The organism is Streptomyces sp. NPDC102278 (assembly GCF_044766345.1).
Classification (GTDB): domain Bacteria; phylum Actinomycetota; class Actinomycetes; order Streptomycetales; family Streptomycetaceae; genus Streptomyces.
This window is the reverse complement of record NZ_JBIWLV010000006.1, coordinates 296233-352601: the sequence shown is the minus strand read 5'-3', so window position 1 is coordinate 352601 and position 56369 is coordinate 296233. Positions and strand designations below refer to the sequence as shown.

Sequence of the window (56369 nt, the reverse complement as noted above, 5' to 3'; positions counted from 1 at the left end):
GAGCGAGACTTGACCCAGTAGTGGAACCGCGCCGCGCGGGTACCACCGATCACCACGAACGACGAGGAACGGACTTCATGAACGACCAGCACGACCACGGAGCACTTGGCGACGCCGAGTACGCGGAGTTCATGGAGCTCGCCGCGGAAGAAGGCTTCGACGTCGAGGACGTCGAAGGCGCCCTGGAGGAGGCGGGCCACGGCCCGCTGCCCGTCCTCGCCGTCGTCGGCCGGCCGAACGTCGGCAAGTCGACCCTGGTGAACCGCATCATCGGCCGCCGCGAGGCCGTCGTCGAGGACAAGCCGGGTGTCACCCGCGACCGCGTCACCTACGAGGCCGAATGGGCCGGCCGTCGCTTCAAGGTCGTCGACACCGGCGGCTGGGAGCAGGACGTCCTCGGCATCGACGCCGCCGTCGCCGCCCAGGCCGAGTACGCCATCGAGAGCGCCGACGCGGTCGTCTTCGTCGTGGACGCCAAGGTCGGCGCCACCGACACCGACGAGGCCGTCGTCCGGCTGCTGCGCCGGGCCGGCAAGCCCGTCGTGCTCTGCGCCAACAAGGTCGACGGCCAGAGCGGCGAGTCCGACGCGGCGTCCCTGTGGTCGCTGGGCCTCGGCCTGCCGCACCCGGTCTCCTCCCTGCACGGCCGCGGCACCGGCGACATGCTCGACGCCGTACTGGAGGCCCTCCCAGAGGCGCCCGCGCAGACCTTCGGCACCGCGATCGGCGGCCCCCGCCGCATCGCGCTGATCGGCCGCCCCAACGTCGGCAAGTCCTCGCTCCTGAACAAGGTCGCGAAGGAGGACCGGGTCGTCGTCAACGAACTGGCCGGCACCACCCGCGACCCGGTCGACGAACTGATCCAACTCGGCGGAGTCGTCTGGAAGTTCGTGGACACCGCGGGCATCCGCAAGAAGGTCCACCTCCAGCAGGGCGCCGACTACTACGCCTCGCTGCGCACGGCCGCCGCCGTGGAGAAGGCGGAGGTCGCGGTCATCCTGATCGACTCGACCGAGACCATCAGCGTCCAGGACCAGCGCATCATCACCATGGCCGTCGAGGCGGGCCGCGCGGTCGTGATCGCGTACAACAAGTGGGACGAACTCGACGAGGAGCGCCGCTACTACCTGGAGCGCGAGATCGAGACGGAGATGCAGCAGGTCGCCTGGGCGCCCCGTGTCAACGTCTCGGCGCTCACCGGCCGCCACATGGAGAAGCTGGTCCCGGCGATCGAGGCCGCGCTGGCGGGCTGGGAGACGCGCATCCCCACCGGTCGGCTGAACGCCTTCCTCGGCGAGGTCGTCGCCGCCCACCCGCACCCGATCCGCGGCGGCAAGCAGCCCCGCATCCTGTTCGGGACCCAGGCGGGAAGCAAGCCGCCGCGCTTCGTCCTCTTCGCCTCCGGCTTCCTGGAGCACGGCTACCGCCGCTTCATCGAGCGTCGGCTGCGCGAGGAGTTCGGTTTCGAGGGCACCCCGATCCACATTTCGGTACGGGTGCGCGAGAAGCGCGGCGCGCAGTACAAGAAGAAGAAGTAGGCGTACGCGCAGATGTGCCGCCGGGGTCAGTAGCCCCGGCGGGGAGCGGGCGGCAGGGCCGCCGGGACGTGTTGCATCCCGGTCTGGTGCTGGCGCCCGTTGGCGTATCCGTGACCGGAACCCGCGGAGTGCGCGTACGAGGGCAGCGGGGCCGGCGTGTACGGAGCGGGGAGCGAGGCCGGGGCGGGCAGCGAGGCCGGGGCGTACGGGGCGGGCTGCCAGGGGTCCGTCTGCTGCCAGGAGGGCGTGCTCCAGGCCGCCGCGTACGAGCCGCTTCCCGCGAATCCGCCGTGACCGCCACCGTACGAGAAGGCCGTGAAGCCCAGGTCCTCCTCGCCCGTACGGTCGCCCGGCAGGGCCCGGAAGGCGCGCAGGTACTCCGAGTACAGCGTGTCGTAGATCGGGGTGTGCGAGGCGACCGGGGCGATGTCCCGATCCCGGGAGGGGCGCATCGGGGGGACGGTGATCGGATGGGACGGGGCGCGGGAGACGTCGTGTGAATGCACGTATCAGCCAACGAACCCGGGGCCCTGCGGATGCGGGGTGAGCGGGGAGGAAAACGCAGATCGCCGGGGGTGCGCGGGACGGACCGCGCACCCCCGGCGCATGCGGTCCGACCCCTTCGACGGGGGTGGGTGACCGTTTCGGCGGGGAGGAGGGGACGAGCGGGAAGGGCGCGGGAATCAGGCGCCCGGAGTGCCGGCCAGGGGCATCGAGGCGGCCACCAGTTGGCCGTTGGCGGCGGCCTTGTCGAGGGCGTCGCGGAGCAGGTCCTCGCGGGGCTGCTGGCCGATGGAGCCGACCGGGGCCGCGTAGATGAGCACGCGCTGGGTCTTGTTGACGGCGGCACGCCAGCCGTCGGTCACGGACAGTGCCTGGTGCGCCTGCCACCAGTGGATCGGACTGCCGCCGGCCGGGCCGGGCTGGAGCACGGCGTGCAGCTGCCCCGCGGCGAGGAGGACCGACCAGCCGGCCAGCGGTGAGGGGAGCTGCTTGGTGTCGGTGACCGGGATGAAGCCCTGTTCGATGAGGAGCGGAAGGAAGTCGTCGCCGGGGCCGGTGGTACCGGGGCGGGCGATGGGGGCGGTCGGCTCGACGACGAGCGCGGGGTGCAGCTCGTTGTCGATCAGGACCAGCCCGCTGGTGATGCCGAGGACGGCCTGACCGCCGGGCACGGACTGGGGGGCGCCGGGGGCGACCGGGGAGGGGGCGGCCGCCGGACCGTCGCCGGTGATGCTGGCGACGGCGCCCTGGAGCTGGGCCTCGGGGACGGAGACCACCTGGGAGGGGATGCAGGTGGCGTGGGCGAAGGCGAGGACCGCGGTCTCCTCGCCGACGAACAGCACGGTGCTGGTGCGGTCGCTCTCGGGGTTGCCGGGGGTGCGGCAGGAGGTGCAGTCGTAACTGCCCGGCGCGTCGTCGCCGACGAGCAGCCTGTCGGCTTCTTCGTCACCGATCTCGGCACGTACCTCATCACTGACGTCGAGCATGCGCGGCACGGGGTGGCTCCTCGGACTAGGCGAGCGGGGGCCGGGGGGTCCCGGCTCGCCGGGCACAACGCAGGAGCGGCGGGCTGGGTCACGCCGTTTGAGGGAACGGAATCGAACCGGCCACCCGGGAGGGTGAACGGCCCGCCCGGGCCTTTGCTTTCGTGCCAACTCTTTTCTCTTTGTGCTCAGTTGCCGGTCGTGGCCGGTCACGGCCGGTCGGTTCGCGGGAGACCGGGGAGCGGCCGTCCGGGTGGGCGGCGGGGGCGGCCGCGTGGCGGGTCCGCGAGGTCCGCGGCAGGCCCCGTAGCGTGACCCGATGCCCAAGCTCCGGATCCGGTGGGTCGCCCCGGCGACCGCGGTCTTCGCCGCGCTGGCGTTCGTCCCCCCGTCCCACGCCGCCGCGGCACCACCGCCGCCGGCCCCCGGCCCCGCCGGCTCGGCGCGTCCCGGCTCCCCCGGGATGGTGGGGAACGGTCCGGGGGACTGCGGCCCGGCAGGAGAGTGGCCCTGGGACTGCGTGGCCGACTGCGAGAGCAGCGGACGGTGGGCGGTCAACACGGGCAACGGGTTCTACGGCGGGCTCCAGTTCCGGCAGCCGACCTGGGAGGAGCACGGGGGGTTGCTGTTCGCGCCACGGGCCGACCTGGCGAGCAGGGAGCAGCAGATCCGGGTCGCCGAGAACGTGCTGGGCACCCAGGGGTGGGAGGCCTGGCCGGTGTGCGCGAAGCGGTACGGGCTGGCCGGGCGGATGCACGTGGTGCGGGCCGGGGAGTCGCTGCACTCGATCGCCCGCGAGCGCCGGGTGCGGGGCGGCTGGCAGGCGCTGTACGAGGCGAACCGGGCCCTCATCGGTCCGACGCCGGCGGCGCTGGTGGTCGGCACGCGGCTGACCCTCCCCGCCCCGGAACCGGCGCGCCCGGCGCCGCTCCCCGCGCCGCCCGGCGCCACCGCGAAACCGCAGGCCCCGCCGGCCGGGGCGGCTGCGACGGTGGGCGCACCCCCGCCGGGCAGGCCCCCGGGCCCGCCGCCCGGACCGCGCTGACGGCGCCGGGGGCATTTCTTGCGGGCGGCCGGGAACGCGCCGACCCTGGAGGCATGAGCGGACACGGACACCCCCGCGCCGTCGCCTGGGCGGCGGCAGCGACGCTCCTCCTGGTACCCGCCACCGCCTGCTCCGCCGGGGCGAGCGCGGACGGCGCCGCCGGCGCCTCGTCGGCCCTCGCGACCGCGACGGCGACCCGGGCGGAAGGCCCCGCGGACCCGTCGGCGGCCAAGGCGCTGATCGAGAAGAACTGGGCCGCGTTCTTCGACCCCTCGGTCTCCGTCGACCGGAAGGTCGAGCTCCTCCAGAACGGCGGCCCGCTCAAGCCGCTGCTCGCCGCCGTCGCGGGCGATTCCAGGGCCGCCGCCGTGTCCTCGGAGGTCACCGAGGTCGCCTTCACCTCGCCCACCGGGGCCGAGGTCACGTACGACCTGCTCGTCAGCGGCTTCCCGGTGCTCTCCGACACCAAGGGGGGCGCCGTCCTGGAGGACGGCGTCTGGAAGGTCTCCCTCACCTCTCTCTGCGCACTGGTCGAGCTCGGCGGCGACCTCGCCGTCCCGGGCTGCTGACGGACGGAGCCGTCCGCCGCGCACCGGGCCGGTGAACCCGGGCGTACGCGTGATTCACATCGTGGTGATCGGGTGTGAGTTCGACGTCGTCGAGCCGGGGGAGCAGACCGGGCGGATCCGGGCTCCCCGGGAGCTTGTCGATCGATCGGTGAAGAAGGCCGCAAGGAAGCTGACGGGGGTTCAGTCGGACTCCTTCGGCGGCTCTCCGGCAATCCGCGGGCGGGAATTCGGGGGCTCCGGAGCGGAATGGGAAACAGACTTCGCGGCGGGCGTGTCGTGGGCCGGAAAGGAATGCCCCGGGCCCCTTACAGGCCGCTTCCCGGTAAGGAAGCCAGGACAAAGGACTGTCGACAATCCGTGACACAAGCGTGACCCGGTACGGAGGAACCTCAGGGCGCAATGCTGACGGACCGGGCATATGAACGACAGCGGCGGGCCGGTTCGGTGAACCGGCCCGCCGTGCTGGGGGCGATGTCGCGGGAGGGGCTGTGCGTACCGCCCCGCGAGGTGGTGGCGGGCGGCTAGCCGCCCGCGATCGGCCGTGCCGCCGCACCCCGGGCGGCGGAGCGCTCGGTGTGCGGCGGCCGGCGGCTGCCGGCCGGGGTGACCGGGGTCCGCTCGGACCGGATCACGTGCGGGCGGGTGGTCAGGTGCGCGGCCGGCCGGGGGGTCGGGCCGTGGCCGGACGGGGCGTTGGCGGCGGGCCGGCCGGCGGCCTGCGCCTGCGGGTCGGCGGGAGCGGCGGCCGGGACGGGCGCCGGGTACTCGGCGTTCCGCCGCAGCTGCCACTTGCCGCCCGCGGAGAGCAGCGGGGTGAGCGCGGCGGCGACCGGCTCGGAGACCCGGCCCTCCTCCAGGCGGCGGCGCAGCAGTTCGCGCAGCTCGAAGACGTACGCCTCGGCCCGGGCGACCAGCGGCTCGAACCAGGGCAGCGCCAGCAGGATCAGCAGGCCGGCGGTCCAGCCGAGCAGTACGTCGCTCACCCAGTGGGTGCCGAGGTACACGGTGGTGGCGCCGACGCTCAGCGAGACGACCGCGGACACCACGGACAGCACCCGCCGGGTGACCACGGTGGAAGCCAGGTAGGCCAGGATTCCCCAGGTCACGACGGCGTTGGCGGTGTGGCCGGAAGGAAATATATCGCCGCCCGCGAAGAGCTCGGCGGAGCCGATCTCGGTCGCGTAGTGCGGGCCGAGCCGGCCGAGACCGATCTTCACGGCGCCGACGGTCACGTTCAGCAGGAGCAGCGCCACGCCGAGGGTGATCAGCGGCCGGAGGGTGTGCTGCCGCCAGGAGCGCCAGCCGAGCCAGGCCGCGACCATGACCGCGGTGGGTCCGCGCTGACCGAGTACGACGAGGTAGTCGAGGAAGGCGTGCAGCTGCGGCCACTGCTCGTAGGGCCGGAAGAACATGATCTGCCAGTCCAACCGGACGAGCCAGGACGTGGTCAACACGGCGACCACGATCGCGAGATAGAACGCGAGCGTGGAACCGAGGAGCACGACGCGGTGCCGGCTCATCCGCGGAGTTTGCAGATGAGCCGGTCGCTCTGGTTCCCGGTCGAGCCGGGCGAAGACCCGCTCGAGACGGGTCAGCATATGGTCGGTACGCACTCAATCGACGTTACCGCGCGTCGAAGCTCGGCCCGGTCGAATCGCCGGCTTTGTGATGACCATGTGATGTGGACTTGGTCTCACGCGGTACTTAATTCCCGTTATTCCACTGTCGATTGAAACGCCCGCAGGGCGATTATCGACCCACTTACCGGTCGTTTATCGCCGCAGGTCATTTACTTTACTCAAGCATGGAGGGGAATGATCCCTTCCGTGACCGCCGGCCCCGGCCGGGCTCACGGAGGCCCCGAGCCGTTGAGCCAGAACGCCCCGTACACCGCGGAGGCGGCGGCCACCGCGGCCAACGCCGCGACCGCCCGTCCGGTCCGCAGCCGGGCCAGCGCCGCAGCCACCGGCAGCATCAGCGGGAAGGCGGGCAGCAGCAGCCGGGGCTTGGACCCGAAGTACCCGGACGCGCACAGCGCCAGCGCCACCACGAGCCCGCAGTAGACGAGCAGGGCCGCGGGCTGGCGTTGCCGTACGCACAGTCGGTACAGCCACAGCACCAGTGCCACCCCCGCGATCAGTGCGATCCCGGCGGGGAACGCCGGCGAGGCCAGCCGGGCCCCGATGAAGCGGGCGAACGCCCAGCCCCCGTCGAAGCCGTTGCCCCAGCCGCCCTGCACGTCGAGGTAGCCCAGGAGGCCGTCGCCGGTGCGCGCCCCGACCCACAGCACGTACGCCGCCGCGCCGAGCGGGGCCAGCAGGACGCCCGCCGCCATCCGCCAGGACCGCTCCCCGCGCCGCAGGGCCAGTACCGCCGCCACCCACACCGCCGCGACCACGGCGGCGCCGACCGGGCGGGTCAGCCCGGCCGCCGCGGCGAGCAGGCCCGCCGTGAGCCAGTGGCCGCGCAGGACCCCGTACAGGGCCCAGGCCGCGAGGGCGGTGAACAACGACTCGCTGTACGCCATGGACTGCACGATCCCGACCGGCAGCGCCGCCCAGGCGGCGACGGCCAAGACCCCGACCCGGCGGCCGTACAGCGAGTCGGCGACCGCGAAGATCCCCCAGGCCGCCGCGAGCCCCGCCACCGCGGAGACCACCAGGCCGGCCGAGCCGTACGAGAGGCCGGTCACCGTCGCCACCAGGCGCTCCAGCCAGGGCAGCAGCGGAAAGAAGGCCAGGTTGGAATGGACGTCGCCGTTCGGCAGGACCACCTCGTACCCGTAGCCCCCGGCGGCGATCCGGGCGTACCAGAGCGAGTCCCAGCGCGCCGACAGCAGGGTGTGCGGGCTGCTGTCGACCGCCGCCCCCCACAGCGCGAGCACGGTCAGCCCGAGCAGCCTGACCGCCGCGAAAGCCGCCAGGGCGGGCGCGACCCGACGAAATCCAAGATCCTTCACGGACATGATTATCGACGCCGGCCCACCCGGCGCCGGACCACGACCACGGGCCGTGAGCAGGCGTGTACACGGGGGAGGGGAGGGGGGGCGGGGCGAGTGGCACACACCACACGACGGCCGCCGCCGGGATGAGAGCTTGACCACGTGTGGGTCAAACGAACTCGCGTACGCTGACCGTTCACTCGCGTGTCGATGCCGGACCCCGCAGGACGCCGCACCCCCGCACCACCCCCGTGGCTCCACACGACGCCGGTCCGCCGAGTGCGAGGGATCACCTGGGAGGTACATGCATGTCGGGGACGAACGTGACCGGCGACCGGAACCCTTCCCCCTGGCAGCGAATCAGCGCCGCCTCCGGCGGGGCGAACCGTTGGGTCGTCCTCGCCGTCCTCTGTGTCAGCCTCGTGCTCGTCGCCCTCGACGCGACGATCCTGCACGTCGCCGTGCCGGCCGTCACCGAGGACCTGCGCCCCGGCTCGGTCGAGCTCCTCTGGATCGTCGACGCCTACCCGCTGGTCTGCGCCGCACTGCTGATCCTTTTCGGCACCCTCGGGGACCGGGTCGGCCGCCGTCGGATCCTGCTCCTCGGCTACGGGCTCTTCGGCATCGCCTCCGCGATCGCCGCCCTCGCCGACAACGCCCAGGTCCTCATCGCCGCCCGCGCCCTGCTCGGCATCGGCGGCGCGATGATCATGCCGGCCACCCTGTCGATCCTGCGCCAGGTCTTCCCCGACCGGCGCGAGCGGGCCCTGGCCATCGGCATCTGGACCGCCGTCGCCGCGATCGGCGCGGCCAGTGGCCCCGTCCTCGGTGGATTCCTCGTCCAGCACTACTGGTGGGGTTCCGTCTTCCTGATCAACATTCCGCTGATGGCGCTGATCCTGCCGCTCGGCCGGTGGCTGCTGCCCGAGTCCAAGGGCTCCTCCCAGGGCCCCTGGGACGTGCTCGGGGCGCTGATGGCCGCCGGCGGCGTGCTCGGCGCGGTCCTCGGGGTCAAGCGGCTCGGCGCCGAACGGCAGCTCGCCGACCCCGAGGCACTGCTCCCGCTGCTCCTCGGCGTGGCGCTGCTGATCCTCTTCGTGCGCCGGCAGCGCCGACGCACCCACCCGCTGATCGACATGCGGCTGTTCTCCCGCGCCGCCTTCACCACCTCCGTCGGCTGCATCGTGCTCGCCATGCTGGCCCTGGTCGGCCTGGAACTGATCGCGGTCCAGTACCTCCAGCTCGTGCTGCGCCTGAGCCCGCTGGAGACCGGCCTGCGACTGCTGCCGCTGACCTTCGCCGCGATGGCCGCGGGCGCCACCGGCTCGTACACCCTGCAACGGGTCGGCCCGCGCACGATGGTCTCGCTGGGCTTCCTGCTCACCGCCTGCGCCGTGCTCCTGCTGACGCTGATGGGACAGCAGGACCGGCCCGTCCTGCTCACCGTCGGATTCATCCTGCTCGGCTTCGGCCTCCAGACCACCCTGTTCGCCGCCTACGAGTCGATGCTGAGCGAGGCCCCTGCGGCCACCGCCGGCGGCGCGGCCTCCATCGGCGAGACCTCGTACCAGCTCGGCGCGGGCATGGGCATCGCGCTGCTGGGCAGCGTCATGAACGCCGCCTACGCGCCGGGGCTCGCGCACGTGCCCGGGGTCTCGGCGGCCGACTCCGCCGGCGCGGCCAACTCGTTGGGCGAGGCCTACCAGATCGCGGCGCACCTCGGCGGGCCGGCCGGGGCCTCGCTGTACGCCGCGGCCCGGCACTCGTTCGTCCACGGACTGCACGTGACGCTGGTGGTCAGCGCCGCGCTACTGTTCGCGGGCGCGGTCATGGCACTGAAACTGCCGCGCGCGATGGACTGCGCCGCGGACCCGGACACCGCGGAGCCCCTGCGGCTGCCCGCCCAGGCGAGCGTCACGGCCCCCGCCGGCGAGCCCGCCGCGCGGATCCCCGGCCAGGCGCACGCGGAGTGCGATCCGGCCGCCCGCTCGGCCTGACGTCCCGCTCCCGACCGGACCCCCGCAGGTGGGGGGTGGACCGGGGGCGGGGTCGCGGACACACTGACACCGCCAGGTTTCCGCCCCTCAGGCCGCCGGGAGGCCACGTGTCCTTCGTACCCACCGATCCGCTCGGGCTCGACGAGCTGCTCAGCCCCGAGGACCTCGCGGTCCGCGACACCGTCCGGGACTGGGCCGCCGACCGGGTGCTGCCGCACATCGCCGAGTGGTACGAGAACGGCGAGTTGCCGGGGATCCGGGAACTGGCCCGGGAACTCGGCTCGATCGGCGCGCTCGGGATGTCGCTGACCGGATACGGGTGCGCGGGGGCCTCCGCCGTGCAGTACGGCCTGGCCTGCCTGGAGCTGGAAGCCGCCGACTCCGGCATCCGCTCGCTGGTCTCCGTACAGGGTTCGCTGGCCATGTACGCGATCTGGAAGCACGGCTCCGAGGAGCAGAAGCAGCGCTGGCTGCCCGGCATGGCCGCCGGCGAGCTGATCGGTTGCTTCGGTCTGACCGAACCCGACGTCGGCTCGGATCCCGCGGCGATGCGCACGTACGCCAAGCGCGACGGCACCGACTGGGTGCTGAACGGCCGCAAGATGTGGATCACCAACGGCTCGGTGGCCGCCGTCGCCGTGGTGTGGGCCCAGACCGACGAGGGCGTCCGCGGCTTCGCCGTGCCCACCGACAGCGCCGGGTTCTCCGCGCCCGAGATCAAGCACAAGTGGTCCCTGCGCGCCTCGGTGACCAGCGAGCTGGTGATGGACGACGTACGCCTGCCCGCGGACGCGGTGCTTCCGGGCGTCACCGGGCTCAAGGGGCCGCTGGGCTGTCTCAGCCACGCGCGGTACGGGATCGTCTGGGGCTCCATGGGAGCGGCGCGCGCCTGCTTCGAATCGGCGCTCGGCTACGCGAAGACGCGGGAGCAGTTCGGCAGGCCGATCGGCGGCTTCCAGCTCACCCAGGCCAAGCTCGCCGACATGGCACTGGAACTGCACAAGGGGATCCTGCTCGCCCACCACCTGGGCCGCCGCATGGACGCGGGGACCCTGCGGCCGGAGCAGATCAGCTTCGGCAAGCTCAACAACGTCCGCGAGGCCATCGACATCTGCCGCACCGCGCGGACCATCCTCGGCGCGAACGGGATCTCCCTGGAATATCCCGTGATGCGGCACGCCACCAACCTCGAATCGGTCCTCACCTACGAGGGCACCGTCGAGATGCACCAATTGGTGCTGGGCAAGGCACTCACCGGGCTCGACGCCTTCCGGTGAGGGCCCTGCTCAGCTCTGGTTGAAGAAGTCGCGCGAGCGCCCACCGGGCTCGCCGCTGACGATCTGGGTGTCGGCCGGGGTCAGCAGGAAGACCCTGGTCGCCACCCGCTCGATCGACCCGCGCAGTCCGAAGGTCAGGCCGGCCGCGAAGTCGACCACGCGCTTCGCGTCGCCCGGGTCCATCGACGACAGGTTCACGATGACCGGGACGCCCTCGCGGAACAGCTCGCCGATGCCGCGGGCGTCACGGAAGCCGTCGGGCGTCACGGTCGCGATCCGCCGACCCTGCTCGACCGCGGACTCCGAGGCCACCTTGACCCGGGGGTCGGTGACCCACTGGTCGCCGGGGCCCGAGACGGAGCCGCCCTGCTGGCGCTCCACCGCCTCCGCGTAGTCGTCGTCGTAGTACCGCTCGTCGTCGCTGTCTTCCACGAGACCCAACCAGGCACTCGCCTTGCGCACCGAACCCATGGACGCCTCCTCTCACCGCGGTCAGTTGTCTTCTCTCCGCTGCCCCTATGGTCGTCCATGATGCTGACAACGCGCCAAGTGGATAGCCGCCGCGCCGGCTTTTCGTGACGGTACTGGTGCAGAACATTCGTTGCACGACTAAGGTGCGCGACGGCCTACCGCTGCTGACTGAGTGAAAATACGACTGCCACCTCCTTTCGGGTGGTGCGCTGGTGCGTACGGGTGGCCGCGAGGGCTCGCTACCATGCCCGGTAAGCACGCGTATGACACACGGGGGAAGCAGATTGTTCGGCATCGTCAGACCTTGCACGCACCGGCTGGGAGAGCGTTTCAAGACCGAGTGGATGGCCCATCTCTGCGGTCTCTGCCTGGCACTTCGCGGTGACCACGGACAGTTCGCCAGGATCGTGACCAACTACGACGGGCTGCTGGTCTCCGTCCTGACGGAGGCTCAGTCCGGCCCGGACCCGAGCGCGCGGCGCACCGCCGGCCCCTGCCCGCTGCGCGGCATGCGCACCGCCGCCGTCGCCAAGGGGGAGGGCGCGCGCCTCGCGGCCGCCGTCTCGCTCGTGCTGGCCTCCGCGAAGGTGCGCGACCACGTGGCCGACCGGGACGGGCTGTTGGCGCGGGCGCCGATCGCCGCCGCCGCGCGCAAGGTGGCCCGGGGTTGGGACCGGGCCGGCGCCCGCACCGGGGCCTCGCTCGGCTTCGACACGGCCGTGCTCGTCGACGCCGTGGACCGGCAGGGCGGCATCGAGGTGCTCGCCGGGATCGGCACATCCGTGCTGGTGGTGACCGAGCCGACGGAGACGGCGACCGCGGCCGCCTTCGCGCATACCGCGGTCCTCGCGGGACGGCCAGGCAACACCGCCCCGCTCGCCGAGGCCGGCCGGTACTTCGGCCGGTTGGCGCACCTGCTGGACGCCGTGGAGGACCAGCGGGCCGACGCCGCGGCCGGCGCCTGGAACCCGCTCACCGCCACCGGCACCTCGCTCACCGAGGCGCGCAGGCTCTGCGACGACGCGCTGCGCGGCATCCGGCTGGCGCTGCGCGAGGTGGAGTTCGCGGACGCGGGGCTCGCCCACCGGCTGCTGGTGCACGAACTGCGCACCTCGGTCGACCGGGCCTTCGGCACGACCGCCTGCGGTCACGCGGGCGACCACGCCGCCGTGAACTCCGGCGCGGGCTTCGGGCCGCCGCAGGGCTACGACGCCCCGGGCGCGGGGCACCCGTACGGCGGGGGGAACCCGTACGCGCCGGGCGCCCCGTACGCCCCCGGGGGGCCCGGGACGCCGCCGCCGATGGGTCCGGGCGGCCCGGGTGGGCCGGGCGGCGGCGGTGGGCTGCCGCCGCAGCGACCGCGCCGCGGGCTGCTCGCGGGCTGCGCGGTGGCCGTCGGGCTCTTCTGCACCTGCCAACTCTGCTGCACGGAACACGAGGGGCCGTGGTCCCGGCAGCGGCGGGATCCGTGGTGCGACGGCTGCGATGGATGCGACTGCTGTGACAGTTGCGGTGACGGGTGCTGCTGCTGCCCCTGCGACGGCTGCTGAGACGGCCTCAGATATTTCCCAGGTCCGGACGGGGTATCCCGTGGTTCCCGTCCGTACCGGCGTGGAAGGGTTGAGCGGCATGAACCATGACGACGACACCGACGCCGAGGCCGCCTGGCGGCAGTGGCACGAGCACCGGGTGGCCACCGTGTCGGCCCCCCACGGGCCGCTCGCGCTGACCGGTACCCACTGGCTCGCCGACTACCCGGAAGGTCGAATTCCGGCCGTTCCCGGGGAATGGCGCGCCACCGACGACGGGGCCGCCCTGCGCGCCGAACCCGAGGACGCGCTGTGGCTCGACGGCGCGCCCTTCACCGGGGAGGCCGTCCTCGCGGCCGACGAGGCGCCGCCCTCGCACTCCCGGATCTCCGCGGGCGACCTCCGGATCGTGGTGATCCGGCGGGAGGGGGAGTGGGCGGTGCGCGTCTTCGACCCGGCCTCCGGGGCCCGGCGGGACTTCGCCGGCATCGAGGCCGGCCCGTACGACCCGGAACTCGCGCTCCCGGGGCGCTTTCGACCGTACGACCGGGACCGGACCGTCCAGGTCGAGAACGCGGACGGGCGGGCCCGAGGGCTCGGCCTGGGCGGGGAACTGGTCTTCGACCGCGAGGGCGTGGAACACACCCTCCAGGTGGCCGTGGACGAGGAGGACGGGAGCCTGTGGGCCGTCTTCGGCGATGCCACCGGCGGGGTCTCCAGCTACCGGTTCCGTTTCCTGAAGCCCGGCGTCCCCGCCGCGGACGGCTCGATCACCGTGGACTTCAACCGGGCCCTGCTGCCGCCCTGCGCGTTCGCGGATCACTTCATCTGCCCGTTCCCGCCACCCGGGAACACGCTGCCGTTCGAGGTCGCGGCGGGCGAGCGAAGGCTGAAAGACGCCCTTGTCGCGGGAATCTGACACCAGGACACTCCCGAAAGCATCTCTCACGAGGCTTGTCAGGGGCACGACGAACGGGCTCGCGCCCGTCGTGCCTCCGACCGCCTCTCTCCCGGGCTCCGGCACCCCCACCACCGCCGGGCCCCCCATCCCCTCCGGGAGGACGAGTCAGTGAGGATCCACAGCATCACCCGAATCAAGCTTCTCGCGGCGGCCACCGGCCTGGCCGCCGTCGCCGCGCTCGGCGCACCCGCCACGGCGAGCGCCGACAGCGGCTTCAGCGCGGACCGCCTGGCCTCGGCCGGGGCCTCGGTCCTGCGCGCCGACGTGGCGGGCACGGCCTGGCACACCGACCCCGCCAACGGAACCCTCGTGGTCACCGCGGACTCCAGGGTGTCGGCCGCCGACATCGCCAGGATCCGCCGCGAGGCCGGCGCCGACGCCGGCGCCCTGCGCATCGAGCGCACCCCGGGCAAGCTGACGAAACTGTTGTCCGGCGGCGACGCCATCTACGCGACGAGCTGGCGCTGTTCGCTCGGCTTCAACGTGCGCAGCGGCACCACGTACTACATCCTGACCGCCGGCCACTGCACCGACGGGGCCGGCACCTGGTGGAGCAACTCCGCCCACACCACCGTCATCGGCCCCACCGTCGGCTCCAGCTTCCCGACCAATGACTACGGCCTGATCAAGTACAACAGCAGCACCCCGATTCCGCCGGGCACCGTCGGCAGCCAGGACATCACCAGCGCCGTCAACGCCACCACCGGCATGTCCGTCACCCGGCGCGGCTCCACCACCGGCATCCACAGCGGCTCCGTGACCGGCCTCAACGCCACCGTCAACTACGGCGGCGGCGACGTCGTCTACGGCATGATCCGCACCAACGTCTGCGCCGAACCCGGCGACAGCGGCGGCCCGCTCTACTCCGGCAGTCGAGCCGTGGGTCTCACCTCCGGCGGCAGCGGCAACTGCTCCTCCGGCGGAACGACCTTCTTCCAGCCCGTCGTGGAAGCCCTGAACGCCTACGGCGTCAGCGTCTACTGACCCACGCGCCCCCGTACGACCCCTGGACGTCCTCCCGCCTTCTGGGAGGATGTCCAGGCGTCCACGGGGGAGGATTCCGCATGAAACGTATCGGCGTGACCGGACACCGGTCGCTTCCCATCGAGGTGCTCGACCACGTGAGGCGCGGGCTGCGGGACGTGCTCGACGGCCACGACGGGCCGCTGGAGGCCTTCTCCAGCCTCGCCGAGGGAGCGGACCAACTCTTCGCCGACATCGCGCTGGAATGCGGCGCGGACCTCACCGTGGTGATCCCCAGCGGGGACTACGAGGAGACCTTCGAGGGAGCCGAGTCCCTGGCCCACTACCGAAGGCTCAAGCGCCGCGCCGCCCAGGAGATCCGGATGGCCTTCGACCGGTCCACGGACGAGGCCTACTACGCGGCCGGCACGTTCATCGCCGACTCCTGCGACCGGCTCGTCGCCGTCTGGGACGGCCTGCCCGCCCGCGGACACGGCGGCACCGGCGAGATCGTCGCCTACGCGCGGGCGCTCGGAAAGCCCGTCACCGTCGTCTGGCGCGAGGGCGTGACCCGGGTCTGAGCCACACCCCCGCGACGGACGTCAACTGCTGTGTCGCGCCAACCAGTCCGTGTGCTGCGGAGAGACGTAGCGCTCCGTCTCGTACACCGAGGAGGGCCACTGGGCCTCGGTGATCGTCGTCTGCATCACGACCATCATCGCCGACAGATCCTGCTCGATCAGCGTGTGCGCCTCGATCAGCGGATGGTGCCGGCGCACCTCGTTCCAGGCGATGCCGGCCGCCGCCGCCGCGCTGAGCAGCCCCGTCAGCCGCGGCCCCGGACCCGAGCCGAAGGCCCCCAGCAGGGCGAACAGCAGGGCCAGACACGTCAGCAGCACGATGGTCCACGACCACAACGCCGTCGCCCGGCGCGAGACCTCCGTCTTGCGCTGGTACCAGTTGCGTTGCTCGATCAGCCGGTCCCGGACGTACGTCTCCCGGCGCACGTGGTAGCCCAGACCGCGCAGCCGGTGCATCGCCCCCGTGATCTCCCCGCCCTCCGGCACCGCGCCCGAGGCCCGGGGGTCCTCCCAGCCCATCTTGCGCAGCTCGTCCAGACCCTTCTCCAAACGGGTCCGGTACGTCGCCTCCGGCCCGGCGACATCACTGCCGAACGGCGCCCCGTGCACGGCGTACCGCCAGGCCAGGGACTTGATGAACTCGGCCGCGCTCCGGTTCAGCTGCCACTGGGGCCGGGCCCGTCGCCGGGTCGCCCGGATGCCCACCCCCAGGACCCCGGCGTACGCCAGCGCGCTGATCGCCCCGAACAACCGGAGCGAACCCGCGGCCGGTCCCGCGGGCAGGGCGGCGGCCCCCGCGGCGGCGACGAGCAGCACCAGCTGGGCGCGCGTGGCCTGGGTGGACTCCCGCTGTCGGGAGATCGCCGCCTGATCGGTGTGGTGGAAGAGGGCCGGCAGGTCCTCGTTTCGAAAGGTCATGCTGTCGCTCACAGCGAACCCCCCAGGCTGCTGTCGGGGTGGAGGGCGCCCCCATGTGGGGGCGGCCCTCCGTCGGATCACACGGCGAGGGGCTCCAGATCGCGGTGCACCCGCCGCTCGTCGCGCGCGTAGCGGGTCAGACCGTGGTCCTCGCCGAGCAGCCGCGTCAGCTCGGCCACCGCCTCCGCCCGCACCCGGGCGGCCTCCTCCTTGCGGCCCATCATGTCCAGGCTGACCGCCATGTTGGAGGCGCTCGCCAGGGTCTCGGGGTGATGCACGCCCAGCGCCTCGCGCAGCCGCATCACCGACAGCCGCTCCAGTTCCAGCGCGCCCTCCGGATCTCCCAGGTCCGCCCGGGCGTTGGCCAGGTTCAGATGCGCGAAGATCGTGTGCGGGTGGTTGTCGCCCAACACCTCGCGCATGTGCCGGATCGTCTGCCGCAACATCGGCTCCGCCGTGTCCGCGGCCCCCGTGCCCCAGTGGAACACCGCGAGGTTGTTCACCGCGGCCAGGGTGTACGGGTGCCGCTCGCCCGGCACCTTCATGAACTCGTCCACCACCTCCTGCGCCAGGTCTCGCGCCGCCCCCGGATCGCCCGTCGAGAACAGGTCGGAGGCCAGGTTGAGTTCACAGGCCAACAGGTCCGGGTTGACCGAGGTGTACTTGGCCCGGTACCGGTTGCGGGTCGCGGTCGTCAACCGCAGCGCGTCCTCCAACTCGCCCGCCCTGCGCAGCGACACCGCCAGGTTCTTCGCGGCCGACAGGGTGCCCGGGAAGGCCCGGCCCAGCGTCCGCTTGTAGATCTCGTACGTCCGCGCCAGGAGTTGCACCGAGTCGTCGTACCGGCCCACCTCGCGCAGGTCACGGGCCAGGTTCTGGGCCGAGGACAGCGTGTACGGGTGGTCCGTGCCCAGCACCTCGGTACGCCGGTCGAAGACCTCCTGGTCGATCTCCCGGGCCCGGGCGTACTGGCCGACCATGCGCAGGTTCAGCGCCAGGTTGTTGGCCGCGGCCAGGGTGCGGGGATGCGCCTCGTGGAATATCTGGCTGAAGCCCTCGTGGGCGGCCGTCGCCAGCTCCATCGCCTCCGCGTACCGGCCCAGCGCGCCCAAGTCCATCGCCAGGCCACTGGTGGTCATGTACGTGTGCGGGTGGGACGGGCCGAGCACGGTCCGCTGCCGCTCCAGCGTGACCTCGCCCAGCTCCTGCGCCTCCACGAACCGGCCCTGCGAGCGCAGGATGTTGGACAGGTGGAAGCGCAGGTACAGGTACTGGAGGTCGTCGTTGCCGAGGGTGTCCTTCCAGCTCTCCCGCAGCTCCTCGCCCAGTTGGTACGCGGCCTTGAAGTCGCCGCGCTTCCAGAGGTAGCGGACCCGGTCGATCAACAGCCGGCGGGTTTCGGGCTCCTTGCAGTTGCGGGCCTCGGAGGGGGTCAGGTGCGGCCAGATGGTGTTGAACCGCGGCCACGTCTCCGGATTGTCTATCGGCTCGTCGTCGTCCGGCCGGGCCCCGGCCAGGATCCGGTGCACCGCGTGCCGGGCCTCGCGCTGCTCCTCCTCCGAGAGCTGGGCCCGGATCACGGCCTGGACCAGCCGGTGCACCTGGATGCTGTTGCCGACCTGGTCGACCTTGGCCATCGCGAACCGGCCGATCTCCCGGATCACCCGCCCCAACATCAGCTTCTCCTGGAGCGAGGAGTCGTACGGCTTGAGCGCGTTGATCATCTCCTTGCTGTAGAGGAGGTTCGCGGATATCGGCTCGGGCGCGAAGAACGCGCAGAGCTGGAGCAGTCGCACGGCGGCGGGGGAGCGGGACTGGAGCCGCTCGATGGACACGTTCCAGGTGGCGGCCACCGGCTCGGGGTAGCCGGGCGGCTGGTTCAGCCCCAGCACCCGGGCCGCCTGCTCCGCCAACTGCTCCAGGTACGCGGACACCGGCGTCGCCGTCTCCGCGATCCAGGCACCCGCCTGCTCGACCGCCAACGGCAGGTCGCCCACCGCCACGGCCACCTGCTCGGCGTCGTCCTTGGTGAGTCCCGGGGCCCGGCGCTGGAGGTGCTCGATGGACTCCTCGCGCAGGAACACGTCCACCGGGAGCGCGTCGCCGTACTGCGACCAGGACTGGTTGCGCGAGGTCACCAGCACGTGCCCCGGGCCGCCCGGCGGGAAGAACCGCTTCAGGATCTCGGGATCGTCGGCGTTGTCGAAGACCAACAGCCACCGCGAGGTCGGCACCCCGCGCCGGAGCAGGTCGATCGCCTCCTGGGAGGCGGCCGACATGTCCTCGCCGGTCTGCGCGCCGAGGCGTACGGCCAGCTCCGCGAGGGCCGCCACCACGTCGTCGGTCTGCTCCGAGGAGATCCACCAGACCAGGTCGTAGTCGGCCATGAACCGGTGCACGTACTCCAGCGCCACCTGCGTCTTGCCCACCCCGCCGAGCCCGTACAGGGTCTGCGGCTGCGGCAGCACCACGGCCATGCCGCCGCCGAGCTGGTCGCGCATCCGCTCCAACACGATGCTGCGACCCGTGAAGCCGGGGTTGCGCGGCGGCGCGTTCCAGATCTTCGGGACCGTCCCCGGGAAGCGGGGTCCGGGCTGGGTGGTGCTGTTGACCGAGTCCGGCAGGGCCATCGGCCGCTCCACCGCGCGCAGCAGCGCCGTGGTGGCGTGCACCTCGTCGAGGCGGAACAGGTCCACCGGGTTGCGGTCGATGTACGGGGTCGCCAGCCGTACGTCGCCCACGCGCAGCGGCACCAGCTGGCGCCGGCCGCCGGTCGGGTCCTCCGCCGCGGCCCGGTTCCAGACGTCCACGGCCCGCGCGGACTTGAGGTAGGCGCTGGAGAGCAGCACCACGGTCCGGGCCGCGTTGTCGACGCTGATGCCGGCCCCGCCGAGGGTGTCCCCGCTTCCGCTTCCGCTCCCGCCCCCGTCGCCCGGTGTGCGTTCGGCGGAGACGTCCTGCGGCACCACCCGGAACCCGGCCCGGGTGAGCACCGACTCGATCCAGTCGGCCCACATGCGGTTCTCGGCGACGTAGGAGAGGAACAGGTCGGCGGGCAGGGCCGGGCGCCGCCGGGTGAAGGCGTCCCGGATCCGCATCCGGACGTCCTCCGTGATGGCGGGCATCGAGACGATCTCGCCCTCGGTGACCACCGCCGTCAACCGCTCGAACGCGGAGAGCAGGGAGTTGGTGAGACCGGCCTCGTCGCCGAAGGTGGCCAGGGTCTCCTCGTAGGCGTAGTAGGGCCGGTACGGGATCTCCACCGCGCCCCAGTACGAGGTGAGTTCGTCCCCGACCAGGCCGTTGGGGAAGCGGTCGAACCTGATCCGGGCCAGGGCCCGGCCCGCGTCGGCCTTCTCCTTCTCGCCCTCGTCGATGCGCATCGGAACCGGATAGATCTTGATGCCCCGGTCGTTGAACCGCTCGTCGATCTGGCGCGCCACCGAGGCGGCGCCGTCGATGGACTGGTCGGAGAGGGTGAAGCAGTCGACCAGGACGTCCGGCAGGTGCACCGTGCAGATGTCCGCGATGTCGGACAGACCGGTCCGGCTGTCGATCAGGACGTAGTCGTAGTTCCTCTTCATGTCGGCGCGTAACGCGTCGAAGAAGAGACCACCGCCGAGCCGGTCGTAGAAGTTGTCCCAGTCGAAGGTGGAGACGGTCGCGGAGTACTCGCGGTTCTGTCGGCCCGCCGAGACGAAGTCGAGCGTGCCGCCGTCCGGGAACTCCCAGCCCAGGGTCTCCGGGGTGAGCGACACGGCGTGCGGCTGGATCCGCGCGTAGTCCTTGTGCCAGTCGTCGGCGCGCTGCACCGGGCTGGTGGCGGCCCAGGCGTACTCGCTGATCAGGTCGATGACCCCGGTGGTGGCCCCGAGGGTGGAGGGGTCCAGGAAGGGGTGGAAGAAGCGGTGCAGTCCGGGGGCCTCCAGGTCCCAGTCCACGGCGAGCACGCGCTTGCCGTTGGCCGCGAGGATCCAGGCGGTGTTGGCGAGCGCCATCGTGCGGCCGGTACCGCCCTTGTACGAATAGAAGGTGACGATGCGTCCGTCACGGCTGTCACGACTCGCTGTCATCCGCGTCCCCCCGGTCTGATTCGTTGTGGTCGGCGGCGCCCCGGCCGCGCGGCTCGCTGTCCCGGTCCGCGCCGTCCCGGTCCGCGCCGTCCCGGTCCGCGCCGTCCCGGTCTCCGTGGTCCCGGTCTCCGTGGTCCCGGTGTTCGCCGTCCCGGCGTTCGCTGTCGGGTGGGAAGGGGGCGGGCGGCGGGAGCGTCGCGGGAGGCCCGTTCATCCCCATCGGCCCGATCAACCGGGGCCGTTCGGTGCGGTTGCCGCCAGCCGGTGGATAGACCTGGGCGTGTCTGAGGAACTGCTGCGCGGCGGCCTCCACGACCTGCGGCAGGATCTGCCCGAGCGTCTCCATGTTGGCCACGCCGTTCGCGGCGGCCCGGCACGCGGCCCGGCCCTGGCTCATCTTGACGGGCATGGTGTCCTCCAGCCGGTGCGCCAGCTCGTTCTCCTTCGCCCGGCTCTGGTGGTCGTACCGGTTCCAGGGCACGACCACGTTGATCCACGGCCGGGACTCCTGGTCGAAGGCGGCCAGCCGGCGGCGGCGCTGCTCGTCCTCGACGGCCCAACGGTCGACGATCAGGATCTCCGGGCGGGTCGGCGGCTGCTTGCTGTCGAAGTGGCCGGCCTCGTCGTCGAAGGAACCGATGCTGGTCTGGTAGTTGAGGTTCCTGACCAGGTCCTCCGCGATCAGGGCGACGGGCCGCTGGGAGGCCGGGTGGTACGGGTTCCAGTCCAGGGCGCTGTCCCCGTAGTACTCGGGGCTGCGCCCCTCCGGCAGGTCGTGGCGGGACGCGGCCGCGACGGTCACGTGGAGGGAGCGGGCCGGGTTGTCGGAGCTGCCGAAGGCGCTGGGCACGACCCGGTAGTCCACCGGGCGGACGGGGTCCAGACGGACGGTCTCCGCGACCCGGACGATGCGTTTGGCGAGCTCGTAGACGGCCCGCTCGTACTGCTCCGCGTACCCCCGCAGTTTGATCAGCCCGTACAGCCCGTCGGTGACGTAGCGCTCGCCGAAGGTGTTGTGGTTGAACTGCAACCGCTCGGCCGGCCCCGGGAGTTGGGACGGCGGTACCGGCACCCACAGCGCGGGCACGATGGCCTCCGCCGGCTGGTTGCTCGCCGCTCCGTGCTGGATGGCGCGCTGCGCGAAGGCGAACCACTCCTTCCCGCACATCTCGCTGGCGAAGTAGCGCGGCGAGAACAGCGGGACGAACACCCGGCAGGTGGCGAGCGCCGTCCCGAGCCGCTCCGACCAGCCCTCGCCGCTGCGTATCTCCCGGTCCATGAAGCCCGCCTCGGACCCGGCGGGCAGATCCGTCAGCGCCATGACGTGACTGCAGAGATCACGGAAGAGACGCTCGACCCACATGTCCGGGTCGGGCCCCCCGGCCCCGAATCTCGGTGTATGCGCATAACTGAGAAAAAAGTACGGCTGCACTGATGCGGGCACACGCCCCCCGTCCCGAAGATGCGAGCGAAGAAACATCATTCCGGAGCTGCTTCGCGACATCCCCTCATCGTTCAGTCAATCAGCATCTGTTTTCGGTCATCCAGTCAAGGGCGTGATCGACGGCCTCGGGAATCGAGAAGAGCAGGGCCGGGGCGTCGCCCACCCGCCCCCTGCGCACCTGTGAATCCGGGAACGTCGCGCCGATCTCCGCGAAATCGCTGTCGTCCAGTGCGACGTCCTCGTACGCCGTCCACTCCTCCCCCTGTTGACCCCCCGGAAGGTTCACCTTCACCACACAGTCGTACATGCGCAAGGGGGGCTTCGGAATTCGATACTCCGCGAGATGGAAAGCACTGCAAACTGAAAACCCCACATTGATCATGAGTACCTGCCCTCCCTCCCAACACAGCTTTCCCAGAGGCGACTCCTCGCCCATGTGACTTTCGATCCGGTGACCCGCGCACAGGCTCTCCGCGTCCTTGCCGAGTGCGGCGAAGGAGGTCTGCGGGTGGGCGCTGCGTGCGGCCCCCGGCGTGGTGCGCACGGCCTCGGCCAGGGCGCCCATGCCCCGGCTCGGCGTGGTCGCCGGATCGAAGGCCGGCATCCGGGCGCGGAACGCCGCCGCCTCGGACGGGCTCAGCCCGGCGATCCGGGCCAGATGGGCACGGGAGGTGAGGGAGTTCTCCGGGGTGAAGGTCGGGACCACCAGCGTGCCGTGCGGGCCGAGGACCCCGGCCAGGGCGTCGCGCAGCGCCTCGGCGCGCAGACCGGTCCCGCCGAGCGCGGCGTGCACCAGCAGCCGGGACCGGGGCCGGACGCCGAGCAGGCGCAGGTGGACGGCGAGGGCGAGGGCGCTCACGCGTCGACCGCCTTCAGCTCCCAGCGCAGTTCCTCGACCAGACGCTTGCCCGTGATGGTCAGCTCGGCCGCTGCGGACAGTCGGTCCAGGGCCCGGTGGAGGAGGTCGGCGGAGCCGGGCTCGGGGCCCACGACGGCCCGCCGGTACGCTTCCACCGCCACCCGTTCGTGTACGTCGGCCAACAGGCGGGAGACCGGGACGCGCCGCTCCCGCCAGGGCGAGGGGTGCTGCCACTGCCCGTCCAGGGCGTACAGGTCGGCCACCTCGGTCAGCGCGCGGAGCCGGGCCCGCCGGCGGCCGGTGAGCAGGGCGAGCGCCGTCTCGGGCACCCCCGCCCCGTACGGGACGCCGAGCGCCCCGGGGGCGTGCCGTCCGGCCTCTCCCCAGCCGTGCTCCCGGGGGCCGCCGGCCAGCGGGGTCAGTGTGGTCAGCCCGGTGGCGGCCGCCCGGGCGAACTCGGGGACCGTCTCGTGCAGCAGGGCCCAGGCCCGGCCCAGGAGGCTCCGCCACTCCCCGGCCTCGCCCGCCCCGAGTCGCAGCCGGGGCGGACGGGCGAAGCAGTTGCGGTACGGATCGAGGTCCTCCAGGGCCACCGGCGCCGCGTCCGGCCCGGGCGACCAGCTCCGTACGGGCTGCCAGCGGGCGTCCCCCGCCGTCGGACCGAAGCGGTGCTCGGCGCGGCCGTCCCGTACGGCGTAGCCGTCGTCCACGGCGCGCAGCGAGGCCCGCCCCCGGGTGCCCGGCTCCCCGAGCCGCAGCAGTCCCAGGGTCGGCAGGTACACCTCGCCGTCCCGGTAGGCCACCTCGGCCGGCAGGTCCAACCCGCCCCGCAGCACGGCGGCGGCGACCAGCGCGGCCAGCCGGCGGGCCGCCCCGGACTCCTCCCGGGGTCCTTCCCGCCGCGTGTCCAGGGCGGCCAGTACCCACGTCCGGGTGAACGGGTGGTCCAGTACGGCGTCCAGGGCGTCCGCGCCGGCGCCCCCGGACCGCTCCACGGCGGCCAGCAGTTCCCAGGCGCGGGCCCAGTCGGGGTCACCCGTCCGGTCGGCGTTCAACCGGGCCAGCAGCACCCGGGTCAGCTCCTGCTGGGACCGGGCCAGCTCGGTCGGATCGGTCAGCTCCGGGGCGGTCTCGCGCCGTGCGGTGCGGCCTTCCACGCCGTCCACCAGCTCGCGCAGGTCGGCGCAGTACACGGAGGGGTGGTCGAAGCTCCCGCCGGTGGCGGGGTCGGGCCGGTAGCGGTGGGCATAGAGGCCGCCGCCGCACGAGCGTACGACGGGGCAGCGCCGGCACGTGTCGCTGACCCCGGCCAGTCCCTGCTGCCGGGCCCGGACCCCGGGGTGCGCCGCCACCTGGTCGAAGGTGTGGTCGAAGACGTTGAAGCCGGTGGCCGCGGCCCCCTCGAAGGCGGTCTTGAGGGAGTCGACCTGCTCCAGTTGTCCGTCGGTCTCGACGACGACGAGGTCGGTCGGCGCCAGGCCGAGGGACTCCGTCAGGCTGGGGCCGCCGCGCAGGGTGGACAGCAGGGACTCGAAGAGCCGTACGGGGACCGGTCGTTCCCGGCGCTCCCAGTGGTCGAAGACCCGCAGCAGCCAGCGCGCGTACGCGTCGGGGGCGCCGTCGGGGCGGACCGGCGGGGTCTCCCAGGTGGCGTGGGGGAGCAGGAAGTCCACCCGGGGGGGCTCCAGCTCGACGAGCGCGTCGAGCACGGCGACGGGGTCGTTGGCCACGTCCACGGTGCAGAGCAGGCCCTGGTAGAGGTGGCGGTAGGGCTCGGAGCGGAGCAGCGCGACGGCGGCGAGGACCAGGGGGTGGCTGGTACGGCCGTCCGCGAACCGGCGGTGACGGTCGTTGGCGGCGCGATCCCCGTCGAGGGAGATGCCGACCCGGACGTCGTACTCGGCGAAGAGGTCCAGATGGCGGTGGCCGAGCTGGAGCCCGTTGGTGTGGATGCGCAGGTCCAGGGCGGCGATGCCGGCGAGGGCGCGGGTGAACTCCTCGCACACGAGCCGGAGTCGGGCGGTGCCCGCCAACAGGGGTTCCCCTCCGTGGAGAATCACCGTGACGGAGGGGAGGGCATGGTCACGGGCATGTTCGGCGAGCCGCGACGCGGTGTGCGCGATCACCTCGGGGGAGATCACCTTCGGTCGGGCTCGCCAGCTCTGATCCGCGTGTTCGTAGACATAGCAATGATCACAAGCGAGATCGCATCTGCTGTGAACTTTCAGGACGATCTCGCGAAATGCGATCAGGCCGGTCATTCCACCAGTCTAGAGCGCGTACTTCGACGTCAGAGCGCAGAGTTGAAGATGGGTGCCTGAACGTGACGACCGGTTTCCGTCCGCAACACGCGGCCGAGCGTCGTCGCCGCCGACGCGCTGTGCACGTCGATGCGGTCGAGCGGGACCCGGGAGGTCTTGACCGTGATGGTCGGGGGGGTTGCGGAAGTGTTCACGACACCGTCCTTGGGGAAGCCGGGTGGAAAGGGCAGGGGGTTGACAGCGGCGTCGCGCCAGTGTCAAGCGTGGACTTTACTCGTCCACACCCTATTGGCAACCGAGACATGACGCCTGGTCAAGCGTTCCATGGAAAGCGTGACGCAATTCTCGCGGCGTCGCATTCGGCCGTTTGCCGTACGGCAAGATCCATTTCTTCCCGGGTGCGCCGTCCTCGCTCTCCGGGGGTTTGGATCACGACCCTCCGATCCGCCTAGCATGTGCACGTCACTACTCGCCACCTGCTGTTTCGGACGGAAGCATCCCCTTGCGCATCCAGCGAATCCTCGCCATGACCGCCACCCTCGCCTGCCTCGCAACTCTGCCCGCCTGTGAGGGGGACACCGCCACACCCGCGTCCGGCGCGGCCCCGTCCTCGGGCGTCGCGGCGCCCCCGGCCGGGGGGAAGGGCTCGACGGCGGTCACCCTCGCCGGTGCGCAGCAGTACGTGCGGCAGTTCACCAACTGCGACGACCTGAGCGCCGAACCGGGCGACCCCCGGCTGCCGTTGACCGAGTTCGTCGGCGTCGGCGAGTGGACCGTGACGCAGCGGGGCGTGTGCAGCGACTCGGCCAAGGACGGCGAACTCGTCTTCTACATACCGTCGGACATGAAGGAGTTCCAGGAGCGGTACAAGCGGAGCATCCTGGAGTCGTCCGACGGCTCCCGGGGGCTGTTCAGTCGGGTCTTCGTCGGCAAGGGCTTCGTCGTCACCCCGACCTCGACCGAGTCGGCGCTCGCCCTGGCCCGGTCCGAACTGCGCGTCCTGTACTGCAACCCGAGCTTCGGGGCGCCCAAGGGCTACAAGATGGACAAGGCGCTCGTCGAACACTGCGCCCTCAGCGACTTCGTCAACGCCAAGGACGGCAAGGGCAGCCCGAACTTCGAGACCCCACAGGACCCGGGCGGACAGAAGCCGGGCCAACCGGCCGAGAAGAGCCTGGGGTTGGCGCGCGCAGGCAGTGTGGCCGAGCTGCGCGAGCTGGTGGGATCCAGCGTGGACTGCACACGGTTCTCCACCGATCCCGCGACGGTGGCGATCGAATCGATCGACTACGCGCCCGTGGTCGAGGGGAACGCGCTCGACTGGGGCGTCACCGGGCGGGCCCTGTGCGGGGAGCCGGGCGGGGCACAGCGCGCCCACCACCTCAACTGGCTTGACACCGTCGGGGACATGAAGAAGCTCCAGACCAGGGCGAAGGCCGCCCAGCAGGCGGACCTCAAGGACGACGGAAAGCTCCGGCGCACGGCCAGTCGTCTGCTGGTCGGCGAGAACGTCGCGGTCGAGAGCAACGACCCCGCCGTCCGGTTCGGCCTCTACCAGCAGCAGTTCCTCTACCTGAACTGCGTACCGGGCTTCTCCGCCCCGACCGGCTACCGGCTGGAGCGCGCCCGGGTCGAGGGCTGCGTGCTGACCAACTACGACCCCGAGAATCCGGTCGTCGGGGGCAACTGAGCGCGCTCCGGGCCGGGTTCCGGGCGCCGGGTCGGTTCCCGCGCGCCGCCCCCTCAGGCCGGTTGTTGCTCGCTGACCGGGGGCGCGGGCACGTCCCGCAGCAGCCAGTTCAGTACGTCGGGCAGGGCGCGCAGGGCCGCGAAGTGGGCCGCCGCCGGGTCGATGGTGGTGGTGGCGCCGGGGATCCGGCGGGCCAGCCAGCGGGAGTGTCCGACGGGGGAGAAGACGTCGAGTTCCCCGTGCCAGATCATCACCGGGGTCCGGATGTCGGCCGGGTCGAAGCCCCACGGGCGGCTGAAGGCGAGGACGTCGTCGATCCACCCGTCGGCCGAAGTCCGCAACCCCTCGCGGTAGTTGCGCAGGAGCATGGATCGCAGGCCCGCGTCCGAGACGATCATGCGGTCGTTGTCGGTGAGTTCCCGGCGCAGTTCGTCCAGGAGCCGCCCGGGGTCCGCGCGGATGCCGGCGGCGCGGGGGGTCAGCCGGGCCGCCAGTTCCTCGGGGTCGTCGGTGGCGGTGGTGTACTCCTTGACGTTCGAGTCCGCCATTCCGGCGAACCAGTCCAGGTCCTCCGCGTCCCGGGGGGCCAGGCCCACCATGGCGGCCGTCCGGGTGACCCGGTCCGGGAGCAGGGCGGCGCAGGCCAGGGCGCCGGCGGAGCCGCCGGAGCGGCCGGCCACGGCGAAGGTGTCCAGGCCCAGGGCGTCGGCGACGGCGGCCACGTCCTGGGCCACGTCGGCGACGGTGCGGCCCGGATGGCGGTCGGAGCCCCCGTAACCGGGCCGGTCGTAGGCGATGAGCTGCATCCGGCGCTGGTAGAGGACCATGCCCCGCGGGGCCGGTCCGAGCCTGCTGCCGGGCATGCCGTGGAGCAGGAAGACCGGTTTGCCGTCGGGGTCGCCCCGGCGCTCCACGGCCAGAGCGCGTCCGTCGGCGGTACGCACCTGATGGCGCACGCGCTCCCTCCCTCACGGTCGACGCGAGTCGTCACGGTGATTGTGCTCGCAGGGAGAGGAGTGCGGTAGGGCGCACTGCGCGGGGGAGGGAGTGACGCCCGCCGGGAGCCGGCGACGCCCGCGCCGGGAAGCGGAGGCCGCCGGGACCCGGGTCCCCGGCGGCCTCCGTTCTGCGCCCGCGGCCTCAGAGGTGCGGGATCAGCAGGGCCGCCGCCGAGCGGGCCCGTTCCAGGGCCGCGCTCCGGTCGGCCCCGCGCTGGCCCAGGACCACGCGGGTGCTCAGCCCGTCCAGCAGCGCGAGCAACTCCGAGGCCCGGGCCGGGACGTCCAGGTCGGCGGCGAACCGGCCCTGCCGCACGCCCTTGCCCAGCAGGGTCTCCAGGTCCCGCTGCCAACCGTCGTCGATCTCTTGCTGGGCGGCCTGGAGGGGCTCGTTGGAGGGCGTACGGGCCCACAGCTCGATCCACAGCGTCCAGCGCGGGTCCCGGGGACCCCGGGGCAGGTACAGCTCGACGAACAGGGCGAGCTTGCGGTGGGCGGTGAGCCGGCGGCCCAGCAGTTCGGTGCGCTCGGTGGTCAGCTGCGCCTCGCTCCAGCGCAACGCCTCCAGCAACAGGCGGTCCTTGCTGCCGAAGTAGTACAGGATGTGGCCCCCGCTGGTGCCGAGCCGCTCGGCCAGCGCCGACATGGTGAGCGTCGCCAGCCCGTCCTCGGCGATCGCCGTCATGGCCTCTTCCAGCATCCGCTCCTGGGCGATCTGCCCGTCGCGCCGCCGTGCCGCTCCCGCCACCGGTCCCGCCTTCCTGATCTTGCCTGGCCAGACCTTATCCCGGACAGGGTCTTGACGCGGCCCCCGGAGGCGGCGCATCTTGAATGTCATTCAAGAACTTAGAACGTCATTCAAGGTCTGGAAGGGCCGAGAGTGCCAAGGTCAGGGGTACGGCGGATGACACAGCAGGAGACGAGCCGGCCGGGGACGAGACGCCGGGAGACGGCGGCCGACGTCGACGAGGTCTTCAAGGTCGAGACGCACGGCATCGACCCCATCCCGGACGAGGAACGCCACGGCGGCGCCAAGGACCTCTTTTGGCTCTGGTTCGGCTCGAACCTGACCTTCACCTACGTGATCAACGGCGCCCTCGCCGTGGCCTTCGGCCTCTCCTTCTGGCAGGCCACCCTGGTGGTCGTGCTCAGCGGACTCTCCTTCTTCGCCGTCAGCGCCGCCGGACTCAGCGGCATCCGCACCGGCACCGCCACCCTGGTGATCTCCCGAGCCGCCTTCGGGGTGCGCGGCAACTTCCCGGCAGGCGTCCTCAACTGGGTGGTGAGCATCGGCTACACCATCGTCAACACCGTGGTCGGCACCCTGGCGCTGGAGGTGTTCTTCGCCGAGATCGGCCTCGGCGGGGGCACGGCCGTCCGGGCCCTCGCCCTCGGCGTCACCCTCGCGCTGACCTTCGCCGTCGCCATGTGGGGCCATGCCACGGTGCAGTTCGCCGAGCGCTGGATGGCGTACGTCCTCGCCGTCGGCTTCGGCGCGCTGCTCGTCTTCGTGCTGCCCGGCGCCGACACCTCCGCGCCCGCCGCCGGCCCCGGGCTGTCCGGCTGGAGCCTGGCCTTCGTCGTCATGCTGGCCGGCCCGTTCTCGTACCTGCCGATGCCCGCCGACTACACCCGCTACCTGCCCCGGACCACCTCACTGAGGTCGATCACCTGGATGGGGGCGCTGGGCGGGTTCGTCTCCTCCGTGGCCCTCGGCGTCGCCGGCGTGGCGGCCGCCACCCAGACCGACATGACCGACGCCGTCACGGGCGCCGAGAGCCTGCTGCCGGGCTGGTTCCAGACCGTGTTCCTGGCGCTCGTGCTCGGCGGCTCCGTCACCAACTCGATCATCACCCTCTACTCCTCCAGCCTGAACCTCCAGGTCCTCGGCATCCCGTGGAGCCGCTCCCGCGCCATCGTGATCAGCGCCGCCGTGACCGCCGTGGGCTCGCTCGCCGCGCTCTTCCTCACCGACTTCACCACCTCGCTGCTCTCCTTCCTCTCCCTGCTGATCATCGTGTTCGCGCCCTGGGGCGGGGTGTTCCTCGCCGACATGCTGCTGCGCCGCTGCCGGTACGACTCCGACGCCCTGCACGCCGGGCACGCGGGCGCCTACTGGTACCGGGCCGGCTACCACCCCGCAGGCATGGCCGCCCTGCTCGCCGGCATGCTCTTCGCCGCCCTGACCTGCGACTCCGAGCTCTGGACCGGCCCCCTGGTGGCCCCGCTCGGCGGGGCCGACCTCACCCTCCTCGGCTCGGTGGTCTCCGGACTCGTCTACTGGGCCCTCGTCCGGCGCGCACCCGCCCCGACCCCGGCCGCCTGACCCTCCGTACCCATTCCCCTCAGCTGCCACAGGAGCACCACCCCATGTCGCACCCCATCGCCGCCGACCTGTTGCTCACCGGGGCCCGGATCCACACCGTGGACCCGGACCTGCCCGAGGCCGAGGCCCTGGCCGTCCACGACGGCACCATCGTCTGGGTGGGCCCGGACGCCGAGGCCGAGGCGTGGGCCGGCCCCCACACCGAGCGCATCGACGCGGGCGGGCGGCTGGTGCTGCCCGGGTTCATCGACGCCCACAACCACGTACGGCTCGGCTCCGACGACGCGTGCGTACAGCTCGCCGGGGTCCGCACGCTCGACGCGATCCTCGACCGGATCGGGGAGTGGCGCGAGGCCCACCCGGACGCGGAGTGGATCGAGGCCGAGGCCTTCGACTACTCCGCCATCCCCGGCGGCCGGATGCCCGCCGCCGCCGACCTGGACCCGGTCACCGGCGACACCCCCGCGATCGTGCTCTCGTACGACGTCCACACGGCCTGGCTGAACACCGCCGCCATGCACCGCCTGGGCGTTTCCCGGGACCGCGTCGACCTGCCTTTCGGCACCGCCGCCGTCGACCCCGCCACGGGCGAACCCACCGGATTCGTCAAGGACTTCGCCATCAAGGGGCTCTCCCGCGACGGGCACCGGGCGCTGCGCGAACTGGGCGTGCCGTGGGCCTCCCCGGACCGGCAGTACGGGCGGCTCGCCAAGAGCCTGGACGACGCGATCGGCTTCGGCATCACCACGGTGGTCGAGCCCCAGAACTCCCTGGACGACCTGGAACTCTTCGAACGGGCCCGGGCGGAGGGGCGGTTGAGGTCCCGGATCGTCGCGGCGCTCTTCCACCCGCGCGGCACGAGCGACGAGGAACTCGACCTGTTCGCCGCCTGCGCCAGGATGTACTCCGGCGACCGCCTGCGGGTGGGCCCGCTGAAGCTGTACATCGACGACGTCGTGGAGCCGCGCACGGCCGCCCTGCTGGAGCCGTACACCGGATGCGGGGCGCACCGCGGCGAGACCTTCTACCCGGCCGAGGAGTTCGCGGACCTGCTGGCCGGGCTGGACGCCCGCGGGTTCCAGTGCTTCGTGCACGCCACCGGCGACCGGGGCATCCGTACCGTCCTCGACGCGGTCGAGCACGCCCGGGCGGTCAACGGGCCGCGCGACGCCCGCCACCAGGTGGTGCACGTGGAGTGCCTGGACCCCCAGGACGTGCCGCGCTTCGCCGAACTCGGCGTGGTGGCCTGCATGCAGCCCCGACACTGCGCGCCGGAGATCGCCGGGCCGGGCCAGGACTGGGCGGAGAACGTGGGCGAGGGCCGCTGGCACAAGGCGTGGCCGATGCGCAGCCTGCACGACGCGGGCGCGGTGCTGGCCTTCTCCAGCGACTGGAACGTGGCCGAGATGGACCCGATGATCGGCATCTACACGGCGGTGACGCGGCGCCCGCTGGGCGGCGGCGACCCCTGGCAGCCGGGCGAGACGGTGGACGTGGCCACGGCCGTGCACGGCTACACGATGGGCTCGGCGTACGCGAACTTCCTCGACACCGAGCGGGGCTCCCTGACGGTGGGCAAGGTGGCGGACTTCGTGGTGCTGTCCCGCGACATCCTGGCGATCCCGGCGGAGTCCATCCCCGGGACCGTCGCGCGGACCGTCGTGGTGGCGGGGGAGGTCGTGCACACCGCCCAGGACGTGCGGGTCGAGGGTCAGGCCGGGCGGGGCGAGCGCCGGGACGTGTCGCTCGAAGGCCAGGACGGGTCGTTCGAAGGCCGGGGCGTGTCGCTCGACGCCTAGGCTGTGCCGATCGGAGTCGGTCGGGAAGCGGGGCACGGGCATGTTCGTGGATCTGGTGGGGCCGGCCGTCGGCGCGGCGGCGGCCCTGGGGGTGGTCCACCTGGCGCGTCGCCGGCTGGCCGCGCACCGCGCCGCGGGCGTGGCCGCGGGCGTGCGGACCGCCCTCTCCTGCCGGGTCGAATGGCGTGAGGGGCTGGGCCGTACGGGCTTCCTGTACGGGACGCTGACCACGGGCCCGACCGGCGGACCGGTCTTCAAGCGGCCCGCCCGCCGGGCGGTGGAGCTGCCCGGCGGGGGCCGCGCGACCCACCGGCCCTCCTGGCGGCCCGGCATGCGGATGGTCGAGTACCGGGCGCCCGACGGGGACCGGCTCGGGATCCTCGTCCACGACACCGACGTGGACCTCGCCGCCCGCTTCCTGCGCGTCCCGGACCCGGCCGACTACTTCTGAGCACCGCCGTCGGGGCCGGTCACCGGTCGCAGGCGCCCCCGGAGGGCGCGGGGGCCCGCGGGACGTCGTCGATCCCGCTGCCCACCGCGGGCCCGGCCTTCCCCTTGCGGAACATCGCGCAGGCCAGGGTCACGGCCGCGCCGAGCAGCGCCCAGCCGGCCAGCACCAGCATCGGGCCGCCGGCGCCGTTGCCCCGGAAGTACGCGATCGAGCGGGCGGCGTACGTGCCGGCGCCCGGCGGCAGGGCCGGTCCGATGGTCCTCCAGAACGGCGGCAGCAACGGGTACGGGTAGGCGCCGCCCGCGCTCGGGTTGCCGAGGACCACCACCAGGAGGATGGCCAGGCCGATGCCGACCACGCCCGCCAGCCCCTGGAAGGCCAGGGTGATCGCGCCGACGGCGAAGACGACCAGGGCGCCCAGGCCCCACAGGGCCATGACGCTTCCGGACAGCGCTCCCAGGACGGGGCCCGCGATGACCGCGCCCAGCAGCCCGGCGGCGATCGCGTACACGAGCAGGGCGCCCAGCCTGATGACGGCGCGGGCGGAGTTCGCGGGCCGGGCGCCGGCGCTGATCGCGAGGATCGCGGCGCACAGGTAGCCGCCCACGCACCAGCCGACGACCAGGTAGAAGGAGCTCAGGCCGCGGGCGTCGCCCCGGGCGGCCGGGGCCACGTCGCGGAACCGCACACCGCGCCCGGCGGCCTTCTCGGCGCGGCCGACGACCTCTTCGACGGCCTGGGAGAGGGAGGCCCCGGCGCCGCTCGCGACCAGCAGCTCGTCGGTCTTGCCGGTCGGGTCGACGATCAGCGCGCCGTCCACCTCGCGGTCCCGGACCCGCGCGAGCGCCGTGTCCGCGTCCTTGACCGCGTGGGCGTCGAGCGGTGTGCCGGGCAGGGTGTCGAGCCGCTCCGCGTACTGGTCGGCGACGGCCCGCGCGGGAGCGGCCACGGCGAAGGGGACCTCGCTGGGCACGGGGTGGTGGAAGGCCCCGATGTACGAGGTGACGAAGGCGAGTTGGAGGGCCAGCACCCCCAGGACCAGCAGGGCGGCCCGGGCGGTCACGGCGTCCTTGACCTCGGCGAGGAAGCCGCCGGGCGGACCTGTGGAGGTGGTCTGGGTCATGTCTCACACGCTCTGCGTATCGGGGGAGGGGCGCAGCAGGGGCGGGCCGAATGGCTGACTCGGGAGCCGGTCCGGCGGGCCCGTCCGCACCGGGTGGGGGCCGGAAGCGACGGGCCTGACATCAGGTGATCGAACAAGTGTTTCGCACGCGTATTCGAATTGCTCTATGGTGGAGAGGGGAGGTCGAAGGAGTGTCGGGGGTATCGAGCGAAGCAGGAGGCCGCGGGTGCCTGGTTTTACGCATCTGCACACCGTTTCGGGGTTCTCCGCGCGCTACGGAGGCTCGCACCCGGAACGACTCGCGGAACGCGCCGCGGAGCGGGGCATGGACGCCCTCGCCCTCACCGACCGCGACACCCTCGCGGGAGCGGTGCGGTTCGCGAAGGCCGCCGCGCGGGCCGGCGTCCGGCCGCTGTTCGGAGTGAACCTCGCGGTCGCCCCCGCGGCGGACGCGTCGGCACCCGGACCGGGCTCCGGGCTCTCCGGTGGTGCGGGGCCCGCCGGGGGCGGGGCGTCCCACGCCGAGGCCTCCTTCCGTCGCCGCACCCCCGTCAGGGGCGGCGCCTTCGTCGACGAGTCCGCCGCCCGGGCCGTCTTCCTCGCCCGGGACGGCGCCGCCGGCTGGGCCGAGCTGTGCCGGCTGGTCACCGCGGCCCACGCGGGCGCCCCCGAGGTACCGCTGGTGACCTGGGACGCGTTGCGCGAGGCGCTCGGCTCCTTCGGGCTGAGCGGCGTGTTCGTCCTGCTCGGCCCCGACTCCGAGGTCGGCCGGGCGCTCGCCGCCGGCCGCCCCGACCGGGCCGCGCGGCTGCTCGCGCCCTGGCGGGAGCTGTACGGGGACGCGCTGCGCCTGGAGGCCGTCCACCACGGCCGCGCCGGCGCCGACGTCGACACGGGCCCCGGCTCGCTGCGCCTCGCCGCGCGCACGGTCGGTTTCGCCGTCGAGCAGGGCGTCCCGGCCGTGGTTACCAACGCCGTCCGGTACGCCGACCCCGGCCAGGGCCCGGTCGCCGACGTCCTCGACGCGGCCCGCCGGCTGGTCCCCGTGGACCCCCGCAAACGCCTGGACAGCGGCGAACGCTGGCTCAAGGACCCCGCCGCCATGGCCGAGGTCGCCGACCGGATCGCCCGGGCGGCCGGCCTGCGCCCCACCGACGCGCGCCGGCTGCTCGCCGAGACCCGGCGCACCGCCGACGCCTGCGCCGTGGACCCCGAGGACGACCTGGGCATCGGCTCCGTGCACTTCCCCGAGGCCCGGCTCGTCGGCGCCGGCCACCGCACCGCCCAGCGGGTGCTCGCCTCCCGGGCCTCCGCCGGCATGGTGCTGCGCGGGTACGCGGACGACCACGCGTACTGGGAGCGGATGCACCGGGAGCTCGACGTCATCGCCTACCACGGCTTCGCCTCGTACTTCCTGACGGTCGCCCAAGTGGTGGACGACGTCCGGGACATGGGCATCCGGGTGGCCGCCCGGGGCTCCGGCGCCGGGTCCCTCGTCAACCACCTCCTGGGGATCGCGCACGCCGACCCCGTCGCGAACGGCCTGCTGATGGAGCGCTTCCTGTCCAAGCGCCGCCACGTCCTGCCCGACATCGACATCGACGTGGAGTCCGCCCGCCGGCTGGAGGTCTACCGGCGGATCATCGACCGGTTCGGCGCCGAACGCGTCGCCACCGTGTCCATGCCCGAGACCTACCGGGTCCGACACGCCATCCGCGACGTCGGCGCCGCCCTGTCCATGGACCCGGCCGCCGTCGACCGGCTCGCCAAGGCCTTCCCGCACATCCGGGCCCGCGACGCCCGCACGGCCCTCGCCGAACTCCCCGAACTGCGGGACCTGCGGGGGGAGTCGTACGGTCGACTCTGGGAGCTGGTCGAGGCGCTGGACGCGCTGCCGCGCGGGGTCGCCATGCACCCGTGCGGGGTGCTGCTGTCCGATGCCTCGCTGCTCGCCCGCACCCCGGTCGTCCCGAGCGGCGGCGAGGGCTTCCCGATGTCCCAGTTCGACAAGGACGACGTCGAGGACATGGGGCTGCTCAAGCTGGACGTGCTCGGCGTGCGGATGCAGTCCGCGATGGCCCACGCCGTCGCCGAACTCCGGCGCGCCACCGGCGAGGAGCTCGACCTGGACGACCCCGCGCAGGTCCCGCCGGGCGACCCGGCCACGTACGAGCTGATCCGCTCCGCCGAGACGCTGGGCTGCTTCCAGATCGAGTCCCCGGGCCAGCGGGACCTGGTGGGGCGGCTCCAGCCGGCCACCTTCCAGGACCTGGTCGTCGACATCTCCCTCTTCCGCCCGGGGCCGGTGGCCGCCGACATGGTGCGGCCCTTCATCGAGGCCCGGCACGGCCGCGCCCCGGCGCGCTTCCCGCACCGGGACCTCGCGGAAGCGCTCGGCGAGACGTACGGGGTGGTGGTCTTCCACGAGCAGATCATCGAGATCGTGCACGTCATGACCGGCTGCGGTCGGGACGAGGCGGACCGGGTGCGGCGCGGACTGTCCGACCCGCAGTCGCAGGGCCGGATCAAGGTCTGGTTCGCGGCGACGGCGAGCGCGCGGGGCTATGCGGCCGAGGTGATCGCCCGGACCTGGGAGATCGTGGAGGCCTTCGGCTCGTACGGGTTCTGCAAGGCGCACGCGGTCGCCTTCGCCGTGCCCACCTACCAGTCGGCCTGGCTCAAGGCCCACCACCCGGCGGCCTTCTACGCCGGGCTGCTCACCCACGACCCGGGGATGTACCCGAAGCGGTTGCTGCTGGCCGACGCGCGCCGGCGGGGCGTGCCGGTGCTGCCGTTGGACGTGAACCGGTCGGCGGTCGCCCACCGGATCGAACTGGTGTCCGATCGAGAGTGGGGGATCCGGCTGGCCCTGGCCGACGTCCACGGCATCGGCGAGGCCGAGGCGGCCCGGATCGAGGCCGGACAGCCGTACTCCTCCCTGCGCGACTTCTGGGACCGCGCCCATCCGGGCCGCCCCGTGGCCGAACGACTGGCCCAGGTCGGAGCGTTGGACGCGTTCGGCGCGAACCGCCGTGACCTGCTGCTGCACCTGACCGAACTGCACGGCGCGCAGCGCGCCGCCGGCGCCCGGACGAACACCCAACTCCCCCTGGAAGGAGGCCGGTCCACCGCCCACGTGGGCCTGCCCGACCTGACCGACGGCGAACGACTCAGCGCCGAGCTCGGCGTCCTCGGCATGGACGCCTCGCGCCACCTCATGGGCGACCACCAGGCCTTCCTGACCGAACTCGGCGTGGTCCCGGCCACCCGGCTGCGCGACGTCGAACACGGGCGGACGGTACTGGTCGCCGGCGCCAAGGCGGCCACCCAGACCCCGCCGATCCGATCCGGGAAGCGGGTCATCTTCACCACCCTCGACGACGGCACCGGCCTGGTCGACCTGGCCTTCTTCGACGACAGCCACGAGACCTGCGCCCACACCGTCTTCCACTCCTTCCTGCTGCTGGTCCGAGGCGTCGTCCAGCGTCGCGGCCCACAGAGCCTGAGCGTGGTCGCAGCGGCCGCCTGGAACCTGTCCGAACTGGTCGAACTGCGCGCGGAGCAGGGCCTGCAGGCGGTCACCACCCGCCTGTCCGAGCCGATCCGCGAGAGCGCCCCCCGGCCGGACGGCGAACCGGGCGCCCGCCGCATCCACCTGGCCAACGGCTACGAGATGAACCCGTGGGCCGACCTCCAGCCGCCCGGCGAGGGCGCCGCGACCGGCCGCAAGCTGTGGCACTCCAGCCCGGGGAGCGCGGGATGAGCGCGATCCTGCACGTACGGTGCGCCCCGACCCTGACCGGCGAGGGCTACCGGGAGGTCCTGGAACTGCTGCGGGAGTTCTCCCCGCTCGTCCAGGCCCTGCCGCCCCGCGCCGCCCTGGTCCAAGTGCGCGGAGCACAAAGGTACTTCGGCGTCGAGGCCGCCCGGATCGCCGAGGTGGTCCGGCTGCGCGCGGTGGCCCGGCTGGGCACGGACGTACGGATCGGGGTCGCCGCGACCTGGGCCCTCGCGGCCATGGCCTCCGCCCGGATCCCGGGCCCGGGCGGGATCCTCGCCGTCCCCGACGACCCGGACGCGGTGGCCGACTTCCTCGGGCCGCTGCCGGTGGAGGCCCTGTACGGGCTCGGCTCCCGGCAGGCCGAGGCGCTGCGCGGGTACGGGCTGCACACCGTCGGGGCCCTCACCCGGGTCCCGCCCGGCGTCGTCGAGCGGATCCTCGGCAAGCGGACCGGGCGGCTGGTCACGGAGCGCGCCCGGGGCATCGACCCGCGCCCGGTGACCCCCCGGGACCTGCCCTCCTCGGCCGCCGTCAGGAGCGGGTTCACCCGGGAGGAACTGGACGGCCCGCACGCCAGGGCCACCCTGCTCGCCCTTGTCGTCCGGCTCGGCGCGCTCCTGCGCGGGCGCCGCCAGGCGGCCCGCTCCCTGTCCCTGACCCTGCGGTTCGCGGGCGGCACCCGCTGGGAGAAGACCCGGCGGCTGGTGGAACCCTCCGCGCACGACGAGGACCTGCGCACCGCGGCGTACCGACTGATGGACGCGGCGGGCCTGCAACGGGCCCGACTGACCGGCATGGTGCTCCGCGCCGAGGACCTGACCGGCGCCGAGCGCGTGGCCCGGCAGATCTCCCTGGACCCGGTCAGGGAATCCCGGCTGACGGTGGAGGCGGCCGTCGACCGGGCCAACGCCCGCTTCGGCGCCGGCACGGTCCGCCCGGCGGCCACCTTCGGGACGGGCGGGGTCCGGCATCCGACCGGCCTCGGCAGGGCCTCGTGACCCGGCGGGTCCCGAGCCGGGGGATCAGGACCCGTCCAGCATCAGCCGGGCCACCTCGCGCTTGAGCCCGCCCGTCTGGGCCTGGATCAGGTGGAACTGCGCCTCCCGCGAGAGCCGCCCCGCCGTGTTGCCGTACTGGATCGCCCGCCCGCCGGCCACCGCCACGCAGGCCGCGGCGGCCCGTACGGCCAGGTCCAGGCTCTCGGCCCGCAGCCGCAGCCGGTCCTCGGGCCCTTCCCCGGGCGGGAGTTCATCCCGCAGCGCGTACGCATCGGCCCGCAGCCGGGCCGCCCGGTCCGCGACCCGCAGCCCGAGGTCCTCGTACCCCTCGCAGGCGAGCAGGAAGTCCGCGGTGGCGCGCAACTGCCCGAAGACGGCGGGCTGGGCATCGGCGTTCTCCAGGTCGTACGCCCGCACCCAGTCGGCCCGCGGCTGACGAACCACCACCTCGTCGTCCGGCACGTACACGTCGCGCACCTCGACGGCCGCCGTGCGCGTGCCCCGCATCGCCCACAGCGGAGCCGACGGCGCCGCCGCCAACCCGGCCCCCGCCGCGCAGTCCACCGGCGCGAACAGCACCTCGTCCCGCGGTGTGAGCGCGCCCAGGTACACCACGTCGGCCAGCCCCCAGCCCGTCATCCACGGCACCCGGCCCGACAGGCGCCACCCGCCCGCCTCCCGCTGCGCGGTGACGGGCGGTCGCGGATGGCGCAGGAAGGCGAAGCCGGCCGTGGCCCGCCGGTCACCGCGCGCCAGGGGCGGCAACCAGGCCTCCCCGAGCGACGCGTCACCGCCGCGCAGCAGCCCCTTGGCCAGGGCGTGGTGCTGGGTCCACACGAACCACGTCGACGGATCGGCCGCCGCCAACAGCTCGTGCACCTCACGCGTCACCCGCCGCGCGGTCACCCCGCTCGCCGGATCCGGTTCGTATGCGATCAGCCCGTACGCGCCACACGCCGCGAGCGCGTCGAGGTGCGTACGCGGCACACCCGCCTCGGCGGTCTCCTCCACGCACGGGCGCAACGTACGCACCGCGGTCTCGGTGACGGCGGCGACCAGCGGCTCGACCGCCAGGTCGGGCGGGGTGGCCAGTGCTGTTCCGGCGCCGGGGACCGCGTACATGCGGGCCATTCTTCTGGTGCGAGGCCGGCGGGAGCCTCGACACGCAAGTTTTTACCGACGCGTAACTTCCCAGTCTTGCTACCCGCCCGTAATTTAACGGCAGCAGCTCCCCTTGTGATCCGGATCACGGGACGAACCCCCACGCCCTTCCCCTTGACCCGCAAGGAGATCACACGATGCTGCCCTGGAGACGACTGCTCCGCCCGCTGGCCGTCCTCGCCCTCACCACCGCCGCGCTCGTCGCCCCCACCACGACCGCCGCGCAGGCCGCGTCGGCGCCCGGCAGCGGCTGGAACAACTGGTCCTGTCGGCCGACGGCCGCGCACCCCCGCCCCGTCGTCCTCGTCCACGGCACCTTCGGGAACTCCGTCGACAACTGGCTCGGCTTCGCCCCGTACCTCGTGAACCGCGGCTACTGCGTCTACTCCCTCGACTACGGGCAGCTCCCCGGCGTCCCCTTCTTCAACGGCCTCGGACCCATCGAGAAGTCCGCCGCCCAACTCGACGCGTTCGTCGACAGGGTGCTCGCCGCCACCGGAGCCGCCAAGACCGACATCGTCGGCCACTCCCAGGGCGGCATGATGCCGCGCCACTACCTGAAGTTCCTGGGCGGCGCCGCCAAGGTCAACGCCCTCGTCGGACTCGCCCCGGACAACCACGGCACCACCCTGAGCGGGCTGACGCGACTGCTCCCCTACTTCCCCGGCGCCGAGGACCTGATCAGCTCCGCGACCCCGGGCCTGGCCGACCAGATCGCCGGCTCGGCGTTCATCACCCGCCTCAACCAGGGCGGGGACACCGTCCCGGGAGTGAAGTACACCGTGATCGCGACCCGGTACGACGAGGTGGTCACCCCCTACAGCAGCGGCTTCCTCGCCGGATCGAACGTACGCAACGTCGTGCTCCAGGACCTGTGCGCCCTGGACCTCTCCGAACACGTGGCCATCGGCCTGACCGACCGCATCGCCTGGCACGAGGCGCTCAACGCCCTCGACCCGGCCCGCGCCGAACGGACCACCTGCGCCTCGGTCTTCGAGTGACGAGGCACGGGCGGTCCGTCCGGGCGGACCGGCGCGACGACAGGACCCGGACGGCCTAGCGGCCGTGGCGGCCCGCGGCGCTCCGGCGGCGGGCCGCCCCGAACAGCGCCGCCGCGCCGACGGCCAGGGCGCCGGCCCCGGCGATCGCGATCGTCGGGGTGGCGCTGTTGCCGCCCGTCTCCGCGAGGTTGCCGTCCTTCGCGGCCACGGGGGACTCCGAGGCGAGCAGGGGAGCGGCGGCGTTCTTGGCGTTCGTCCTGGGGTCGCCGTCCCCGTGACCGTTGTGCTCCACCGAGGACTTGACCGCGCCCGCCGCGATCTGCTGGTCCGTGGGCGCCTTCGCCAGGGGGCAGTCCTCGTCGGTGCCGGGCACACCCGTGCCGGGCTTGGCGCCGGGCTTGCCGCCCGGCCCCTTCGACGGCTCGGCGCTCCCACCGGTGCCAGGCTTCGTGCTCGGACCGGCGCCGGCGCCGGTGCCGCTGCCGCTGCTCGTGCCGCTGCCCGTGCCCGTTCCGGTACCGGTGCTCGGCTTGCCACCGGGCTGCGCGCCGCCGCCGCCGGTGCCGGTGCCCGCGCCGTTGTCCTTGCCGAAGACCACGTCCGAGCAGCTGTAGAAGGCCTCCGGGCTGTCCGAGCGCTGCCACACGCTGTAGACGAGGTGGCGGCCCGTCTTCTTCGGGACGGTGCCGGAGAAGACGTAGTCGCCGTTGCGCATGGCCGGGTCGGTGACCTTCACGAACGGCTTCGACTCCAGGTCGGACCACTTCAGCGGCTTCGTCGGGTCGTAGCCGTCCTTCGTCACGTACAGCTCGAAAGACCCCTTGTGCGGAGCGGTGCCCTTGTAACGGAAGGTGTGCGGGCCCGAGGTCATCGAACCGGCCGGCCAGTCGGCGCGGGGCAGGTCCAGACCCTTGTACTTGCTGTTGCCCGCCGAGCACAGCCGGCCGTCCGGGATCAGGGACTTGCTCTGACCGGCCGCGTTGGCGATGTTCACCGCGTTCCAGTCGTAGAACGCCTGCGCCCCGCTCGCCGCCACCGCCGCCTTGCAGGCGGCCGACTTCGGGGACTCCGGCCCCTCCGCGTAGCAGGCCGCCACCCGGCTGACCGGGTCCGTCATCGAACCGTGCGCGGCCGCGGGCACGGCGGCGTACGCGGCCACCGCGAGCGGGGCCAGTCCGACGGCGGCGATTCGGGCGGCGGTACGGCGTGCGTGGCGCATGGATGGAACTCCTCTGGGCAAGGCGGCGGAACGGGCTGAACACGTCAGGGGTGGGCCGGTGCGAGTCGGCCGGGCGGGCACCGTCCCCACGGGTTCCGGCGCCGCCCCGGGCCCTCCCCGGCTCCGCCAAGCTAGCCCCCCGAACCCCTCGCACCACCCGGATCCGCCCCCGATCGCAGATCCTTAGGACGCGCTTAAGGCAGGGACAAGCACCACCTCAGAAACGCGTCCGCTCAGCCGAGGAGCGCGGCCAGGCCGGCCGGTGTGTGGGACTGGAGTTCCAGCGCGTCGAGCGCCCGGACCGCCTCGCCGGCGGCCCGCGGGTCCCGCGCGGCGAGGCCGCTCGCCTCGAACTCGTCCTCGTCCAACCGCAGGACGCGGGCCCCGTCCGCCGAGACCCACAGGTCCAGGTCCAGGTCCTCGACGAGGATCTCGCCGTCCCGGACCACGGCCGGGCGGGTGATGTCGCAGTACCAGCCCTTCAGGACGCCGCCGCCCGTCCGGACCTCCTTGACCGCGTACCAGCGGTCGCGCCAGAAGTGCTCGGTGAACACGTCGCCCGGCTCGAAGCGCACGAAGCCGAAGTCGCGCACGGTCGGGGCCGCCCAGGGAGCGCGTACGGAGATCCGGTCGCCGGTGTCGGCGAGGAGCTCGGCCGGATAGCGGATCTTGGTGCGACCCGCCTTGGTGAGGGTGACGTCGATCCGCCCGTTCATCGCGCGGTGGTCTCCAGACGTTTGGTGAAGCGGGTCTCGCCGGCGCAGATCTCGTATCCGAACCAGGCGTTGATCGCGAGCATCGGCCCGTTCTCGGCGTCGTTGCCCGTGAAGGCCTCCGTACAGCCGGCCGCGACGGCCCGGCGCAGGGAATCGATCTTGGCGAGCTTGGCCAGGCCCCGGCCCCGGTGGGCCGCCAGGGTGCCGGTCATTCCCGAGGCGTAGCGCCCCGTGCCGTCGGTCCGGGCGGCGGTGAACGCGGCCGGCTCGCCGTCCACGAGGACGACCGTGGTCAGCTCCTTGTCGAGCGAGGGTTCGTGCCAGACGCTGCTCAGCCAGTCCTCGTAGTCGTCCAGTTCCACCGGCAGGTCGCCCGGCTCGTCCCGGCTCACCGCCGCGTCGGTCTCGTACAGCGGGCGCGGATCGTCGACGAAGGCGGAACCGGGACGCAGCTCCACACCCGGCGGCAGCTCGGCCGGGTACGGGGGAAGGGTGGCGGAGGCGAGATCCAGCCGCAGGAAGTGCGCGGAGCGGCTCGGACGGTAGCCGTGCCGCTCGGCGAAGGCGTGGTGGCCGGGCTCGTCCATGACCCAGGCGTACGTCTCCACCGCGCCCTGCGCGACCAGGTGCTCCTCGGCCGCGCGCAACAGGGCGGTCCCGGCGCCGAGTCGCCGGTGGTCGGGATGGACGTACGCGTTGACGAAGGACGCGCCCGGCTCGGCGCTGTCGTGGGCGATCCCGACCTGGGCGGTGCCGACGACCCGGCCGTCCCCGGTCTGCGCGAGCAGGAGCCGGTAACGCTTGTCGGGGTGGGCGGAGGCGAGTTCGTAGGCCACCCCGGCCCCACTGGCGATCATGAACGGGAGGGCGGCGCGGCGCACCGCGGCGACGGACTCGGCGTCCCGGGAGTCGCCGGGGCGCAGGTCACGGATGGTGAGGATCATGGCGTCGACGCTAGGACGATCGGGCCGGGGGCGCCTGCGAATTACGCGGGCGATGGGAGAGAATCGGCCGCGTGACCCCGACTTCCACGCACCTGAAGATCAAGATCGACGGCTCGGCCGGCGCGGCGGCCCCCTACGAGCAACTGCGCGCGCAGATCTCGGAGGGGGCCCGGGCGGGCCGGCTGCCCGTGGGATTCCGGCTGCCCACGGTCCGGGCCCTCGCGGAGGAACTGGGGCTGGCGGCGAACACGGTCGCGAAGGCGTACCGGGCGTTGGAGGCGGACGGCGTCGTCGAGACCCGGGGCCGCAACGGAACCCTCGTCGCGGCCGCGGACGACTCGGCCTCCCGGGAATCGGCCACCGCCGCACAGGCGTACGCGGAGCGGGCCCACCGGCTGGGGCTGACCTTCGACGAGGCCACGGCCGCCGCCCTGGCCGCGCTGCGGGCCCGGTACGGCGCGTAGGCCCGTACCGGGGCGGGCCTCAGCCCTTGTGGCGGGTCAGTTCGGCCCGGAGGTGGTGGTGCAGGGGCAGACCCATCGCCGCCATCTCCTGCACGATCGTCAACTCCCCGTCGCCGAGGGAGTACCGGCGCCTCATGCCGGTCACCTCCTTCGCCCGCGGGGTCCGCGCCACGTGATCGGTCCCGATCTCGATCTCCGTACCGGACACGCGGCCCACGTACGTCTCCACGATCCCGGTCGGGTGGGCCAGCGTGACCTCCAGCGAGGCGTCCGGCATGACCCGCCACCAGCCGCTCTCGCGGCCCGAGGGGCGCAGTGGCGCACCGGACCCGTCGATCAGCCAGGCCCTCGACTCGTACCGCAGGAAGGGCCTGCCGTCGTGGCTGAAAGTGATCTCCTGCTCGTACCGGAACCCCTGTTCCAGGGTCGGGTACTCGCCCCGCCCCCGACCGTGCCAGCGCCCCAGCAGGGCCAGCACCGGCGCGAGCTGCGGGTGCGGCTCGGGGCCCTCGCCCGGCGTGAGGCTGTCGGGGTACGGATTCTCCTGCGCCGGCTCGGGCACGGGGCACTCTCCTGTTCGACGGGTCCTTCCCGCGGCGGGTTCGTCCGGCCGGCGGGGCTGCGACTACGGCGCCATTGTCCCCGCCCCACCGGTACCGGAGCGCCGTCGCCCCGACGGCGGCCGGGCCTACAGGTACAGCCCGGCCTCGGTCCCGTGTCCCTGCGGGGGCAGCAGCGCGGCCGGTCCGGTGCCCCGCCGGAGCGCGAACAGCTCGGCCAGGGTGGCGCCCTCGCGGGAGACCCCCTCGTCGGTGCCGAGCCAGTCGACGGCCTCGCGGTGCGTCAACCGCCCGACCTCGATGCGGGCCAGGCAGCGGCCCGGCCGGACCACCGCCGGGTGGAGCCGCTCCAGGTCCTCGTTGGTCGTGACGCCGACCAGGACGTTGCGGCCCTGGCCCAGCAGGCCGTCCGTCAGGTTCAGCAGCCGGGACAGCGCCTGTCCGGCCTGGTGCCGGGCCTCGCCGCGGATCAACTCGTCGCAGTCCTCCAGCAACAGCAGCCGCCAGCGCCCCTTGGCCGTGCCCTCGTCCTCGCCGATCGCGATGTCCATCAGGTAGCCCACGTCGTTGAACAGCCGCTCCGGGTCCAGCACGCAGTCCACCTGGCACCAGTCCCGCCAGGACCGCGCCAGCGTCCGCAGCGCCGAGGTCTTCCCGGTACCGGGCGGGCCGTGCAGCAACAGCAGCCGGCCCGCGATGTCGTCGGGGGTGACCTTCATCAGCCGGTCCATCGCCCCGGCCACCGGCGCGGTGTAGTTCGAGCGCACCTCGGGCCAGGTGCCGGCGGCGATCTGCCGGGTCGTGCGGTACGGCCCGCGTCGCGGGGAGACGTACCAGAAACCCATCGTGACGTTCTCCGGCTGCGGTTCGGGCTCGTCCTGCGCCCCGTCCGTGGCCTCTTCGAGCACACCGGTGGCGAGTTCGTCGGTGACGGCCGTCACCGTCACGTCCGCGCCGCGGCTCCAGCGCGACACGAGCACGGTCCAGCCCTCGCCCTCCGCGAGGGTGGCGCTGCGGTCGGTGTCGCGCGCCGAGCGCAGCACCTTCGCCCCGGCCGGCAGCAGGGTCGCTTCGGCCTTCACTCGTTCGATGGAAACGCTCTGCGCGTAGGGCTGCTCGCCGGAGGCGAACCGGCCGAGGAACAGGGCGTCGACGACGTCGGACGGTGAGTCGCTGTCGTCTACGTTGAGCCTGATCGGCAGGGCCTCGTGCGGGTTGGCTGGCATGGCGCCCATGATCCGGCACGAACTCGCCCCGTGCACCCGTGTTTCGCCGGAACGGGTGCCCGAGTTCCCTCTTCAAACGCATGGGGAGTGAAGATTCCGGCGCAAGCCTGCCCCGAACATTCTTGGCATGGACACTTCCAGAAGTGCGCGGCTGCTTGTACCACGGACTCAGGAGTAACCCCCACAAGGAGCCGCACACATGAGCAAGAGATTGTTGCGCTTCGCCGCCCTCACCTCCTCCCTGTTACTCGCCGCGGGCGCCGCCCTGTTCGGCGCCGGTCAGGCGGCCGCCTCCGCCCGGGCCGACTTCGGCTACGTCGCCCTCGGCGACTCGTACTCGTCCGGCGTCGGCGCCGGCAACTACGACGGTTCGAGCGGCAACTGCAAACGCACCAACCGCGCCTACCCGGCCCTCTGGGCCGCCGCCCACTCCCCGCAGACCTTCTCGTTCGTCGCCTGCTCCGGTGCCCGAACGGGTGACGTCCTCGCCAACCAACTCGCGCCGCTGAACTCCGGCACCGACCTCGTCAGCATCACCATCGGTGGCAACGACGCCGGATTCTCCGACGTCATGACGACCTGTGTGCTCCAGTCCGAATCCACCTGCGTCAGCCGCGTCAACCAGGCCAAGGCCTACGTCGACTCCACCCTCCCGGGCAAACTCGACCAGGTCTACGACGCCGTCTCCGGCCGTTCCCCGGGCGCCCGCGTGGTCGTCCTCGGCTATCCCCGCTTCTACAAGCTGAACGGATCCTGCGTCACCGGCCTGACCGAGGGCGAACGGTCCGCCATCAACGGCGCGGCCGACTACCTGAACGCGGCCGTCGCCAAACGCGCCGCCGACCACGGCTTCGCCTTCGCCTCGGTCGCCGGTGCCTTCACGGGCCACGAGATCTGCTCCGGCAGTCCGTGGCTGCACAGCGTCAACTGGACGAACATCGGGGAGTCCTACCACCCGACCGCGTCCGGCCAGTCGGGCGGCTACCTGCCGTCCTTCGCCTCCCAGGCCTGATCCGGGCCCCGTTCAGAGCGTGACCCCCGGGCTCGGCGCCGGCGACGGCGTCGGGTCCGGGGAGCCCGACGAGCCGGACGGGCCGGGGGAGGAGGCGCCGCCCGTCGGGGTCTCCTTCTCGCAGGTCACGGAGAACCCCAACCACGGCGAGGTCGCCCGCACCGGGCCCCGCACCTCCAACCGGACCGCGTCGTCGAGGGTCGCGCCGGCGCGGTGGCCGAGCTCGACGTGAGCCACCTGCCGGGTCGTGGCACCGCCCGCCTCGTACGTGAGGCCCTGCCAGGGGGGCCGCGACCCGTCGGCCGACCCGCCCCGGGTGACCCAGCGGTACTCCACCTCGGCGGGGGCGCGCGCCACCTCCACGGTGGCGGTGAAGGCGGGCGCGTCGAGCGGCCCCGGCGGGCAACTCCCCGCGTAGCGGCCGCGCAGGGTGTGGGCGTACACGGTCACCTGCCGCGCGGGCGCCCCACCGGCGCTCGCCGTGGCCGGCGCCGACGCCGAGGCGGAAGCCGAGGGTGAGGGTGAAGCCGAGGCGGCGGGTGACGGCGTCGGCCGCGTGGACGCGGCCCCCGAGCCGACGGACCCGCCCGCGGGCTCCCCGGCCGTGTCCCCGCGGTCCTTCAGCAACAGCCAACCCAGCAGGACCAGCGCCAGGAGGAGCACCACGATGCCCACCGTCAGCACCGTCCCGGCCCGCCCCCGCGGCGGCGTCGGTCCCGAGGCGGACACGACGGTCGGCGCCGTGCCCGGCCCCGGGGGCACCCCCAGGGGTATCGCCGGCGTCGTGGCCCGGGACCCCGCGTCCCGCTCGCGCCCCCGCGCGGCCGTCGCCACCGGGGCGGGTCCCCGCGACGGCCCCGACGCCGGGCCGCCCGAGGCCCGCGCCGTCCCGCCCGCGCCGATGATCCGCAGCATCCGGGACGCCTCCGCAGCCGAAAGCCGCTCGGCGGGGTCCTTCCGCAGCAACCCCTCCAGTACGGGCTCCAAGGGCCCGGCCCGACGCGCCGGCGTCAACTCCTGGTCCACCACCGCCTGCAGCGTGGCCAACGGAGTGTCCCGCCGGAACGGCGAGGCCCCCTCGACGGCCGCGTACAACAGCACGCCGAGCGACCACAGGTCCGAGGCGGGACCCGGATCGCGTCCCAGTGCCCGCTCCGGAGCGAGGAACTCCGGGGAGCCCACCACCTCGCCGGTCATGGTGATGGCCGAGGAACCCTCCAGGCTCGCGATGCCGAAGTCGCCCAGCACCACCCGCCCGTCATTGGCGATCAGCACGTTGGCCGGCTTGACGTCCCGGTGCAGCACCCCCGACTCGTGCGCGGAGCGCAGCGCGGCCAGTACCTGCTCGCCGATGTGCGCGGCCCGCTGCGGGGACATCGGCCCCTCGCCCTCCAGCACCTCCGCCAGGGACAGGCCGCGGATCAGCTCCATCACGATCCAGGGGCGGCTGCCCTCGCTCGCCACGTCGTACACGGTGACGACGCCCCGGTGGGAGACCCGGGCCGCCGCCCACGCCTCGCGCTCCAGACGCCGGTACAACCGGTCCACCTCGGCGGCGTCCAGTCCGGCGGGTGCCCGTACCTCCTTGACGGCGACCTCGCGGCCCAACACCTCGTCGCGCGCCCGCCAGACGATGCCCATGCCCCCGCGGCCCAGGGGACCCAGCAACCGGTACCGGCCGGCGATGACACGCCCGTCCCCACCCACATTCCCACTCATCCGAGCCCCCCGAACGCGTTACCGGACGATCACTCCAAGTTAGCGCAGTGTGCGCCGTGTGGCTCCTGTCACGACAGGACTCCCCGTATGAACCGCCGCGACCGCGAACGAGGCGCCAATTCCGCCCATTCTGTGCGGAGAGTGACGATTGACTCCGCTGAGTAATCGTCAACTCCCCACAGGTATAGGGGTAATTCACACCACCGGGATACCCGGGCGCGACGTGGGGGCGATAGGGTTAACCTGCCCGGGCCGGGTGCCCTCGTACGGGTGGGGAGAGACATGGAACAGATAGCAATCCGCAGCAGGCCGCCTCGCGTGCCTGCCATCACTTGCGGGAGCGGCGCGACCAGCTCGCGCCTCGACCGCCATCTCGCCGTGTTGGGCGGCCCTGCCGTCCCGCACCACGAGAGCGCCGAGGCGACGCTGCTGATGCGCGAGCTCACCGCCCGCGACCACACGCACGTCCAGCGGAGCCGGAGCGCGCGCGTCGCGCTGTTCGCACCGCTGCGCCGTCTGCGTCGCACGCTCTTCGGCAGCCGCCGCTCGTAACTGCCCCCCGAACGCGGCTGGTTGACCCGGCCGCTACCACCCGGCCCTGTACGTGCTCTCGGTGTTTCACCGATGTCGTCGCCGTCATCGGTGTGTTCCGGTGTGACCCGCCTCAGGCGACCACGCCGTCCTGGCGCAGTGCCGTGATCTGCGCGCCCGTCATCCCCAGGGCGCGCAGCAGGGCGTCGGTGTGTTCGCCGAGCGCGGGTACCGCTCCCATCCGCGCCGGCGCGCCGTCCGGCAGCCCGATCGGGGGCAGCAACGCGCGCAACGGACCGGCGGGCGAACCGATCTCCCGCCAGCGGTCGCGCGCCGCCAACTGGGGGTGCGCCGCCAGTTGCGCCACCGAGTTCAGTCGTGCGCAGGCGATGCCCGCCGCCTCCAGCCTCCGGATCGCCTCGTCCGCGTCCAGCACGGCCAGCGCCCCGGCCACCACCGCGTCGGTCCGCTCCCGCCCCAGGGTGCGTGCCGCGTTCGTCGCGAACGCCGGATCGCCGGCCAACTCCGGCTTCTCCAGCACCTGTTCCGCGAGCCGCCGCCACTCCCGGTCGTTCTGTACGGACAGCAGCACCCGGTCCCCCTCCGCCGTCGGGTAGGCGTCGTAGGGCGCGATCACGGCATGGGCGAGGCCGGTCCGCACGGGCTGCTCCCCGCCGTGCATCGTGTGGTGCAGCGGGTGCCCCATCCACTCGGCGAGCGCGTCCAGCATCGACACCTCCACCCGGCCCCCGCGCCCGGTGATCCCGCGGCGCAGGAGCGCGGCGAGCACCCCCGAGAACGCGTACATGGCCGCGGCGATGTCCGCGGCCGGGATCCCCGCCTTGACCGGCCGCTCCGGGGTTCCGGTCACCGACACCAACCCCGCCTCGCACTGCACCAGCATGTCGTAGGCCCGCTTGTGCGCGTAGGGTCCCTCGGCCCCGTAGCCGGAGATGTCCACGGCGACCAGTCGCGGGTACCGGGCGCACAGCGCCGCCGAGTCCAGCCCGAGCCGGGCGGCGGCCCCCTGGGCGAGGTTCTGGACGAAGACGTCGGCGCCGGCGAGCAGCTCGTGCAGGACCTCCCGGCCGCGCGCCTCCTTCAGGTCGAGCGCCAGGGACTCCTTGCCCCGGTTGGCCCACACGAAGTGCGAGGCGAGGCCCTGCGCTGCGGTGTCGTAGGCGCGCGCGAAGTCGCCGCCGTCGGGGCGCTCGACCTTGATCACCCGGGCGCCGAGGTCGGCGAGCTGCCGGGTGGCGAAAGGGGCCGAGACGGCCTGTTCGACGGCGACGACGGTGACGCCGTCGAGGGGCGGCGGGTCGTCGGCGCGCGGGGCGCGGGGGTGCGGGCCGTCGGAGCGCGGGTCGGGTGTCATGGCAGCCTGCCTACCCGGTCCGACCCCGATCTGTCACCCCCCGCCCGGGCCGGCCCGAGCGCTCCGCCCGGTTGCTTTTCGCCCGGCCGCGCCGCCCGGCCGGCCGCCCGGCCGCGCCGCCCCCGGTCTCAGTCCTGCCCGCGGCCGAACCGGCGGGTGGCCAACGGCACGAACAGGGCCAGGATGACGAGCGACCACAGCAGCGCCCCGGCCACCGGGTGCGCGGCCGGCCAGGCGGCGCCGGCCGCCGGTTCGCCGCCCGCGTTGCCGCAGAGGGCGCGCACGGCGCCGGCCACGGCGCTGATCGGGTTCCACTCCGCGACCGTCCGCAGCCACCCGGGCAGCCCGTCGGTCGGCAGGTAGGCGCTGGACAGCATCGGCAGGACGAAGGTGGCGCCGCCCAGTTGGCCGGCGGCCTCCTCGCTCTTGCTGAGCAGGCCGAGGTAGGTGCCCACCCAGGCCGAGGCGAAGCGGAACAGCAGCAGCACCCCGAGGGCCCCCAGCGCGCCCGGCAGTCCGTTCTCGATCCGCCAGCCCATGGCGATCCCCACCAGCATCAGCGGCACCATGGACACCCCCGTGGTGAGCAGGTCGGCGGTGATCTGCCCGAGGGGTACGGCGGCCCGACTCATCGGAAGGGTGCGGAACCGGTCCGTCACCCCCCGGTGCGCGTCCTGTGCGGCCGTGAACAGGCCCGTCATCAGCCCGTTCGCGGCGGTGGCGGCGAGCAGGCCCGGAAGCAGGAACTCGCGGTACTCGGAGCCCGGCATCGCGAGCGCGCTGCCGAACACGTAGCCGAAGAACAGCAGCATCATGATCGGCATGGTCTGCGTGAGCACCAGCAGGGCGGGCGCGTGTCGGGCCTTCTGCAACTGGCGGGTGACGACGGCTCCGCCGTCGGACAGCAGGGTGCTCATGCCGCGTGCTCCTTCTCGGGCGAGGCCTCGCGGACCCGGGTGAGGCGCAGGAACACCTCGTCGAGGGTGGGCGGGCGCAGGGTGGCGTCGGTGACCGGGATGCCGGCCGTGTCCAGGGCGCGGATGATCCGCGGCAGGGTCAGCCCGGTGTCGGACACGGTCACGCCGACGGTGAGGCGTTCCCCGTCCAGGACGGGCCGGCCGCCGGTCAGCCGGTCCAACACGACCGCCGCGCCCGTGAGGGCGTCCGGGTGGGTGACGGTGACCTCCGCGTGGGAGCCGATCCGGGACTTGAGTTCGGCCGGAGTGCCGGTGGCGACGGCCCGACCGCCGTCCACCACCACGATGTCGTCGGCGAGCCTGTCCGCCTCCTCCAGGTACTGGGTGGTGAGCAGCACGGTCGTGCCCGCGCCGTTCCCGCCGCCCGCGTCACCGGCCCCGCTCCGGCCGACGAGTTCTCGCACCGCGGTCCAGATCCGGTCGCGGGCCGCCGGATCCAGGCCGGTGGTGGGCTCGTCCAGGAACAGCACGCGCGGCCGGGCGATCAGCCCTGCGGCCAGGTCCAGGCGCCGCCGCATGCCGCCCGACCAGGTGGAGGCGGTGCGGCCGGCGGCCTCGGTGAGTTCGAAGCGCTCCAGCAGCTCGTCGGCGCGCGCCCGGCCGGCGGCTCCGCGCAGCCCGGCGAGGCGGGCGAAGAGCCGGAGGTTCTCCCGGCCGGTGAGGTCCCCGTCCACCGAGGCGTACTGGCCGGTGACCCCGATGTCGCGGCGGACGGCCCCCGGGTCGCGGACGACGTCGTGTCCGGCGACCAGGGCCCGCCCGGCGGTGGGCGCGGTGAGGGTGGTCAGGATCCGGACGGCGGTGGTCTTGCCGGCGCCGTTGGGGCCGAGCAGCCCGCAGATGGTGCCCTCGGGCACCGCCAGATCGAGCCCGCACAGGGCGCGCACCTCACCGTAGGACTTCTCCAGACCTTCACTAAGTACAGCGTACGTAGTCGTCATGTGCGGCACCCTACCCCACTACGTACGGTGTACGTAACTAGGATGGAGGCGACGAACGAGGTGATGAGCGATGACCCCCAGCGGCCGCCCCGCTGAACCCGAAGTGATCTGGGCCCGCCCGCAACGCGCGGGACGGGGCCCCCGCCCCGCCCACAGCCGCGAGTCGATCGCGGCCGAGGCCGTGCGGATCGCCGACGCGGAGGGGATCGAGGCCGTCTCCATGCGCCGCGTGGCGGCCGGGATCGGGGCCGGGACGATGTCCCTGTACAACTACGTCCCGCGCAAGGAGGACCTGTACGAGTTGATGGTCGACGCCGTCAGCGGGGAGTACGAACTGACTCCGCCCACCGGCGACTGGCGGGCCGACATGCTCGCGCTGGCCGGCCAGACGCGCGACCTGATGCGCCGCCACCCGTGGCTGCCCCGGCTGCTCACCCCGGTCTACGGCTTCAGTCCGCACGCCCTGCGGTACCTGGAACACAGCCTGGCCTGCCTGGCACCGCTGGATGCCCCGGACGGCCGGAAACTCGAACTGGTCGCCGCCGTCAACGGCACCGTGGCCACCTACGTGGGCGGCGAGTTGGCCCTGGCCGAGCGGGCCCGCGCACTGCCCTGGAGCGAGGCCGACGAGCAGGGCGTACGGGCGGCGTGGCTCGGGTCCCGGCTGGCGAGCGGGGACTACCCGCGGCTGGCGGGCGCCCTGACGGCACTGCCATCCGTCCCGGCCGACCTGGGAGAACCGGACGAGCTGTTCGACCGCTGGATCACCCGGCTGCTCGGCGCCTGGGGGGCGTGAGCGCGCGGGATCGGGTACGCCCGGCGGCCCGCCCGGGCCCCGGGCGCCGCCGGCGGTGTGCCTGGCCTCGCGGGCGACGCCGACCGTGTGCCCGGCCACCGGTGGCGCCGGCGGTGGGCCCCGGCCTCGGGGGCGGCGCGCCACGCCGCCCGGGCTCAGAGCAGGGCGAACTGGCCGCCCGGACCCTCCTCCTGGTGGTCCAACACCGAGGCCGGCCGGCGGGCCCCGCGCGGCGGCGGCAGCACCCCGAGGGCTTCGAGCTCGGCGGCCGCGATCAACGGCCCGGGCTCGAACGCCGCCCGCTCCGGGGCCAGATCGGCCAGCAGGGCCAGGCTCGTGACCAGCGCCAACAGCTCCGAGGTCCACGACTGCGGCCACTCCCCGGGCCCCAGCGCCTCCAGCCCGTCGATCCCGTCCGAGAGGTGCGCGGTCCGGGTGGCGAACCAGGACTCCAGCACCCGCTCGCCCTGATGTCCGTACTCCCACGCTCCCGACGGCACGGGGGAGATGGTTCCGTCCCCGAGGCCCAGCGTCTCGGTGTCCGGGTCGTACGAGAGCTCCCGCGGCCACGCCGTGACCGCCGAGCGGACGTACGGCCGCCGCCCGCCGGGCAGGCGGGGCGGCTCACCGCCGCGCGCCCCGCGCAACTGGACGGTGAGCAGGCGCTTGCCGAGCTCCAGCCCGGCCCGCCAGCGTTCCGGGTCGGCCGCCAGCGGGACCTCGTACGCGCCCCGGGCCCCGGGGCGCCCCGCTGCGAGGACCCAGCACACCACGTCCTCGGGAGTGACCCGACCGCCGAGCCGCTCGCCCAGCAGGTGCAGCAGGCCGGGCGCCAGGTTGGGCTCCGCGCCGGCGGGGCGCCGGTGCAGGGGGCGGATCCGGCCGAGCCGGCCGGCCGGGAGGTGCGCGGTGACCAGCGGTTCCGGCGTCTCCACGACGAACAGTTGGTGGGCGTCCAGAACCCGCCAGAGTTCGGGGCGGGCGCGGTCGATGAGCCGCTGGTCGGGCAGCAGCCACTGCTCGTCGAAAGGCGCGGTCAGCACCCGTACGGGCTCCGGGAACGGCCCCGGCGCCTCGGCGAAGCGGGCCGTGGACGCGGACCGCTGCCCGGGCAGCGCGGCGGCCCCGGAGGAGGGCGTCCGGGCCCGGGTCGGACGGAACAACCTCTCGCGCTCGGCCCCTTCGGCACCGGCCAGGGCCGCCCAGCGGGCCCGCAGGGTCGCCGGCTCGGGGGCCGTCACCCAGCCCCGCCCCAGCCGCAGGGAACCCACGGCCCAGGGCATCAGATCGTCCAGCAGCGGTACGTCGTCGCTCACCCGGCAGATGGTAGCGAGGGGAGGTGACGCCCGGGCCGTGTCCAGGCCGAAGCGTTACGCTCCTTATGGACGCATCTGTACCCGTGCGCGGACCGAGGAGACGGCTGATGAGTCAGTACGACGAATACTCGACTCCCTCGCAGGCCGAGGGCGAGCGCCTCGACGAGGACATGGACGAGCGGGAGAAGCGCGAACGCCACCCGCAGACCACGCGCACCACCCCGTCACAGGCGGAGGGCGAACGGGGCGCGGAGGACGACGCCCAGCGCAAGCCGGGCGCGTAGGCACCAGGCAGCGCAAGCCGGGCGGGTGGATGCCAGGCAGCGCAAGCGGGGGCGCGTGGATGCCAGGCAGCGCAAGCGGGGCGCGTGGACGCGCTCAGTGCGCGTCTACCGTCACCGTGAAGGAGAACCGGTCGCCGCGATAGCGGATGCGGGCGACGTCCACCACCCGGCCCTCCCGGTCGTACGTCACGCCCGTGTAGTGCAGGATCGGGCTCAGCAGCGGGACCTGGAGCAGCGCGGCCGTCTCCGGGTCCGCGAGCCGCGCCTCGACGGTGTCCGTGATCCGGCTGATCTTCACCCCGACCAGGTCACGGAGGACCTTGGTCATCGGGTACCGCTCCAGGTCGGCCAGGTCGATGGAGTCGGCCAGCTCCGTGCGGACCGCGTTCTCCGCCCAGTTCGTCGGCTCGCCGCTCGCACTGTCGTGGCGCAGCCGCCGGTAGACGACCAGCTCCGAGGTGTCCGGAAAGTGCTCCAGCAGCTCCCCGGACACCGCCGTCCGCTCGTGTCCGAGAATCGTCGTACGCTCACCCGACTGCTGGGCCACGATCGCGTCGACCGAACCCAACAACCGCACCGGGGCCCCGCGCCGGGCCCCCGGTTCGATGAACGTTCCGCGCCGCCGGTGCCGGCTGATCAGCCCCTCGCCCTCCAACTCCTTGAGCGCCTGCCGCATCGTCAGCACGCTCACCCCGTAGTGCCCGGCCAGCTGCTCCTCGGTGGGCAGGCGCAGCGAGGCGTCCGGGGCGCGCCCCAATATCGAGGCGCGCAGCGACTGGGACACCTGGTACCAGAGGGGCAACTTCCGGTTCAGTACCAGGGAGTCGGGGGCGAAGGCGGTCACGGGTGGTTCTCCGTACGGCTGGACGTCTGAGGCGGGCGTGCAGCGAATGTTAGGCGCGGAAGTGGCGCTCCAGACCCTGCCAGACGTCGTCGTATCCGCGCTGGAGGTGCTCGGCTCCGGCCGCCTGGGCGGTGGCGACGATGGGCCAGCGGGTCTCGAACATGAAGGCCAGCCCGTCATCGATCTTCTGCGGCTTCAGCTCGGCGGCGCTCGCCCGGTCGAAGGTCTCCCGGTCCGGGCCGTGTGCGGACATCATGTTGTGCAGCGAACCGCCCCCGGGCACGAAGCCCTCGGCCTTCGCGTCGTACGCGCCCTCGACCAGACCCATGTACTCGCTCATCACGTTGCGGTGGAAGTACGGCGGACGGAAGGTGTCCTCGCCCACCAACCAGCGCGGGGCGAACACCACGAAGTCCACCCCGGCCAGCCCCGGCGTGTCCGAGGGGGAGGTCAGCACGGTGAAGATCGACGGGTCGGGGTGGTCGTGGCTGATCGAGCCGATCACGTTGAAACGGCGCAGGTCGTACACATAGGGGACGTGCGTGCCGTGCCAGGCGACCACGTCGAGCGGCGAGTGGTCGTACGTGGCCGTCCAGAGATGGCCGCAGTACTTGTTGACCACCTCGGTCGGGCGCTCGACGTCCTCGTACGCGGCCACGGGCGCCCGGAAGTCCCGTGCGGCGGCGAGGCCGTTGGCGCCGATCGGGCCGAGGTTCGGCAGCTCGAAGGGCTGCCCGTAGTTCTCGCAGACGTAGCCGCGGGCGTCCGCGTCGAGCAGCTCGACGCGGAAGCGGACCCCGCGCGGGATCAGGGCCATCTCGCCCGGGCGGGCGCTGAGCAGGCCGAACTCGGTGCGCAGCAGCAGGCCGCCGCGCTCGGGAACGATCAGCAGCTCGCCGTCCGAGCTGCTGAACACCCGGTCCGTCATCGCGGCGTTGGCGGAGTACAGGTGGATCGCCATGCCGGCGCGCTGGGTGGCGTCGCCGTTCCCGCCGAGGGTCCACAGGCCGGCCAGGAAATCGGTGCCGGGCGCCGGGTCGGGCAGCGGGTTCCAGCGGAGCCGGTTCGGATCCGGCACGGTCTCGGTGAAGGGCGCGCTGCGCAGGCCGCCGTTGTCGACGCGGGCGAACGGCGGGTGCGCGGCCGAGGGGCGGATCCGGTAGAGCCACGAGCGGCGGTTGTGGGTGCGGGGTTCGGTGAACG

The 56369-nt window shown here is 73.2% G+C and carries 49 protein-coding genes (2 of these 49 only partly in view); 22 read left to right on the top strand and 27 right to left on the bottom strand.

Annotation, left to right across the window (positions count from 1 at the left end; genetic code table 11):
- Both ACIRO3_RS18440 and der read left to right on the top strand, forming a co-directional pair.
- Window positions 1–2: a 2-nt sliver of a lysophospholipid acyltransferase family protein gene (locus ACIRO3_RS18440; protein WP_361775616.1), read on the top strand. 586 nt of this gene lie to the left of the window's left edge; a 2-nt sliver of its 588-nt coding sequence is all that appears in the window; the start codon falls outside the window, past its left edge; only part of the stop codon is in view: it crosses the left edge, with 2 bases visible at window positions 1–2.
- Between the two features lie 75 nt (window positions 3–77).
- Complete coding sequence (gene der, locus ACIRO3_RS18435; protein WP_361775509.1) at window positions 78–1538, top strand: ribosome biogenesis GTPase Der; 1461 nt, start codon at window positions 78–80, stop codon at window positions 1536–1538.
- Between the two features lie 26 nt (window positions 1539–1564).
- Here der and ACIRO3_RS18430 read toward each other — a convergent pair whose 3' ends face one another.
- Both ACIRO3_RS18430 and ACIRO3_RS18425 read right to left on the bottom strand, forming a co-directional pair.
- Complete coding sequence (locus ACIRO3_RS18430) at window positions 1565–1990, bottom strand: hypothetical protein (protein ID WP_404137724.1); 426 nt, start codon at window positions 1988–1990, stop codon at window positions 1565–1567.
- 231 nt (window positions 1991–2221) lie between these two features.
- Entirely contained in the window at window positions 2222–3028 is an 807-nt protein-coding gene (locus tag ACIRO3_RS18425; RefSeq protein ID WP_361775613.1) for a hypothetical protein, read from the bottom strand.
- 316 nt (window positions 3029–3344) lie between these two features.
- Here ACIRO3_RS18425 and ACIRO3_RS18420 point away from each other — a divergent pair, with 316 nt between their 5' ends.
- Both ACIRO3_RS18420 and ACIRO3_RS18415 read left to right on the top strand, forming a co-directional pair.
- Window positions 3345–4070, top strand: coding sequence for a transglycosylase family protein (locus ACIRO3_RS18420; RefSeq protein WP_404137721.1), 726 nt, complete (start codon window positions 3345–3347; stop codon window positions 4068–4070).
- A 53-nt stretch (window positions 4071–4123) separates the two neighbouring features.
- Window positions 4124–4639: a hypothetical protein gene (locus ACIRO3_RS18415; RefSeq protein WP_404137718.1), complete on the top strand. Its 516-nt coding sequence runs from the start codon at window positions 4124–4126 to the stop codon at window positions 4637–4639.
- 521 nt (window positions 4640–5160) lie between these two features.
- Here the strand turns inward: ACIRO3_RS18415 and ACIRO3_RS18410 are convergent.
- Both ACIRO3_RS18410 and ACIRO3_RS18405 read right to left on the bottom strand, forming a co-directional pair.
- Window positions 5161–6252, bottom strand: a complete 1092-nt coding sequence (locus ACIRO3_RS18410) for a phosphatase PAP2 family protein (RefSeq protein ID WP_404137716.1) — start codon at window positions 6250–6252, stop codon at window positions 5161–5163.
- A gap of 236 nt (window positions 6253–6488) precedes the next feature.
- On the bottom strand, window positions 6489–7604 hold the full coding sequence (locus ACIRO3_RS18405) for a glycosyltransferase family 39 protein (protein WP_404137713.1): 1116 nt from the start codon (window positions 7602–7604) through the stop codon (window positions 6489–6491).
- A gap of 284 nt (window positions 7605–7888) precedes the next feature.
- Between ACIRO3_RS18405 and ACIRO3_RS18400 the strand changes: the two genes are divergently transcribed.
- A complete protein-coding gene (locus ACIRO3_RS18400) occupies window positions 7889–9577 on the top strand; it encodes an MFS transporter (protein ID WP_404137710.1) in 1689 nt (562 codons plus the stop codon).
- A 107-nt stretch (window positions 9578–9684) separates the two neighbouring features.
- Window positions 9685–10854: an acyl-CoA dehydrogenase family protein gene (locus tag ACIRO3_RS18395; protein ID WP_404137707.1), complete on the top strand. Its 1170-nt coding sequence runs from the start codon at window positions 9685–9687 to the stop codon at window positions 10852–10854.
- A gap of 9 nt (window positions 10855–10863) precedes the next feature.
- On the opposite strand, the gene ACIRO3_RS18390 is transcribed toward ACIRO3_RS18395, so the two are convergent.
- Entirely contained in the window at window positions 10864–11325 is a 462-nt protein-coding gene (locus ACIRO3_RS18390; protein WP_361775485.1) for a cell division protein SepF, read from the bottom strand.
- 284 nt (window positions 11326–11609) lie between these two features.
- Here ACIRO3_RS18390 and ACIRO3_RS18385 point away from each other — a divergent pair, with 284 nt between their 5' ends.
- The 4 genes from ACIRO3_RS18385 (at window position 11610) to ACIRO3_RS18370 (ending at window position 15359) form a co-directional block, all read left to right on the top strand.
- A complete protein-coding gene (locus ACIRO3_RS18385; RefSeq protein WP_404137703.1) occupies window positions 11610–12875 on the top strand; it encodes a DUF5685 family protein in 1266 nt (421 codons plus the stop codon).
- Window positions 12876–12954: 79 nt separating this feature from the next.
- The gene (locus ACIRO3_RS18380) at window positions 12955–13773 is read left to right on the top strand and encodes a DUF1684 domain-containing protein (RefSeq protein WP_404137701.1); all 819 of its coding nucleotides are present in this window, start codon (window positions 12955–12957) and stop codon (window positions 13771–13773) included.
- A gap of 150 nt (window positions 13774–13923) precedes the next feature.
- Entirely contained in the window at window positions 13924–14799 is an 876-nt protein-coding gene (locus ACIRO3_RS18375) for a S1 family peptidase (RefSeq protein ID WP_365999450.1), read from the top strand.
- 80 nt (window positions 14800–14879) lie between these two features.
- Window positions 14880–15359: a hypothetical protein gene (locus ACIRO3_RS18370; RefSeq protein WP_361775473.1), complete on the top strand. Its 480-nt coding sequence runs from the start codon at window positions 14880–14882 to the stop codon at window positions 15357–15359.
- 21 nt (window positions 15360–15380) lie between these two features.
- On the opposite strand, the gene ACIRO3_RS18365 is transcribed toward ACIRO3_RS18370, so the two are convergent.
- From ACIRO3_RS18365 to fxsA, 6 genes are all read right to left on the bottom strand, one after another.
- On the bottom strand, window positions 15381–16277 hold the full coding sequence (locus ACIRO3_RS18365; protein WP_404137697.1) for a DUF4231 domain-containing protein: 897 nt from the start codon (window positions 16275–16277) through the stop codon (window positions 15381–15383).
- 77 nt (window positions 16278–16354) lie between these two features.
- A complete protein-coding gene (fxsT, locus tag ACIRO3_RS18360; protein WP_404137694.1) occupies window positions 16355–20350 on the bottom strand; it encodes an FxSxx-COOH system tetratricopeptide repeat protein in 3996 nt (1331 codons plus the stop codon).
- A complete protein-coding gene (locus ACIRO3_RS18355) occupies window positions 20334–21830 on the bottom strand; it encodes a TIR-like protein FxsC (protein WP_404137805.1) in 1497 nt (498 codons plus the stop codon). Before ACIRO3_RS18355 ends, fxsT begins: the two co-directional genes overlap by 17 nt.
- Before the next feature lie 43 nt (window positions 21831–21873).
- On the bottom strand, window positions 21874–22653 hold the full coding sequence (locus ACIRO3_RS18350; protein ID WP_404137691.1) for an aminoglycoside N(3)-acetyltransferase: 780 nt from the start codon (window positions 22651–22653) through the stop codon (window positions 21874–21876).
- Window positions 22650–24914, bottom strand: coding sequence for a radical SAM/SPASM protein FxsBH, inactivated beta-hydroxylase extension form (gene fxsBH / locus ACIRO3_RS18345; protein ID WP_404137688.1), 2265 nt, complete (start codon window positions 24912–24914; stop codon window positions 22650–22652). The genes ACIRO3_RS18350 and fxsBH overlap by 4 nt, the downstream gene beginning before the upstream one ends.
- A gap of 29 nt (window positions 24915–24943) precedes the next feature.
- Entirely contained in the window at window positions 24944–25108 is a 165-nt protein-coding gene (gene fxsA, locus ACIRO3_RS18340) for an FxSxx-COOH cyclophane-containing RiPP peptide (RefSeq protein WP_361775458.1), read from the bottom strand.
- Window positions 25109–25416: 308 nt separating this feature from the next.
- Here fxsA and ACIRO3_RS18335 point away from each other — a divergent pair, with 308 nt between their 5' ends.
- On the top strand, window positions 25417–26604 hold the full coding sequence (locus ACIRO3_RS18335; RefSeq protein ID WP_404137685.1) for a hypothetical protein: 1188 nt from the start codon (window positions 25417–25419) through the stop codon (window positions 26602–26604).
- 53 nt (window positions 26605–26657) lie between these two features.
- Here the strand turns inward: ACIRO3_RS18335 and ACIRO3_RS18330 are convergent, their stop codons facing one another.
- Window positions 26658–27560 carry an alpha/beta hydrolase gene (locus ACIRO3_RS18330; RefSeq protein ID WP_361775452.1) on the bottom strand — a complete coding sequence of 301 codons (903 nt, stop codon included), beginning with the start codon at window positions 27558–27560 and terminating at the stop codon, window positions 26658–26660.
- Between the two features lie 184 nt (window positions 27561–27744).
- A complete protein-coding gene (locus ACIRO3_RS18325) occupies window positions 27745–28350 on the bottom strand; it encodes a TetR/AcrR family transcriptional regulator (protein WP_404137682.1) in 606 nt (201 codons plus the stop codon).
- A 156-nt stretch (window positions 28351–28506) separates the two neighbouring features.
- On the opposite strand from ACIRO3_RS18325, the gene ACIRO3_RS18320 reads away from it, so the two are divergent.
- From ACIRO3_RS18320 to ACIRO3_RS18310, 3 genes are read left to right on the top strand one after another with little or no spacing between them, the layout of a single operon-like run.
- Window positions 28507–29928: a purine-cytosine permease family protein gene (locus tag ACIRO3_RS18320; protein ID WP_404137679.1), complete on the top strand. Its 1422-nt coding sequence runs from the start codon at window positions 28507–28509 to the stop codon at window positions 29926–29928.
- Between the two features lie 44 nt (window positions 29929–29972).
- Window positions 29973–31727 (top strand): amidohydrolase, encoded by a 1755-nt coding sequence (locus tag ACIRO3_RS18315; protein ID WP_404137676.1) that lies wholly within the window; start codon window positions 29973–29975, stop codon window positions 31725–31727.
- 40 nt (window positions 31728–31767) lie between these two features.
- Entirely contained in the window at window positions 31768–32178 is a 411-nt protein-coding gene (locus ACIRO3_RS18310) for a hypothetical protein (protein WP_365999463.1), read from the top strand.
- Between the two features lie 19 nt (window positions 32179–32197).
- Here ACIRO3_RS18310 and ACIRO3_RS18305 read toward each other — a convergent pair whose 3' ends face one another.
- Entirely contained in the window at window positions 32198–33301 is a 1104-nt protein-coding gene (locus ACIRO3_RS18305) for a DUF3533 domain-containing protein (RefSeq protein WP_404137671.1), read from the bottom strand.
- Window positions 33302–33527: 226 nt separating this feature from the next.
- Between ACIRO3_RS18305 and ACIRO3_RS18300 the strand changes: the two genes are divergently transcribed.
- Both ACIRO3_RS18300 and ACIRO3_RS18295 read left to right on the top strand, forming a co-directional pair.
- Window positions 33528–37064, top strand: coding sequence for a DNA polymerase III subunit alpha (locus ACIRO3_RS18300; RefSeq protein WP_404137668.1), 3537 nt, complete (start codon window positions 33528–33530; stop codon window positions 37062–37064).
- On the top strand, window positions 37061–38080 hold the full coding sequence (locus ACIRO3_RS18295) for a hypothetical protein (protein WP_361775431.1): 1020 nt from the start codon (window positions 37061–37063) through the stop codon (window positions 38078–38080). Before ACIRO3_RS18300 ends, ACIRO3_RS18295 begins: the two co-directional genes overlap by 4 nt.
- Window positions 38081–38104: 24 nt before the next feature.
- Here ACIRO3_RS18295 and ACIRO3_RS18290 read toward each other — a convergent pair whose 3' ends face one another.
- Window positions 38105–39202 (bottom strand): acyl-CoA dehydrogenase family protein, encoded by a 1098-nt coding sequence (locus ACIRO3_RS18290; RefSeq protein WP_404137664.1) that lies wholly within the window; start codon window positions 39200–39202, stop codon window positions 38105–38107.
- A 176-nt stretch (window positions 39203–39378) separates the two neighbouring features.
- Between ACIRO3_RS18290 and ACIRO3_RS18285 the strand changes: the two genes are divergently transcribed.
- A complete protein-coding gene (locus ACIRO3_RS18285; RefSeq protein ID WP_404137661.1) occupies window positions 39379–40242 on the top strand; it encodes an esterase/lipase family protein in 864 nt (287 codons plus the stop codon).
- Window positions 40243–40297: 55 nt separating this feature from the next.
- Here ACIRO3_RS18285 and ACIRO3_RS18280 read toward each other — a convergent pair whose 3' ends face one another.
- The 3 genes from ACIRO3_RS18280 to ACIRO3_RS18270 form a co-directional block, all read right to left on the bottom strand.
- Window positions 40298–41461: a lytic polysaccharide monooxygenase gene (locus ACIRO3_RS18280; RefSeq protein ID WP_404137658.1), complete on the bottom strand. Its 1164-nt coding sequence runs from the start codon at window positions 41459–41461 to the stop codon at window positions 40298–40300.
- Window positions 41462–41694: 233 nt separating this feature from the next.
- Window positions 41695–42177: a DUF402 domain-containing protein gene (locus ACIRO3_RS18275; protein WP_404137655.1), complete on the bottom strand. Its 483-nt coding sequence runs from the start codon at window positions 42175–42177 to the stop codon at window positions 41695–41697.
- Window positions 42174–43121, bottom strand: a complete 948-nt coding sequence (locus tag ACIRO3_RS18270) for a GNAT family N-acetyltransferase (RefSeq protein WP_404137653.1) — start codon at window positions 43119–43121, stop codon at window positions 42174–42176. Before ACIRO3_RS18270 ends, ACIRO3_RS18275 begins: the two co-directional genes overlap by 4 nt.
- A gap of 71 nt (window positions 43122–43192) precedes the next feature.
- Here ACIRO3_RS18270 and ACIRO3_RS18265 point away from each other — a divergent pair, with 71 nt between their 5' ends.
- Window positions 43193–43585 carry a GntR family transcriptional regulator gene (locus ACIRO3_RS18265; RefSeq protein ID WP_404137650.1) on the top strand — a complete coding sequence of 131 codons (393 nt, stop codon included), beginning with the start codon at window positions 43193–43195 and terminating at the stop codon, window positions 43583–43585.
- A gap of 19 nt (window positions 43586–43604) precedes the next feature.
- Here ACIRO3_RS18265 and ACIRO3_RS18260 read toward each other — a convergent pair whose 3' ends face one another.
- Complete coding sequence (locus ACIRO3_RS18260) at window positions 43605–44147, bottom strand: FABP family protein (protein ID WP_361775410.1); 543 nt, start codon at window positions 44145–44147, stop codon at window positions 43605–43607.
- A 126-nt stretch (window positions 44148–44273) separates the two neighbouring features.
- Entirely contained in the window at window positions 44274–45371 is a 1098-nt protein-coding gene (locus tag ACIRO3_RS18255) for a DUF5925 domain-containing protein (RefSeq protein ID WP_404137647.1), read from the bottom strand.
- A gap of 199 nt (window positions 45372–45570) precedes the next feature.
- Between ACIRO3_RS18255 and ACIRO3_RS18250 the strand changes: the two genes are divergently transcribed.
- The gene (locus tag ACIRO3_RS18250) at window positions 45571–46383 is read left to right on the top strand and encodes an SGNH/GDSL hydrolase family protein (RefSeq protein ID WP_404137644.1); all 813 of its coding nucleotides are present in this window, start codon (window positions 45571–45573) and stop codon (window positions 46381–46383) included.
- A gap of 12 nt (window positions 46384–46395) precedes the next feature.
- Here the strand turns inward: ACIRO3_RS18250 and ACIRO3_RS18245 are convergent, their stop codons facing one another.
- Window positions 46396–48102, bottom strand: coding sequence for a serine/threonine-protein kinase (locus tag ACIRO3_RS18245; RefSeq protein ID WP_404137641.1), 1707 nt, complete (start codon window positions 48100–48102; stop codon window positions 46396–46398).
- A 282-nt stretch (window positions 48103–48384) separates the two neighbouring features.
- On the opposite strand from ACIRO3_RS18245, the gene ACIRO3_RS18240 reads away from it, so the two are divergent.
- Complete coding sequence (locus ACIRO3_RS18240; protein WP_361775398.1) at window positions 48385–48654, top strand: hypothetical protein; 270 nt, start codon at window positions 48385–48387, stop codon at window positions 48652–48654.
- Between the two features lie 112 nt (window positions 48655–48766).
- Here ACIRO3_RS18240 and ACIRO3_RS18235 read toward each other — a convergent pair whose 3' ends face one another.
- The 3 genes from ACIRO3_RS18235 to ACIRO3_RS18225 form a co-directional block, all read right to left on the bottom strand.
- Entirely contained in the window at window positions 48767–50008 is a 1242-nt protein-coding gene (locus ACIRO3_RS18235) for a CaiB/BaiF CoA transferase family protein (protein WP_404137637.1), read from the bottom strand.
- A 128-nt stretch (window positions 50009–50136) separates the two neighbouring features.
- Window positions 50137–50925: an ABC transporter permease gene (locus ACIRO3_RS18230; RefSeq protein ID WP_361775392.1), complete on the bottom strand. Its 789-nt coding sequence runs from the start codon at window positions 50923–50925 to the stop codon at window positions 50137–50139.
- A complete protein-coding gene (locus tag ACIRO3_RS18225; RefSeq protein ID WP_404137632.1) occupies window positions 50922–51926 on the bottom strand; it encodes an ATP-binding cassette domain-containing protein in 1005 nt (334 codons plus the stop codon). Before ACIRO3_RS18225 ends, ACIRO3_RS18230 begins: the two co-directional genes overlap by 4 nt.
- A gap of 70 nt (window positions 51927–51996) precedes the next feature.
- Between ACIRO3_RS18225 and ACIRO3_RS18220 the strand changes: the two genes are divergently transcribed.
- On the top strand, window positions 51997–52722 hold the full coding sequence (locus tag ACIRO3_RS18220) for a TetR/AcrR family transcriptional regulator (protein ID WP_404137629.1): 726 nt from the start codon (window positions 51997–51999) through the stop codon (window positions 52720–52722).
- Between the two features lie 155 nt (window positions 52723–52877).
- Here the strand turns inward: ACIRO3_RS18220 and ACIRO3_RS18215 are convergent, their stop codons facing one another.
- Window positions 52878–54005, bottom strand: a complete 1128-nt coding sequence (locus tag ACIRO3_RS18215; RefSeq protein ID WP_404137802.1) for a type ISP restriction/modification enzyme — start codon at window positions 54003–54005, stop codon at window positions 52878–52880.
- Window positions 54006–54145: 140 nt separating this feature from the next.
- On the opposite strand from ACIRO3_RS18215, the gene ACIRO3_RS18210 reads away from it, so the two are divergent.
- On the top strand, window positions 54146–54322 hold the full coding sequence (locus ACIRO3_RS18210) for a hypothetical protein (protein ID WP_361775384.1): 177 nt from the start codon (window positions 54146–54148) through the stop codon (window positions 54320–54322).
- A gap of 94 nt (window positions 54323–54416) precedes the next feature.
- On the opposite strand, the gene ACIRO3_RS18205 is transcribed toward ACIRO3_RS18210, so the two are convergent.
- Together ACIRO3_RS18205 and hmgA are read right to left on the bottom strand one after the other, a co-directional pair.
- A complete protein-coding gene (locus ACIRO3_RS18205; protein WP_361775381.1) occupies window positions 54417–55166 on the bottom strand; it encodes a GntR family transcriptional regulator in 750 nt (249 codons plus the stop codon).
- 49 nt (window positions 55167–55215) lie between these two features.
- Window positions 55216–56369, bottom strand: partial view of a homogentisate 1,2-dioxygenase gene (gene hmgA, locus ACIRO3_RS18200; RefSeq protein ID WP_366148553.1) — the 3' portion only. Its footprint extends 175 nt past the window's final position; the window shows 1154 of its 1329 coding nt (coding positions 176–1329); its start codon lies off the right edge, out of view — the gene reads right to left on this strand; it ends in the stop codon at window positions 55216–55218.

Bases quoted from the DNA above. Each gene is read 5' to 3' on its own strand.
- ACIRO3_RS18285 (WP_404137661.1), top strand. From the start codon at position 39,379: ATGCTGCCCTGGAGACGACTGCTCCGCCCGCTGGCCGTCCTCGCCCTC.
- ACIRO3_RS18280 (WP_404137658.1), bottom strand. From the start codon at position 41,461: ATGCGCCACGCACGCCGTACCGCCGCCCGAATCGCCGCCGTCGGACTG.
- ACIRO3_RS18305 (WP_404137671.1), bottom strand. From the start codon at position 33,301: ATGACCCAGACCACCTCCACAGGTCCGCCCGGCGGCTTCCTCGCCGAG.
- ACIRO3_RS18315 (WP_404137676.1), top strand. From the start codon at position 29,973: ATGTCGCACCCCATCGCCGCCGACCTGTTGCTCACCGGGGCCCGGATC.
- ACIRO3_RS18240 (WP_361775398.1), top strand. From the start codon at position 48,385: ATGGAACAGATAGCAATCCGCAGCAGGCCGCCTCGCGTGCCTGCCATC.
- ACIRO3_RS18225 (WP_404137632.1), bottom strand. From the start codon at position 51,926: ATGACGACTACGTACGCTGTACTTAGTGAAGGTCTGGAGAAGTCCTAC.
- ACIRO3_RS18275 (WP_404137655.1), bottom strand. From the start codon at position 42,177: ATGAACGGGCGGATCGACGTCACCCTCACCAAGGCGGGTCGCACCAAG.
- ACIRO3_RS18425 (WP_361775613.1), bottom strand. From the start codon at position 3,028: ATGCTCGACGTCAGTGATGAGGTACGTGCCGAGATCGGTGACGAAGAA.
- ACIRO3_RS18380 (WP_404137701.1), top strand. From the start codon at position 12,955: ATGAACCATGACGACGACACCGACGCCGAGGCCGCCTGGCGGCAGTGG.
- fxsBH (WP_404137688.1), bottom strand. From the start codon at position 24,914: ATGACCGGCCTGATCGCATTTCGCGAGATCGTCCTGAAAGTTCACAGC.
- ACIRO3_RS18245 (WP_404137641.1), bottom strand. From the start codon at position 48,102: ATGAGTGGGAATGTGGGTGGGGACGGGCGTGTCATCGCCGGCCGGTAC.
- ACIRO3_RS18220 (WP_404137629.1), top strand. From the start codon at position 51,997: ATGACCCCCAGCGGCCGCCCCGCTGAACCCGAAGTGATCTGGGCCCGC.
- ACIRO3_RS18235 (WP_404137637.1), bottom strand. From the start codon at position 50,008: ATGACACCCGACCCGCGCTCCGACGGCCCGCACCCCCGCGCCCCGCGC.
- ACIRO3_RS18420 (WP_404137721.1), top strand. From the start codon at position 3,345: ATGCCCAAGCTCCGGATCCGGTGGGTCGCCCCGGCGACCGCGGTCTTC.
- ACIRO3_RS18365 (WP_404137697.1), bottom strand. From the start codon at position 16,277: ATGACCTTTCGAAACGAGGACCTGCCGGCCCTCTTCCACCACACCGAT.
- ACIRO3_RS18390 (WP_361775485.1), bottom strand. From the start codon at position 11,325: ATGGGTTCGGTGCGCAAGGCGAGTGCCTGGTTGGGTCTCGTGGAAGAC.
- ACIRO3_RS18210 (WP_361775384.1), top strand. From the start codon at position 54,146: ATGAGTCAGTACGACGAATACTCGACTCCCTCGCAGGCCGAGGGCGAG.
- ACIRO3_RS18355 (WP_404137805.1), bottom strand. From the start codon at position 21,830: ATGTTTCTTCGCTCGCATCTTCGGGACGGGGGGCGTGTGCCCGCATCA.
- ACIRO3_RS18320 (WP_404137679.1), top strand. From the start codon at position 28,507: ATGACACAGCAGGAGACGAGCCGGCCGGGGACGAGACGCCGGGAGACG.
- ACIRO3_RS18405 (WP_404137713.1), bottom strand. From the start codon at position 7,604: ATGTCCGTGAAGGATCTTGGATTTCGTCGGGTCGCGCCCGCCCTGGCG.
- ACIRO3_RS18290 (WP_404137664.1), bottom strand. From the start codon at position 39,202: ATGTACGCGGTCCCCGGCGCCGGAACAGCACTGGCCACCCCGCCCGAC.
- ACIRO3_RS18400 (WP_404137710.1), top strand. From the start codon at position 7,889: ATGTCGGGGACGAACGTGACCGGCGACCGGAACCCTTCCCCCTGGCAG.
- fxsT (WP_404137694.1), bottom strand. From the start codon at position 20,350: ATGACAGCGAGTCGTGACAGCCGTGACGGACGCATCGTCACCTTCTAT.
- ACIRO3_RS18370 (WP_361775473.1), top strand. From the start codon at position 14,880: ATGAAACGTATCGGCGTGACCGGACACCGGTCGCTTCCCATCGAGGTG.
- ACIRO3_RS18230 (WP_361775392.1), bottom strand. From the start codon at position 50,925: ATGAGCACCCTGCTGTCCGACGGCGGAGCCGTCGTCACCCGCCAGTTG.
- der (WP_361775509.1), top strand. From the start codon at position 78: ATGAACGACCAGCACGACCACGGAGCACTTGGCGACGCCGAGTACGCG.
- ACIRO3_RS18415 (WP_404137718.1), top strand. From the start codon at position 4,124: ATGAGCGGACACGGACACCCCCGCGCCGTCGCCTGGGCGGCGGCAGCG.
- ACIRO3_RS18215 (WP_404137802.1), bottom strand. From the start codon at position 54,005: ATGCCCTGGGCCGTGGGTTCCCTGCGGCTGGGGCGGGGCTGGGTGACG.
- ACIRO3_RS18295 (WP_361775431.1), top strand. From the start codon at position 37,061: ATGAGCGCGATCCTGCACGTACGGTGCGCCCCGACCCTGACCGGCGAG.
- ACIRO3_RS18310 (WP_365999463.1), top strand. From the start codon at position 31,768: ATGTTCGTGGATCTGGTGGGGCCGGCCGTCGGCGCGGCGGCGGCCCTG.
- ACIRO3_RS18255 (WP_404137647.1), bottom strand. From the start codon at position 45,371: ATGCCAGCCAACCCGCACGAGGCCCTGCCGATCAGGCTCAACGTAGAC.
- ACIRO3_RS18270 (WP_404137653.1), bottom strand. From the start codon at position 43,121: ATGATCCTCACCATCCGTGACCTGCGCCCCGGCGACTCCCGGGACGCC.
- ACIRO3_RS18430 (WP_404137724.1), bottom strand. From the start codon at position 1,990: ATGCGCCCCTCCCGGGATCGGGACATCGCCCCGGTCGCCTCGCACACC.
- ACIRO3_RS18250 (WP_404137644.1), top strand. From the start codon at position 45,571: ATGAGCAAGAGATTGTTGCGCTTCGCCGCCCTCACCTCCTCCCTGTTA.